Annotated in this window: 65 protein-coding genes and 3 pseudogenes (1 of these 68 only partly in view); 17 read left to right on the top strand and 51 right to left on the bottom strand. The window is 34.4% G+C overall.

Translation table 11 applies throughout. From position 1 onward, the window contains the following. The 10 genes from AC2CGN_RS09440 to AC2CGN_RS09395 form a co-directional block, all read right to left on the bottom strand. A protein-coding gene (locus AC2CGN_RS09440; protein ID WP_484513514.1) for a terminase TerL endonuclease subunit crosses the window boundary here: on the bottom strand, positions 1 to 976 show its 5' portion. The gene continues 671 nt to the left of window position 1, outside the view; 976 of the gene's 1,647 nt are visible here — the first part of the coding sequence; the start codon lies at positions 974 to 976; the stop codon falls past the left edge of the window. Continuing rightward, positions 963 to 1,466, bottom strand: coding sequence for a helix-turn-helix domain-containing protein (locus tag AC2CGN_RS09435; protein WP_484513512.1), 504 nt, complete (start codon positions 1,464 to 1,466; stop codon positions 963 to 965). The genes AC2CGN_RS09440 and AC2CGN_RS09435 overlap by 14 nt, the downstream gene beginning before the upstream one ends. A 464-nt stretch (positions 1,467 to 1,930) precedes the next feature. Then, on the bottom strand, positions 1,931 to 2,251 hold the full coding sequence (locus AC2CGN_RS09430) for an HNH endonuclease (RefSeq protein WP_484513510.1): 321 nt from the start codon (positions 2,249 to 2,251) through the stop codon (positions 1,931 to 1,933). Between the two features lie 6 nt (positions 2,252 to 2,257). After that, complete coding sequence (locus AC2CGN_RS09425; protein WP_484513508.1) at positions 2,258 to 2,686, bottom strand: DUF2829 domain-containing protein; 429 nt, start codon at positions 2,684 to 2,686, stop codon at positions 2,258 to 2,260. A gap of 19 nt (positions 2,687 to 2,705) precedes the next feature. Further along, the gene (locus tag AC2CGN_RS09420) at positions 2,706 to 2,969 is read right to left on the bottom strand and encodes a hypothetical protein (protein WP_484513506.1); all 264 of its coding nucleotides are present in this window, start codon (positions 2,967 to 2,969) and stop codon (positions 2,706 to 2,708) included. Between the two features lie 92 nt (positions 2,970 to 3,061). Further along, entirely contained in the window at positions 3,062 to 3,832 is a 771-nt protein-coding gene (locus AC2CGN_RS09415) for a DUF3226 domain-containing protein (RefSeq protein ID WP_484513504.1), read from the bottom strand. Continuing rightward, complete coding sequence (locus AC2CGN_RS09410; RefSeq protein WP_484513502.1) at positions 3,829 to 4,989, bottom strand: AAA family ATPase; 1,161 nt, start codon at positions 4,987 to 4,989, stop codon at positions 3,829 to 3,831. The genes AC2CGN_RS09415 and AC2CGN_RS09410 overlap by 4 nt, the downstream gene beginning before the upstream one ends. Positions 4,990 to 5,367: 378 nt before the next feature. After that, a complete protein-coding gene (locus tag AC2CGN_RS09405) occupies positions 5,368 to 5,889 on the bottom strand; it encodes a hypothetical protein (RefSeq protein WP_484513500.1) in 522 nt (173 codons plus the stop codon). Between the two features lie 209 nt (positions 5,890 to 6,098). After that, positions 6,099 to 7,061, bottom strand: a complete 963-nt coding sequence (locus tag AC2CGN_RS09400; RefSeq protein ID WP_484513498.1) for a S16 family serine protease — start codon at positions 7,059 to 7,061, stop codon at positions 6,099 to 6,101. Positions 7,062 to 7,232: 171 nt separating this feature from the next. Continuing rightward, positions 7,233 to 7,511 (bottom strand): hypothetical protein, encoded by a 279-nt coding sequence (locus AC2CGN_RS09395; RefSeq protein ID WP_484513496.1) that lies wholly within the window; start codon positions 7,509 to 7,511, stop codon positions 7,233 to 7,235. Between the two features lie 187 nt (positions 7,512 to 7,698). On the opposite strand from AC2CGN_RS09395, the gene AC2CGN_RS09390 reads away from it, so the two are divergent. Continuing rightward, positions 7,699 to 8,214, top strand: a complete 516-nt coding sequence (locus AC2CGN_RS09390) for a hypothetical protein (RefSeq protein ID WP_484513495.1) — start codon at positions 7,699 to 7,701, stop codon at positions 8,212 to 8,214. 47 nt (positions 8,215 to 8,261) lie between these two features. Here the strand turns inward: AC2CGN_RS09390 and AC2CGN_RS09385 are convergent, their stop codons facing one another. Further along, positions 8,262 to 9,176 carry a phosphoadenosine phosphosulfate reductase domain-containing protein gene (locus AC2CGN_RS09385; protein WP_484513493.1) on the bottom strand — a complete coding sequence of 305 codons (915 nt, stop codon included), beginning with the start codon at positions 9,174 to 9,176 and terminating at the stop codon, positions 8,262 to 8,264. 95 nt (positions 9,177 to 9,271) lie between these two features. On the opposite strand from AC2CGN_RS09385, the gene AC2CGN_RS09380 reads away from it, so the two are divergent. Continuing rightward, complete coding sequence (locus AC2CGN_RS09380; RefSeq protein WP_484513491.1) at positions 9,272 to 9,616, top strand: hypothetical protein; 345 nt, start codon at positions 9,272 to 9,274, stop codon at positions 9,614 to 9,616. Between the two features lie 192 nt (positions 9,617 to 9,808). Here the strand turns inward: AC2CGN_RS09380 and AC2CGN_RS09375 are convergent, their stop codons facing one another. The 8 genes from AC2CGN_RS09375 to AC2CGN_RS09340 all read right to left on the bottom strand — a co-directional run bounded on the left by AC2CGN_RS09375 (position 9,809) and on the right by AC2CGN_RS09340 (position 14,080). Beyond that, the gene (locus AC2CGN_RS09375; protein WP_484513489.1) at positions 9,809 to 10,027 is read right to left on the bottom strand and encodes a hypothetical protein; all 219 of its coding nucleotides are present in this window, start codon (positions 10,025 to 10,027) and stop codon (positions 9,809 to 9,811) included. Positions 10,028 to 10,048: 21 nt separating this feature from the next. Continuing rightward, complete coding sequence (locus AC2CGN_RS09370; RefSeq protein ID WP_484513487.1) at positions 10,049 to 10,297, bottom strand: hypothetical protein; 249 nt, start codon at positions 10,295 to 10,297, stop codon at positions 10,049 to 10,051. 12 nt (positions 10,298 to 10,309) lie between these two features. Then, a complete protein-coding gene (locus tag AC2CGN_RS09365) occupies positions 10,310 to 11,284 on the bottom strand; it encodes a ParB/RepB/Spo0J family partition protein (RefSeq protein WP_484513485.1) in 975 nt (324 codons plus the stop codon). Between the two features lie 35 nt (positions 11,285 to 11,319). Beyond that, complete coding sequence (locus tag AC2CGN_RS09360) at positions 11,320 to 12,084, bottom strand: ParA family protein (RefSeq protein WP_484513483.1); 765 nt, start codon at positions 12,082 to 12,084, stop codon at positions 11,320 to 11,322. Beyond that, positions 12,056 to 12,985, bottom strand: coding sequence for a rolling circle replication-associated protein (locus AC2CGN_RS09355; RefSeq protein ID WP_484513481.1), 930 nt, complete (start codon positions 12,983 to 12,985; stop codon positions 12,056 to 12,058). The genes AC2CGN_RS09360 and AC2CGN_RS09355 overlap by 29 nt, the downstream gene beginning before the upstream one ends. Positions 12,986 to 13,204: 219 nt before the next feature. Further along, positions 13,205 to 13,372 carry a DUF6906 family protein gene (locus AC2CGN_RS09350; RefSeq protein ID WP_484513480.1) on the bottom strand — a complete coding sequence of 56 codons (168 nt, stop codon included), beginning with the start codon at positions 13,370 to 13,372 and terminating at the stop codon, positions 13,205 to 13,207. 67 nt (positions 13,373 to 13,439) lie between these two features. Beyond that, a complete protein-coding gene (locus tag AC2CGN_RS09345) occupies positions 13,440 to 13,808 on the bottom strand; it encodes a hypothetical protein (RefSeq protein WP_484513478.1) in 369 nt (122 codons plus the stop codon). Positions 13,809 to 13,876: 68 nt separating this feature from the next. Beyond that, complete coding sequence (locus tag AC2CGN_RS09340) at positions 13,877 to 14,080, bottom strand: hypothetical protein (RefSeq protein WP_484513476.1); 204 nt, start codon at positions 14,078 to 14,080, stop codon at positions 13,877 to 13,879. Positions 14,081 to 14,159: 79 nt separating this feature from the next. Here AC2CGN_RS09340 and AC2CGN_RS09335 point away from each other — a divergent pair, with 79 nt between their 5' ends. After that, positions 14,160 to 14,669, top strand: a complete 510-nt coding sequence (locus AC2CGN_RS09335; protein WP_484513474.1) for a hypothetical protein — start codon at positions 14,160 to 14,162, stop codon at positions 14,667 to 14,669. On the opposite strand, the gene AC2CGN_RS09330 is transcribed toward AC2CGN_RS09335, so the two are convergent. Both AC2CGN_RS09330 and AC2CGN_RS09325 read right to left on the bottom strand, forming a co-directional pair. Continuing rightward, entirely contained in the window at positions 14,650 to 14,919 is a 270-nt protein-coding gene (locus AC2CGN_RS09330; RefSeq protein WP_484513472.1) for a hypothetical protein, read from the bottom strand. The two genes, AC2CGN_RS09335 and AC2CGN_RS09330, sit on opposite strands and share 20 nt — an antisense overlap. A 125-nt stretch (positions 14,920 to 15,044) precedes the next feature. After that, entirely contained in the window at positions 15,045 to 15,218 is a 174-nt protein-coding gene (locus AC2CGN_RS09325) for a hypothetical protein (protein ID WP_484513470.1), read from the bottom strand. A 132-nt stretch (positions 15,219 to 15,350) separates the two neighbouring features. On the opposite strand from AC2CGN_RS09325, the gene AC2CGN_RS09320 reads away from it, so the two are divergent. Both AC2CGN_RS09320 and AC2CGN_RS09315 read left to right on the top strand, forming a co-directional pair. After that, the gene (locus tag AC2CGN_RS09320; protein ID WP_484513468.1) at positions 15,351 to 15,827 is read left to right on the top strand and encodes a helix-turn-helix domain-containing protein; all 477 of its coding nucleotides are present in this window, start codon (positions 15,351 to 15,353) and stop codon (positions 15,825 to 15,827) included. Positions 15,828 to 15,948: 121 nt separating this feature from the next. After that, complete coding sequence (locus tag AC2CGN_RS09315) at positions 15,949 to 17,859, top strand: recombinase family protein (protein ID WP_484513466.1); 1,911 nt, start codon at positions 15,949 to 15,951, stop codon at positions 17,857 to 17,859. 461 nt (positions 17,860 to 18,320) lie between these two features. Here the strand turns inward: AC2CGN_RS09315 and AC2CGN_RS09310 are convergent, their stop codons facing one another. The 12 genes from AC2CGN_RS09310 to AC2CGN_RS09255 all read right to left on the bottom strand — a co-directional run bounded on the left by AC2CGN_RS09310 (position 18,321) and on the right by AC2CGN_RS09255 (position 32,178). Next, a complete protein-coding gene (locus tag AC2CGN_RS09310) occupies positions 18,321 to 19,097 on the bottom strand; it encodes a CsxC family protein (RefSeq protein WP_429982471.1) in 777 nt (258 codons plus the stop codon). Between the two features lie 153 nt (positions 19,098 to 19,250). Further along, positions 19,251 to 20,573 (bottom strand): BC_2427 family protein, encoded by a 1,323-nt coding sequence (locus tag AC2CGN_RS09305; protein ID WP_484513464.1) that lies wholly within the window; start codon positions 20,571 to 20,573, stop codon positions 19,251 to 19,253. Between the two features lie 309 nt (positions 20,574 to 20,882). After that, positions 20,883 to 21,689 (bottom strand): CsxC family protein, encoded by an 807-nt coding sequence (locus AC2CGN_RS09300; RefSeq protein ID WP_286927374.1) that lies wholly within the window; start codon positions 21,687 to 21,689, stop codon positions 20,883 to 20,885. A gap of 326 nt (positions 21,690 to 22,015) precedes the next feature. Beyond that, positions 22,016 to 22,753 carry a 16S rRNA (uracil(1498)-N(3))-methyltransferase gene (locus tag AC2CGN_RS09295; protein WP_429985707.1) on the bottom strand — a complete coding sequence of 246 codons (738 nt, stop codon included), beginning with the start codon at positions 22,751 to 22,753 and terminating at the stop codon, positions 22,016 to 22,018. An 81-nt stretch (positions 22,754 to 22,834) separates the two neighbouring features. Next, the gene (gene prmA, locus AC2CGN_RS09290) at positions 22,835 to 23,776 is read right to left on the bottom strand and encodes a 50S ribosomal protein L11 methyltransferase (protein WP_286927376.1); all 942 of its coding nucleotides are present in this window, start codon (positions 23,774 to 23,776) and stop codon (positions 22,835 to 22,837) included. Positions 23,777 to 23,797: 21 nt separating this feature from the next. Next, a complete protein-coding gene (dnaJ, locus tag AC2CGN_RS09285; RefSeq protein WP_286927377.1) occupies positions 23,798 to 24,919 on the bottom strand; it encodes a molecular chaperone DnaJ in 1,122 nt (373 codons plus the stop codon). Between the two features lie 204 nt (positions 24,920 to 25,123). Further along, positions 25,124 to 26,965 (bottom strand): molecular chaperone DnaK, encoded by a 1,842-nt coding sequence (gene dnaK / locus AC2CGN_RS09280; RefSeq protein WP_283868779.1) that lies wholly within the window; start codon positions 26,963 to 26,965, stop codon positions 25,124 to 25,126. A 75-nt stretch (positions 26,966 to 27,040) separates the two neighbouring features. Beyond that, positions 27,041 to 27,625 carry a nucleotide exchange factor GrpE gene (grpE, locus tag AC2CGN_RS09275; protein WP_484513460.1) on the bottom strand — a complete coding sequence of 195 codons (585 nt, stop codon included), beginning with the start codon at positions 27,623 to 27,625 and terminating at the stop codon, positions 27,041 to 27,043. Positions 27,626 to 27,642: 17 nt separating this feature from the next. Continuing rightward, positions 27,643 to 28,671, bottom strand: coding sequence for a heat-inducible transcriptional repressor HrcA (gene hrcA, locus AC2CGN_RS09270; RefSeq protein ID WP_464527654.1), 1,029 nt, complete (start codon positions 28,669 to 28,671; stop codon positions 27,643 to 27,645). An 89-nt stretch (positions 28,672 to 28,760) separates the two neighbouring features. Next, positions 28,761 to 29,906, bottom strand: coding sequence for a radical SAM family heme chaperone HemW (gene hemW, locus AC2CGN_RS09265; RefSeq protein ID WP_484513458.1), 1,146 nt, complete (start codon positions 29,904 to 29,906; stop codon positions 28,761 to 28,763). A gap of 180 nt (positions 29,907 to 30,086) precedes the next feature. Continuing rightward, positions 30,087 to 31,238 carry a chromate efflux transporter gene (gene chrA, locus AC2CGN_RS09260; RefSeq protein ID WP_429987706.1) on the bottom strand — a complete coding sequence of 384 codons (1,152 nt, stop codon included), beginning with the start codon at positions 31,236 to 31,238 and terminating at the stop codon, positions 30,087 to 30,089. 94 nt (positions 31,239 to 31,332) lie between these two features. Beyond that, positions 31,333 to 32,178, bottom strand: a complete 846-nt coding sequence (locus tag AC2CGN_RS09255; protein ID WP_484513456.1) for a DUF4179 domain-containing protein — start codon at positions 32,176 to 32,178, stop codon at positions 31,333 to 31,335. Between the two features lie 160 nt (positions 32,179 to 32,338). Between AC2CGN_RS09255 and AC2CGN_RS09250 the strand changes: the two are divergent. The 4 genes and pseudogenes from AC2CGN_RS09250 to AC2CGN_RS09235 form a co-directional block, all read left to right on the top strand. Then, positions 32,339 to 32,689: pseudogene (locus AC2CGN_RS09250) on the top strand (polysaccharide deacetylase family protein); the annotation flags it as partial. A 109-nt stretch (positions 32,690 to 32,798) separates the two neighbouring features. Beyond that, a complete protein-coding gene (locus AC2CGN_RS09245; RefSeq protein ID WP_429982480.1) occupies positions 32,799 to 33,245 on the top strand; it encodes a polysaccharide deacetylase family protein in 447 nt (148 codons plus the stop codon). A 434-nt stretch (positions 33,246 to 33,679) separates the two neighbouring features. Continuing rightward, positions 33,680 to 35,323: a pyridoxal phosphate-dependent decarboxylase family protein gene (locus AC2CGN_RS09240; RefSeq protein WP_484513453.1), complete on the top strand. Its 1,644-nt coding sequence runs from the start codon at positions 33,680 to 33,682 to the stop codon at positions 35,321 to 35,323. Beyond that, a complete protein-coding gene (locus tag AC2CGN_RS09235) occupies positions 35,307 to 37,004 on the top strand; it encodes a methyl-accepting chemotaxis protein (RefSeq protein ID WP_484513451.1) in 1,698 nt (565 codons plus the stop codon). Before AC2CGN_RS09240 ends, AC2CGN_RS09235 begins: the two co-directional genes overlap by 17 nt. A gap of 65 nt (positions 37,005 to 37,069) precedes the next feature. Here AC2CGN_RS09235 and AC2CGN_RS09230 read toward each other — a convergent pair whose 3' ends face one another. From AC2CGN_RS09230 to AC2CGN_RS09210, 5 genes are all read right to left on the bottom strand, one after another. After that, a complete protein-coding gene (locus tag AC2CGN_RS09230; RefSeq protein ID WP_484513449.1) occupies positions 37,070 to 38,008 on the bottom strand; it encodes an SDR family NAD(P)-dependent oxidoreductase in 939 nt (312 codons plus the stop codon). 66 nt (positions 38,009 to 38,074) lie between these two features. Beyond that, positions 38,075 to 38,656: a TetR/AcrR family transcriptional regulator gene (locus AC2CGN_RS09225; RefSeq protein WP_429982484.1), complete on the bottom strand. Its 582-nt coding sequence runs from the start codon at positions 38,654 to 38,656 to the stop codon at positions 38,075 to 38,077. A gap of 173 nt (positions 38,657 to 38,829) precedes the next feature. After that, complete coding sequence (locus tag AC2CGN_RS09220; protein WP_286927387.1) at positions 38,830 to 39,255, bottom strand: GatB/YqeY domain-containing protein; 426 nt, start codon at positions 39,253 to 39,255, stop codon at positions 38,830 to 38,832. 134 nt (positions 39,256 to 39,389) lie between these two features. Beyond that, positions 39,390 to 39,758 carry a hypothetical protein gene (locus AC2CGN_RS09215; protein WP_484513447.1) on the bottom strand — a complete coding sequence of 123 codons (369 nt, stop codon included), beginning with the start codon at positions 39,756 to 39,758 and terminating at the stop codon, positions 39,390 to 39,392. Between the two features lie 434 nt (positions 39,759 to 40,192). Beyond that, a complete protein-coding gene (locus AC2CGN_RS09210) occupies positions 40,193 to 40,957 on the bottom strand; it encodes a formate/nitrite transporter family protein (RefSeq protein ID WP_429982485.1) in 765 nt (254 codons plus the stop codon). A 255-nt stretch (positions 40,958 to 41,212) separates the two neighbouring features. Between AC2CGN_RS09210 and AC2CGN_RS09205 the strand changes: the two genes are divergently transcribed. Then, complete coding sequence (locus AC2CGN_RS09205; protein WP_484513444.1) at positions 41,213 to 42,208, top strand: PLP-dependent cysteine synthase family protein; 996 nt, start codon at positions 41,213 to 41,215, stop codon at positions 42,206 to 42,208. A 51-nt stretch (positions 42,209 to 42,259) separates the two neighbouring features. Here AC2CGN_RS09205 and AC2CGN_RS09200 read toward each other — a convergent pair whose 3' ends face one another. From AC2CGN_RS09200 to AC2CGN_RS09190, 3 genes are all read right to left on the bottom strand, one after another. Further along, entirely contained in the window at positions 42,260 to 43,252 is a 993-nt protein-coding gene (locus AC2CGN_RS09200; protein ID WP_429982487.1) for a zinc-dependent alcohol dehydrogenase family protein, read from the bottom strand. Positions 43,253 to 43,352: 100 nt separating this feature from the next. Next, complete coding sequence (locus AC2CGN_RS09195) at positions 43,353 to 44,045, bottom strand: VOC family protein (protein ID WP_484513680.1); 693 nt, start codon at positions 44,043 to 44,045, stop codon at positions 43,353 to 43,355. 73 nt (positions 44,046 to 44,118) lie between these two features. Further along, positions 44,119 to 44,457: a cupin domain-containing protein gene (locus tag AC2CGN_RS09190; protein WP_283868796.1), complete on the bottom strand. Its 339-nt coding sequence runs from the start codon at positions 44,455 to 44,457 to the stop codon at positions 44,119 to 44,121. A 150-nt stretch (positions 44,458 to 44,607) separates the two neighbouring features. Between AC2CGN_RS09190 and AC2CGN_RS09185 the strand changes: the two genes are divergently transcribed. Further along, positions 44,608 to 44,769, top strand: coding sequence for a hypothetical protein (locus AC2CGN_RS09185; protein WP_283868797.1), 162 nt, complete (start codon positions 44,608 to 44,610; stop codon positions 44,767 to 44,769). Between the two features lie 8 nt (positions 44,770 to 44,777). On the opposite strand, the gene AC2CGN_RS09180 is transcribed toward AC2CGN_RS09185, so the two are convergent. After that, positions 44,778 to 45,530, bottom strand: coding sequence for a GNAT family N-acetyltransferase (locus AC2CGN_RS09180; protein WP_484513441.1), 753 nt, complete (start codon positions 45,528 to 45,530; stop codon positions 44,778 to 44,780). A gap of 177 nt (positions 45,531 to 45,707) precedes the next feature. Here AC2CGN_RS09180 and AC2CGN_RS09175 point away from each other — a divergent pair, with 177 nt between their 5' ends. Further along, positions 45,708 to 46,154 carry an NUDIX hydrolase gene (locus AC2CGN_RS09175; protein ID WP_286927394.1) on the top strand — a complete coding sequence of 149 codons (447 nt, stop codon included), beginning with the start codon at positions 45,708 to 45,710 and terminating at the stop codon, positions 46,152 to 46,154. Positions 46,155 to 46,192: 38 nt separating this feature from the next. Then, positions 46,193 to 46,384, top strand: coding sequence for a hypothetical protein (locus tag AC2CGN_RS09170; RefSeq protein ID WP_429987715.1), 192 nt, complete (start codon positions 46,193 to 46,195; stop codon positions 46,382 to 46,384). A 647-nt stretch (positions 46,385 to 47,031) separates the two neighbouring features. On the opposite strand, the gene AC2CGN_RS09165 is transcribed toward AC2CGN_RS09170, so the two are convergent. The 4 genes from AC2CGN_RS09165 to AC2CGN_RS09150 all read right to left on the bottom strand — a co-directional run bounded on the left by AC2CGN_RS09165 (position 47,032) and on the right by AC2CGN_RS09150 (position 50,212). Further along, a complete protein-coding gene (locus AC2CGN_RS09165; protein ID WP_484513438.1) occupies positions 47,032 to 47,688 on the bottom strand; it encodes an MBL fold metallo-hydrolase in 657 nt (218 codons plus the stop codon). A 144-nt stretch (positions 47,689 to 47,832) separates the two neighbouring features. Further along, a complete protein-coding gene (locus tag AC2CGN_RS09160; RefSeq protein ID WP_369593309.1) occupies positions 47,833 to 48,258 on the bottom strand; it encodes a hypothetical protein in 426 nt (141 codons plus the stop codon). 438 nt (positions 48,259 to 48,696) lie between these two features. After that, positions 48,697 to 48,924, bottom strand: a complete 228-nt coding sequence (locus tag AC2CGN_RS09155; RefSeq protein WP_054771116.1) for a hypothetical protein — start codon at positions 48,922 to 48,924, stop codon at positions 48,697 to 48,699. 334 nt (positions 48,925 to 49,258) lie between these two features. After that, complete coding sequence (locus AC2CGN_RS09150) at positions 49,259 to 50,212, bottom strand: alpha/beta fold hydrolase (RefSeq protein ID WP_429982491.1); 954 nt, start codon at positions 50,210 to 50,212, stop codon at positions 49,259 to 49,261. Between the two features lie 114 nt (positions 50,213 to 50,326). Between AC2CGN_RS09150 and AC2CGN_RS09145 the strand changes: the two genes are divergently transcribed. Then, positions 50,327 to 50,851 carry a TetR/AcrR family transcriptional regulator gene (locus AC2CGN_RS09145; RefSeq protein ID WP_429985716.1) on the top strand — a complete coding sequence of 175 codons (525 nt, stop codon included), beginning with the start codon at positions 50,327 to 50,329 and terminating at the stop codon, positions 50,849 to 50,851. 207 nt (positions 50,852 to 51,058) lie between these two features. On the opposite strand, the gene AC2CGN_RS09140 is transcribed toward AC2CGN_RS09145, so the two are convergent. Continuing rightward, positions 51,059 to 51,304 carry a DUF4097 family beta strand repeat-containing protein gene (locus AC2CGN_RS09140; protein ID WP_484513435.1) on the bottom strand — a complete coding sequence of 82 codons (246 nt, stop codon included), beginning with the start codon at positions 51,302 to 51,304 and terminating at the stop codon, positions 51,059 to 51,061. A 2-nt stretch (positions 51,305 to 51,306) separates the two neighbouring features. Further along, positions 51,307 to 51,498: pseudogene (locus AC2CGN_RS09135) on the bottom strand (ATP-binding cassette domain-containing protein); the annotation flags it as partial. Between the two features lie 411 nt (positions 51,499 to 51,909). On the opposite strand from AC2CGN_RS09135, the gene AC2CGN_RS09130 reads away from it, so the two are divergent. Together AC2CGN_RS09130 and AC2CGN_RS09125 are read left to right on the top strand one after the other, a co-directional pair. After that, positions 51,910 to 52,692, top strand: coding sequence for a hypothetical protein (locus tag AC2CGN_RS09130; protein ID WP_429987717.1), 783 nt, complete (start codon positions 51,910 to 51,912; stop codon positions 52,690 to 52,692). Positions 52,693 to 52,825: 133 nt separating this feature from the next. Further along, the gene (locus AC2CGN_RS09125; RefSeq protein ID WP_286927401.1) at positions 52,826 to 53,392 is read left to right on the top strand and encodes a hypothetical protein; all 567 of its coding nucleotides are present in this window, start codon (positions 52,826 to 52,828) and stop codon (positions 53,390 to 53,392) included. Between the two features lie 361 nt (positions 53,393 to 53,753). Here AC2CGN_RS09125 and AC2CGN_RS09120 read toward each other — a convergent pair whose 3' ends face one another. Further along, positions 53,754 to 54,386: a hypothetical protein gene (locus tag AC2CGN_RS09120; RefSeq protein ID WP_484513432.1), complete on the bottom strand. Its 633-nt coding sequence runs from the start codon at positions 54,384 to 54,386 to the stop codon at positions 53,754 to 53,756. Between the two features lie 122 nt (positions 54,387 to 54,508). On the opposite strand from AC2CGN_RS09120, the gene AC2CGN_RS09115 reads away from it, so the two are divergent. After that, a complete protein-coding gene (locus AC2CGN_RS09115) occupies positions 54,509 to 55,168 on the top strand; it encodes a recombinase zinc ribbon domain-containing protein (protein WP_484513430.1) in 660 nt (219 codons plus the stop codon). Positions 55,169 to 55,214: 46 nt separating this feature from the next. Here the strand turns inward: AC2CGN_RS09115 and AC2CGN_RS09110 are convergent. After that, positions 55,215 to 55,337, bottom strand: a pseudogene (locus tag AC2CGN_RS09110) (ABC transporter ATP-binding protein); the annotation flags it as partial. Between the two features lie 481 nt (positions 55,338 to 55,818). After that, on the bottom strand, positions 55,819 to 56,526 hold the full coding sequence (locus tag AC2CGN_RS09105; RefSeq protein WP_484513428.1) for a hypothetical protein: 708 nt from the start codon (positions 56,524 to 56,526) through the stop codon (positions 55,819 to 55,821). Positions 56,527 to 57,671 lie beyond the last annotated feature (1,145 nt).

The following is a 57,671-nucleotide window of genomic DNA, read 5'->3' as shown; positions in this document are numbered from 1 at the left end:
CCCAATCAGTAACACTATTAGCAGATAACATATAAGGAATATTCATACGTTTTGTAATGAATTCAATTTTTAGTGATGGTCTTTGTTTAATATTTTCATATTCTTGCTCCATCTCTAATTTCAAATGTGGCAAATAATGAATGCCCGGATTCGCTTTTTCCCAATTTGAGAAATCATGCATTTGCTCTTCATCATCTAAATGAGCTAAAAACGGAAACATTCTACTGTTTGGTAGTTCGCCTTTTAATATCATTTCAGCTTCACTTTTAAAGTCGTCAAGCACGCCACCTCGCACGTAACCATCAGTTGTGATATATATTCTTCGTGCACGAGGGACTTTACCAAGAGCAGATGTAAATACTTTGATATTGTCGTATGATTCGTATTCATGGACTTCATCGAAAATAATTAAGCCTGGTCGTAAGCCGTCTTTTGATTTAGCATTATTCGTATGATAAGTAAGTATTGATTTTGATTTCAGATGTTTTATTTCTTCTTTTGTCCATCTGAAATGCTTTTTCATTTTTTTCTTTTGATCTTCGAGGATTTCGTGCACATCATTAAATGATGTTTTTGCCTGCTTTTCCGAAGTAGCTACAATATCAACGTTATATTTGTTAATACCTTGTTTAGCGATGAAATAAAGTGATATAGCAGCAATGAAGCCATTTTTACCTGCACCACGACCCCACAATAAAAAAAACTCGTTAAAAACGAGTGAATCATCATCATAAAAAAGTCCAACGATACAAGAAAGCACAAATAATTGTGCTGGATAGAGCTTAAAAGTGAAATACTTCTCGATAAACTCTTTCGCCTCGGTAATTTCATTGGTATCTATTACTATATTATCTTGCTTTAATTTTCTTTCTACTAAATCAACGAGCAATTTCACATCATCGGAAACAATATATTTTTCGCTACGCACTCCATTTATATAGTCATCAATGTATGGATGATATTTATAATTCTTCATCTTCATCATCCAAATTTTCTATATCCGTTGCTTTCAATCCTAAATCCGCTAATATGCGTAGCATTTGCGCATTTGTTTTATTCAGTTCACCAATACTATCATTCTTTTTTTTTGCTTTCACACCCCAGACAACGACACCACGTTCTCGAATATCTTTAATCAACATATTTTTGATGTCCCAAAATGCCATGTAATCGTCAATTAAATTGATGTAAAATGATTTTTCGGTTTCATTTAATTTCAATTGCTCTTTTAAATCGCTTTCTATGAGACGCCTCAATCTGTTATCTCCATGTAAAATTTCGATTGATGGGGGTGCACCTATTACAGATTCATGCACACTTTCTTGTGCCATTTGTGCTTTTTTCGCTTTCCATTCATAGCGTTTATACCATGACTTAACCGTATTTTCTTTAACTCCATACTTCTCTGCAATATCCTTATACTTCATACCTTTAAGCCAATCTTCGAATGCGTTTTCATGGTTCATGCACACTCACCGCCCACCTTTCTATTTGCATATTTATACATAACGACATAGGGTGCAATTCGCTCGCGGGAAAATCAAAAAATATCTTTTCCCATCAACCCTTCCCGTTGAACGAATCCCTTAAAAAAGGCGAAACTTTTTGACTGGGGGGTGTCTACCTCACGTACTCCAAGTGCTGGTCAGCGAACTCTACGATGTAGTGAACCTCCTCGGCTGTGATGCGTAGCAGTGAGCACGTGAAGCCCATCCTGTTATCATCCTGCAACTGTGTTCGCACTTTATCAATGGTCATGTGCTTGCACTTGCGTGAGTTAACACAGTCCCGTATCTGTTTGTAACGCCAGTAAGCATAACGTGCAAAGGCATTGAGCATATCACGCTCATACCAATCACGAACATCTTTAGTTACAACAACATCGATAACATCTGTTTCGTATGTCCATCCACCGTTTTGTATAATCAAGCTACCATCTCTCGTCTTGATAAAACTTATCCTTTCGTGTGACCTCTAGACGATCATGCACTTCGTTATGACATGTGATACATAAACATTGTAGATTGCTTAATGTTAGAGATAGATGTGGATGCGTTTTAACTTCCTTCAAGTGATGTACATTCTCGGCTTTGTGATAACGTCCAGCTTCTTTACATAATTGACATTCAAAGTTGTCTCGCTTCAATGCTTTGAGTCGTAATTGCATCCACTCTCTAGATTTATAGAACTTCATCAATTCGCCATCCATGATATGCTGAAACAATTCTTGTTTACGTTGTTCTGTAATCATATTTTGTTACCCAACGATAAACCAATCTTCGGCTAACATATCATTTTGTGACGTTTTCCATCCGACAACAATTGAACCGTCTGCTGCCCTCATGTCAATATGAGAGTGAATCTTTACGTTTTCAATTGGGGAATCAACTACTTGAAGTGCTGCTTCATTGCGTAAATTACTTTTCGGAATAGTCATACCGTTTACTAGATAAATGAATATATCTTTTCCGTTCCAACCTTTACGAGCAACTGTTAGTCCTTCTTTTAGGAAAGACAATGCTAAACCAAAATCAAACTCCGCTCCTTGTTCCAACATTTTTTCAAATGTTAATCCATCACCTTCTAATACCGTTAAATCTATGTCCTCTCGCATAGAAGGTAATTCCTCACCATTTGCTTTTATTCGTATTTCTAGCTCATAGATATACTCCCTAATTGCATTCATTTGTTATTCCTCCATATGTTTATTTTTTTGCAGTAACCGGTTTACTCGGTGGTTTAGGTATTCGCAACCAATAACCATCTGCATCAAATATTTCTTTTGCAAGATCCTCTAAAAATAAAAATGGTTCCCTATGTTCAAAAAGAGGTACAATATCTTTCAATTTCCATACTTTTTTCTTGCAACGTCTTATTATTAGTGCATCTCTACTAGCTATATCACGCGCTTTACGTAATTTCCTTAATCTTTTATAAATTCGTTTCCTAGCTCTACGTACACTCTTCAAGGCATAATAAAAAGCCACACCTGTTTAGATGTGACCAATTTAATAATAATTTAGTGGAATATGAAAGATTTCTTTTATCATTTTTTAAAAACTTAAATCAATGATAATTTTTCAAAGGCTAATTGAACATGTTGATACTCTTCCCAAGGAATTGATTGAAGCAAACTTCTTCTTTGTTTAAAAGCTTCAGCAGGTGTAAGAATAGCAAAAACAGTTGTGAATTTTGCCTTTGTCTTTTCTCTACGTTTAATTAAATATTTTCCACTACAATTTAAATTATCTACAAATTCTCTACTTTCATCTACAATATGACTGATAACTTTATCTGGATCTGACTCGAGAGAATCATTCTTTAAGGCTTCTAAAAGAAAGTCCTCCATTGCTCCCGTTGTTTCAAAAGGTATTATTAATGGTAGGAATTCTAAAGCAATAATCTCACCCATCAATTCAAAATTAACAATATTCCATTCATTATTGCAAATGTTTTCATTAATAAAATATTTTTCATTCAATAAGGTAGAAAATTTACCTAACATTTCACTTTCTGTACTATCATCATCATTGTCAGTGAGAATAATTATTTTTTCAAAAAACTTTTCTCTTTCCGTTTGAAATGAGTTAAAATTTAGTATTTCCTCTAATTGATTCAATATTTTAGTAGATCCACCAGCTTCAATCAAACATAAAAATTTATTATTAGTTTTATTTATTAACCACTTATATCCTTTAGCATTTTGAATAGGCGTTAATTCTAAATCTCTATATCTTCCCTCGGGGATATATTCCCATTCATATGTTTTTTCAAGAAAATACTGTATAAGGGTTAGATCCGTATTACCTTCACAAATTAGTACACTTCTCATTGTCTTAACTCCATATCAAAATTATCTCGTAATTTTAAAGCATCTTTTCCAGTTAAAACTCTTGCAAAAGTATTTCCATTTTTTTTATTTAAAGTAATTACTCTTAACCAATCATCTTTTATCGCTATATCATTTGAGTTCAAAATTTCATCAACTACCTCAATACTATGAGTAGTCATAAACATTTGAACATTAAATTTATTACAAGTTTCTATTAACCAATGGTAAACTCTAGGCATTGCCTTTTTATGAATTGATGTCTCAATCTCATCTACTAATAGAATTCCGTTTTTAGCTCTAACAATTCCTGCCGCAAGAGCTATTATTTTTTTTATTCCATCTCCATACATACTTATTGGTAATGGCCCATTAAGCCTACTATGTATAGTATGGATATATCTTTCATCCTCTGGCATAATAGTTAGATCTTCAATATCCTCATCGAATATTTTTAATACATCTATAACATCTTTTTTTAATTTCGGATCTTTAATAATTGGATTTAAATGATCTCGAGTTATATGGTCTATTGAAGAAATATAATGGTAATTAGAATTCTTCTTCTTCTCCGAAGGACTATTTCTTAAATAATCGTCTATAGTAAATTTATTAAAATATAAATCATTTTCATTCTTCACAATTTCTAAAGAATTATCATTTTCAATTAAACTGTAAATATGTTTCCCAACAAAAGTCTCAATTTCTTCTTCTAATGTTAATAGATCTTTTAATCGTGATTTTCTATATGGGGAGTTGGAGGAATTAATAAAATCATTTAACATAAACTCATTAATTAGCTCATATTGTTTTTCACCCTTAATAATTAACTGTGTTTCTTTCTCATTAAATTTACCTTTTATTTTGAGCACTAAATTCTCTTCTTGTTTATTAAATAGGTATTGAAATAATTGAAAGTTATCTAACCTAGTACGGTATGAAAATCCAGCTACTAACTTTCCTGCTTCTCTCAATTTAGCAACCCTTATAATGTCATATAAATCACTTGGTTTTGCCAACATCATAATTGCCTCAAGAAATGATGTTTTTCCAGAATTATTATTACCTGTAATAATATTAATTTTGCCTAAATTATCTAACTTTAAATTTTTTATTCCTTTATAAGTACTTACTTCAATTTGACTTAGATTATTGGTCATTAATATCTTACCTCAACTTTCTATCAGTTAATCGCCTAGAATCATTATATATAGTATTTATTCTATTTAATATGAAATTATTCAAATTTAGAGTGTTTCTATACTAAATTGCTCACAGAGTTATTCTAAATATTATATTATCATACGCATTTAATAATTCCTGTCATTTTCTTCCTTTCAGGCATAATAAAAGTCACACCTAGTTAGATGCGACTCTGTAGTGTTGACGTTCCAGCTAACGTCTATTTAGTTGTTTGCCTGCTTAACAGGTTTTTTCATGTCGATTGGAAGACTATTGTTGTAAAGTAAATCCAATTACTCTACATTTACACTATACAATATTTAAAATGCTTTTAAAACGACATCTTTACGACATGACTACAATTGTAAACGCAATCCATCTGTGCCGAAAAAAAGTACTGACATCGCATGAACCGCTTCTTTCAAATCCCTTTGTGCTGTACGTTCATGCACATTATGCAACTTCGCTATTTCAGCATAAGTCTTTCTTTCATCGTTTATATAAAAATGCAATAGTGTTTCATGTCTACGTATCGCTTCTTCCCCTAAATGTTTGCAATCCATTTCATAAACTTTAATCATATTATCAATGAACCGCATCATAGCAAGTGTGCGAGCTTCGCTTCTTTTTATGGATTCTAATGTAAGGTATTCTTTATCGGGAGTAATTATTTCTTCTTGCTCCCCATCTTCTAAATCCATATTCTCTTTCATTTCATTACAGTACACTTTTAAATGACGATAATTTTTCAATAATATTTTCGTGTTAAAAAGCCGTCTGTCTAATCTCTTAGTTTTTTCTTCTTGTTGAAGTTCATTAAACTTAGCTATCGCTACCTCAGCTATAGCAGTAATTTGTTCTTGTGCAATACTGCTCATTAGCACACTCTCCTTTTCTTAATCTGTTATTTTGGAAAGTAATATTGTAAATCTGTGATATAATACTTTAGCACAAACCGTAAAAGGGTAGCCAATTTTGAGCTGTAATGTGTTGTGCACTACAGCTATTTTTATAAAATCCTCAAATGTTTGCTTATCCGCCTTAAGAAATTTAGGGATTAAAGACTTTGTTTTTAGTTAACTTGAGATTATAATGTAGGAAAATTTAATTCTTGTATTACCATTATTGCTTCTTCTATAGTTCCCACTGAGTATATTTTTAATGATAAATTTAAATCATTTGCTTTTTTTAATGCATCATCATAGTTTTCGATTGGAACAATTACATAATCATGTTTATTTAAATAAGCAATTTGTACTTTTTCCTCTACTCTTCCTATTGGTAAAACATTACCTTTATTGTCGATAGCACCCGTTATTGCTATTGATTGCTTATTTTGTATCTCGCCTTTTTCAATTAATCCTCCTATTACTAAAGCTAAACCTGCACTATCCCCCGAAAACTTTTTTGATGATTTCAAATATTTTGTACCAGAAGTTTCTTGCCCCAAATAAGATTCAGCATTTGTAACAGATTTATCTAAGGGAGTATCATTAAATATGAAATCTAATTTATAAGTTAGACAAGTTTTACACAAACTGAAGTAACGAGTTATATTATTTACTTTATCCGTACTTAATATTTTGATGTCAGAGTCAATGGTTTCTCCTTTGGGCGTAACCTCCTCTCCTACTACTAACATATAAATATTTGCATTTTCCCCTGTTTCAATAGTCTCTCGGTTAACATAATTTACAACAACATATTTGTCATATATGGGTAACTTTAAATCAATGATTATCAAGAAGAGGATAATAAGAATTAAAAATAGATGTGTATTCTTGATATAGTAAGTATTGTGTTTGTTAAAAATAAAAATACTCCAAATAATTAAGACTATAACAGCAGAAATCATTAAACATATTAAAGTTATCCCATTTATTGTTTCGGAAAAATAAGTAAAATAACTTATTATTATAAAAAGCATGATTAATCCTCTATTTAAATTAGGAAATAAGTTTAAGCCATCCCCGTTCTTATTTAATTTCCCAAGATAAATCACGTTACATAATACAATCAAAAATACAACAATAAATAAAATTAATATCACATTCACTACCACCCTTAATAAGTAATACATTTAATATCGAACAAAGGTATTCTTTCTATATAACTTATTTCTCAAATCTTTTCCCTTGTATTATCCTTTTAAGTATTGTTTCATTTCTTCATATTGTTCAGTAGTTAGTTGTATCGTGTAAAGACATTATTGCGTATCTAACTATTTAAAGTGTCGTAGTTGGGGAAATCTCTTTCCATTTTTATACTCATAATATTTTCTAACTGCATTTTGATAATTACCTCTTTGTTCATTCATTTCATTTCGAATTCTTAGAAGTAGGTTGTAGGTCGATTCATCATCTTTACCAATATCATCTAAATCAACTTTCAAATCCCGTTCAACTTTACTAGCTTTTGCAACCCGGGATTGAACTGCTTTGGTTTTACTTGTAATTGAATTTTGCTGAGTTAAAAATTTTTTAAAACCTGTTATATTCATACAAATCCCTCCTTTATTTAAAGTAGCATAAAAGAGTGCAACTGTATCATAGTATTCAAAAATCATAGGCAGCTAACAACTGAACATTTTGTTCACATTGTGCAGCAACCCAATTCGCGAACACCTTCTAGCAATATTTCTCTAAATTTCAAATTCATGATAACCTATACGCAAAGGGGTGTTGAATTTGAATTATAATGAAAAGGTCTTTAATGAACAGATTCACGCTGTTCAAGATTTTCTATTCCACTACACTAGTTACCGAATTTTACATCAAAATTTCGATTCTTTATGCAAAAAAGGTTCAATTGATTTCTGGGTATACACTATAAACTCTCACTATCTTCAAGCCATTAACTTATGGTGTATGGTGTTTGGAGCAAAGAGTAACGAGATTCATTGGAAAAAACTAAACCTAAATCAAGAATTAAAATCTCTAATACTATCTGAATTGAATTTAAACGAAAAAGATTATTCTTTTTATTGGAGTGAAATAACTGATTGGAGAAATCAATTTGCAGCTCATAGAGTGCCGGATTTCCGCTCTGCTACTCCTGATTTAAAAATGGCCAGAAGCATTGTCTTTGTATATGAAAAATGGTTACATAAATATACAGGTGATGTTTTCAACTTCACTTTAGAAAATTACGAAACTGAATATTGTAGTGAGGTTGAAAAAACTGTGAATGATATTTTAAAATGAACAGAAGGGACGTTTTGAACGTCCTTTCTTTAAAAGAGTGTTCAGAACTACTCGCATAATCCATACATACTAGAACATGCTGGCAGTTCTTCTGTTAGTTTTAATAGATCGTACTGCTTGCCCCCCCTTGCAGTCTTAGACCATTCCACAATGTCCTCCATACCATGACCTCGTTCATCACTCGTGAAAAATGTAGCTGATCCCCTCTTTGAAGCCATCGAAACAATTCTTTCCCATTCAATTATCCTTTCTACTACCTCTGGGAATCGTCTTTGAATTTCAAATAATTCTTCTTTCTTTGCATTGATACAAGGCATACAACCTACACGTCCCATTCCTAATTTATATAATGGATTAGGTTCAATTCCAAACTTGTCATGTTGCTTAAATACATCGTATACATCCCAATTTAGCAACGGTCTATAAACTGTGTATCCTTCTGGAGTTTCTTCAATTTCAGCCATTTTAGAACGTCTTCTGCTTTCTTGTGCCCTAATACCTTGCCAACTAATTACTTTGTCACCAGCTTCAAAAATAGGCATATAGATTTGGTCAAGGATTGGTATTATTTTTAGTTCTTGTGTGCAAAATTGCGATTGTGAAGCTGGAAAACGACCTTTCCACATGCATAAATCTAAATATGGTAGTCCTGTTGGAACAAGTACCTCTAAGGCGTTTTGAATAATTGTTTCTGAAACTCCTTCTTCACGCCATTTAGTATTCACATATTCACGTTTGCGTTCGATTTGCTTAGAAAAATCAGCCTTAACTCTTGTGATCGGTCCTAATTCTTTTTCTAGATACTCGACATATTTATAAGTCTCTGGGTGTTCATTTCCAACATCAGCAAAGACTACTTTTAAATTTGGTGTATCTCGTTCAATAGCATGTAGCCAAAGAGCTGTACTATCCTTGCCACCACTGATTGATATTACGTTTATTTCTTGTTCCAAAATCCTCACTCCTTACTGCACATTTTCTTTTTGACATGATCCTCAAAATATACATTGGAATATTACCTAAATGTCTGTATGATATTTTAAGGGGTAATAAAAAAATGTATGATATTTTTGAAAAGATATTAGATATGTTTAAAGTCATTGGTTATTCAATCTTGGCTTTATGGTTGTTTTTGTATATGAAAATAAATAGTCTAACTGATGGTAAGATTGCAAATGAAAATATCCAAAATTTTTATACATTTTTGGATAAAAATATTTTAGAATTTACATTTGCTGTTGCTATACTTGAAGTAATTAACGCATTGATCAATTTATTTTTAAAGCCATTATTCTCTGAAAATGGTTCCAAACAAAAGTTGAAAAAAGATTCAAAAATTGCAGATTTAGAATATAAAATTGAACAGTTAGAAAATGCTTTACACACTAGGCAGGATAAATAATCCTGTCTTTTTTGTTACACAAAATCTTCAGTTATTTAGTGGAGCATCACTTTTCTTCGAATTTTTTATCTGCAAAGCCAAATGCAACATAAAGCTCATCTGACCAACCTAAAATATCATCTGCATCGTCTACAACCCCATGAGGGTGAGCTAATACTCCATCGTAACCTGATTCATCGGCTGCCCCTTTAGCTATTTAATTAAGCAATCCACTCCAATTCTCACTAGAACCGATTTACCATCTACTTTTTGGACAACGCCCTTTTTACCAATGACGTGGCTAAAATAGTGCTTACGATATCCATGAATTTCCAAATTATTTTTTACCTCAATGATCTTTACAGTCTCATTTACTCTAAAAATCGCACTAGATGATTGTGAAAAATCATCAAAAAAACTTAATTGCCTCAAAGAGATCACTCCAATAGTTTTTCAGATTTTTAGGAAGTGCTTTTCTAATACTTTTTCATCGATTTCAAGCCATAAAATTTCTTCGTTTACCTTGCCTGATAAGTTAAGCAAGTGCACGGTACTTAGACCGCGCTTTTGCTTATCATCTCGACGCCATTTAGAACCAGCTTCTACAACCGCTTCTTTTTCTGTAAGCGTGTTGTTATCGAAAATGTTTATAACAAATTGTGTGTTGCATATATACATTGATAATTCTTCATGCCTTTTCATCAAATAAGCCCCCTATCTGATTTTTTTAATACTCATAATGATAAAATCTTCTGGAAGTCCGTTTTCTCCACCCTGTTGTAAATAAATGACCCTTACTTCAACAAATCTCCCTGTGTACAGTATTTTGTCACGGTCATATTCATTTATTTTTAAAATGTCGCCTACTCGAAAGCTCCTGTTATCAAAGCCACACATAAATGTCTTAAAGCCTTTTACTATGTCTTCGAACTGTTCAATGTAGCTGTCTAATTCATGCGTCATTGGCTTTTCTTTTTGCTCTGACTCTATGACTTCCTGCCGCTTTTCTTTTGCAACGGATGGTGTTAGTGGTTTGCCTTCCTCTCGTTGCTCCGTTAACACTTCTTGCTGTTTGTCTTCTGGAAGACGTGACAACTCATATGCTGTCGTTATATTGATATTTCCCTCGCTAAATTCTTCTTTTAGTTCAGGAGTTAGTTTTTTATTAATGCTATCCATACGTTGCACCTGTGCAGATGACACGCCCATTAGCTGCGCTACAATCTCACGTTTGCGCCCCGTCAATTGATAACCACTGTTTTGTAATTTTTGTAACAATTCATGTAGTCTTGCTGCCTGTTGCGTTTTTTCTGCATCCGTTAAAATACGAGTTGTTGAATTTGCTAATATGAGCTGTAGCTCTGCCTGTATGTCGTCTGTTGATTTCACAATTTTGCAAGGTGCTTTGGAAAAATCCTCATTCCCTTCGCTGTATAGCTCCTGCATGGCTTTAAAACGTCTGTGCCCACTAATCAACTCATACATGCCATCGTCTTTGATACGCACTACTAAATTTTGTTGTAACCCCATTAGCTCAATACTCGCTTTAAGCTCTGATACATCATCAACACTGTAGTTATTCTTTGGTGAAGGTTGTATGCTGTCTAACGGTATGTGCTCAATCTTAAAGGCAACACTTTGCTTCTTTGATTCCACGTTCATAAGCTGTGATAGATTGAATTTTGACATTAGCTTTCTCCCTTCTTAAAAAGTGCCCGAAACTATCACAATCCCAAATATTCATTTACTAGGGCTACATAATCTACGCAAGCTGTTGACCGCTTCGCATATACTAACAATGGCTTTCCAGTGAAGGTCATTTCATCAACCTTTACTGTTTTTCTGATACGTGTTGAGAACATCGGATAATCTTGTTGCTCTAATAGCTCCACTCCTTGTTGATTCACGCTGCTCCTCTGATACATCGTGACAAAACAACCTGCCAAACGAATATCGCTGTTAAACTCACTTACATCTTCTATTTGCTCTAATATCTGCTCTAATCCATCAAAACTGAACTGATCTATTTTGATTGGTACTAGCACATCATCAGAAGCTACTAATGCATTTACTACTGTCATGTTTATATCTGGGGCATTGTCAATAATGCAGTAATCATATTGCTCTCTTACTTTTTTCAGTTTTTTACGTAGTCGTGTTTGCTGCGGGCGTGACACATCCATCAAGATTTCTTTATTTGTTCTTAACAGATTCATGTTGGAAGTAATAATGTCTAGACCCTCATAAGCCGTTTTTTGAATGACGTTATCCACATCCATCTTTTTATCTGTTAATAACTCTGATAACCCAAACTTACTCTCAGGATCATACAGCCCGAAAAACTTAGATGTATTACCCTGCTTGTCGTTATCAATGAGCAATACACGCTTCCCATGCACAGCTACTAGTGTGTATGCGATATTGATAGCTGAAACTGTTTTAGCTACCCCACCTTTTAAATTAATAATGCTGATCGTCTTCATCGTCATTTATTGTTCTTCTCCTTTTATGATTTATTGGCGTGTCAATCCGCTTCATGTACACATTTATATATGCACCACTTACATAATCCGAAAATGACACATTCATTTGTTTGAATTGATAATTTTTATACATTTTTTCAAAGATTTCTTGTGCACTATTTTCTTCTGTTGCTATTTTAGTAGCTTTTCTTCGTGTTAATTTTGTATCTGAAATCGTCACTTTAGTATGCTGCTTTAAATTGCGTGAAGGTGTATATCCTTTTCTTGTCTTTTCTCCTTTTTCCTTAACTAGGTACTCTCCTAGCTTTTTAAAACCTAAATCATCGTCTACTAAACGTTCTGATTGAGCCCGCCCTCTACTCCACAACTCTTCTGCTACTTCTCGATTAGGGAAGTTTGTTACCATATGGTGATGTGCACGCACTTTTTGCCCGTTCCGTGTATGTTCTGTTGTATAAATATATTTCAACTCGAAATCTGCATACTTTTCCTGTTTCTTTAGCCAATACTTCATACGTTTTAATAGATTTGTCATATCTCTTTTTGCTTGCTCATAATCCTCTGGTACATTCTTATCTGCATATGTGAACGTCATGTATAAATCATGGTAGGGACGAAAATTTGTATTCAATAATCTAACCACATGTTTTTGTCTATTTTTTTCATTTAACCTTTCTTGCGCCTTACTGCTGTTTTTATCAGTCTTTACACGTTTCCTTTGAGGTATCTTCCAATATGGATACGCTTCCACCTCTAAAACGGAACCACACCAAATGCTTTTCACGCGATAGCCAGCAATAGCTCTATCCAGTAAGCTAACTTCATGCATTTTAGTTAATTCTGACTCACTAAATGCTTCTTCATATGCTGCTAAAACATGTTTCACCTTATGCTGTTTATTCTTCATGGCTACTCTCTCCCGATGTGTTAATAATCTAGTATCCTTGTTAATTTTTGATTATGGTCGTAAATCTAATATCCATTACAAGGACGCTAATTGACTATTTGCCATGAAAGCTGTTATTCTAGCTATAAGGTGTTTGGCATTAGTCAAATAAAGCCGTACCTCTCATAAGTACGGCAAGGATTTTCAGGTTGCTAACTATTTGCGGTAGTTAGCAATTTTTTATTTTGTTGGAACTGGCACTCTTTTGATGTGACCCTTTTCTTTATTCTTGATGTTCCAGAAATCATCATCTGCTGATACAAACAGCCAATTATTACAATTCAATCTGATACTACTGAGATACATTTTTTCTGCACGAGTGAATTTTCGTGGACGTTTTGTTCGCATAATAGCGCTCCTTTCAAATTTTGTGATACAATAGAAACAAGTTAAATTTCTGATGTTTAGGTGCTGTTTAATCGTTAGAGCGATTAAGCAGTTTTTTTATACCATTAACCCTTACCTCTTCGAATTTGCCTTGCTTTTTTAACTGGCTAGCAATATCAAATAATTTGTTGCGACGCTGCTCTTTTATTTGCCCCTCTAAGCTTTTGATGTAATCTAACCTACCTACTAAAACCTCTGCACACTCTTGTGCTAAGTCATAATTACCATTGTAGAAATGAAGATTCATAGCTGTTATTAAGTCCTGACCACAGGCTCTTTCTTTACTTAGCTCTAATTCCAAAGTCATTGTGTCTCCAATAATGTTTTTATTTTTGAAATCAATAAATACTAGATTTTTTAAGCCTTGCGTATAGGCTTGCTGTAATTGTTCTATCATTTTTGTTCCACCTTCCTGAAAATTAAATATTCAATTAATTAAAGGTTTTTAGTGTCATTGACTAGGTATTATTCATGTTTTTTCGGTACCGGAGATACCATACACCCAATATTTAAAGGCTTCATTTTGCGAATTTCTTCGTTTAATTGTTCCTCATTGTAAATACCATGTTTAGCCAGAGCCTGTTTGAGTTTTTCCAATTGCACATCATTTGATCTTTGTTTTGTTGTAGTCCCCATTTTTCTCGCCCCATTTCCAAAATGATTTGACATTGCTGCCTCATGTACACTAAATAATCATCAACCAAAAAATACTAAAATTTGATATAATCTCCCAAAGGAGGTGACTCAAATGTATACAATCCAACAAGTACAAGCCGCAGATTTTTTACTAAATAAAATAGTTAATTGCAAAGACTTTATTTTCCACAACAAAGAATTGAAACTTGTTATTGAATTAAACGGATCGTATTGGTATGGTGATTTTTTAAATTATCAAAATCACGCTCCAACACAACATTTCATAGACGATGATGGAGATGTTAACTATTATCGTTTTTACTCAGATGGCCCAAGCGCCACTGCATTTTTCAAAAAAATTACGGATGCATTTACTAAGCAGACTAACAAAGGTGGATTTTATAGTAATCCCTTTAAAAAAATTTCCACATTCGATTTATTATTTAATACAATATTTAAAATAGTGGATTTTGCAGATATAAAATCTGATGAATCTCCAATTTATCCATATTTGCTAAATGCTCAAAAATTAGACAGTAACACTAAACTTCCATTTATTAACCTTGAAAATCAAACGATAAATGTTGTGTCGATTATTGATATTACAGATTTAGTTGATTAGAACGATATTCGAGATCAATGCGAATGTATCCAAGCATGGCGTATGCGTCTGTATACGTCATGTCCTCATTCTTAAATAATTCAATCACTTTATTAGAAAGCTCCTGTGCTTTTTCAAAATCACAATTCTCCCAAAAGTCTTGTCCATATGCACCATGTAAATCTGTTACATTTGGAGGGTATTTTCTTAATAAATACTCTTTTGGAGTTTCCCGTTTTACTTCTGGTGTGTTAGCTAGTTTTCCATTCATTTCCCACCATTCCTTTCATTTTTGTATAACGTTGCTACCGTCATATCAGCTATAAGTTACGACTATACCGTCATTGGCTCGGTATCACAGCGCTTTGATTTCAGTTATTAATAGAAGAACCACCTCTATGCTGATGATTCAGATTGTTTGCCCTTACGTTCCACTAACTGCATAGTTACAATGGCACCTCGAATCAATAATGCAAATTCCCGCTTCTGTTGAGGTGTCAACATTTTTAAGTAAGCTCCTACTTGTTCAACCGCTTCTTTTTCTTCTATTGCGAGTATTCTTTCGCTCAATTTACTCACCTCGTTTTATTACTTTGTATTATTAATTTATGACATTGTATTTAAAAAGTCAAGACTTCTTAATTAAAAATATTGCATTGTCATAAAATAATAGTTATTGTTTAAATAGAGGAGGTGGGAAAAGTGAATGAACGCCTAAAAGTTTTAAGAAAAACTCTAGAAATGAATCAGAAAGAATTTAGTGAAAAAATAGGGATTTCCCAATCTGCATTAACATTGATGGAGAATGGAAAACGTACAATTCGAGACGTGTACATTGCACAAATGTGCCATGAATTCAACGTAAACGAGGAATGGCTTCGCACAGGAAAAGGCGAGATGTTTGTCCAACCTGCTACTTTTTCATTGGATGAATATGCACAAAAAAACCAGCTCACTGAATTAGAGCTGGACATCATTAAAAGCTATATGGACTTAAATAAAGATGTGCGTCAAAGTATTCTTGCAACTGCACAGCAACTTTTTGCAAAGCACACAGAAACAGTTGCTACTACTGATGAAGATGACATTGAGGCTGAATTAAAACGTTATCGTCAAGAATTAGAAGCTGAGAAAAAGGTACAAACATCATTAGTCTCACAAAAGCTCGAAACAAGTTAAGAAATTCCACACATTGGACTTTAAAATGATAAGAGGTATTAATTAATTTGCAAATTAATTAAAAAGAAAAGAGAGCGAGCTTTTTGTCTTGCTCTTTCTTTATGAAAAGGTGTGATTTCCAATGAAAAAAACAAAAGCAGCATTATATGTTCGAGTGAGTACATTACATCAAATCGATAAAGACTCTTTACCTTTCCAACGACAGGAATTAGAAAATTATGCGAAATACGCTTTGAATATTGAAGATGTTGAAGTTTTTGAGGACGCTGGCTATTCGGCCAAGAATACTGACCGTCCTAAATATCAAGAAATGATGCAGCGAATCCGAAAAGGTGAATTTACACATTTACTTGTGTGGAAGATTGATAGGATTTCACGTAATTTAAAAGACTTTTCGGAGATGTATGAAGAATTAAAAGGATGCAAGGTTACATTCGTATCAAAAAACGAGCAGTTTGATACATCTACAGCAATGGGCGAAGCAATGCTAAAAATCATCTTAGTGTTTGCAGAATTAGAACGTCAACTGACTGCGGAACGTGTATTTTCAATCATGCTCTCTCGTGCTGAAAAAGGTTTATGGAATGGCTCCACTGTACCGATTGGTTACGTGTGGTCAGATGAAGAAAAGTTTCCTGTGGTAGATCCTAAAGAAACAAAAATAGTCCAATACATTTACAATTTGTACGAATCATTACGCTCAACTTTAAAAGTAGCATATCGTTTACATGAGGAAAATATAGCTACAAAACGTAATGGACAATGGACAGCTAAAACAGTTCGGGATATTTTACGTAACCCCTTCTATATTGGTACATACCGCTACAACATGCGTGAAAGTGATGGTAGTCGAAGACTAAAAAATAAAGATGAATGGGTAATCGTTGAAAATAATCATCCTGGCATCATTGAAAAAGAGCAATTTGAACGGGTTAATAGACTACTTTCGGACAACTATAGAGGCTTAACTGATGTCCAACGTGCCGATATTCATAAGCACATCTTTTCTAAAATGCTTTATTGTGGAAAATGTAATGCTTTGCTTACGGCTGGCTTAGATTCACCACGCAAAGATGGTTTTCGTCCATCACGCTATACTTGTGTTACGTCCGGTGGAGCTAAAAGATGTAGCAACTATGTGAGTGATATTATTATTGGTCCATTTATTTTTAACTATGTATCAAATTTAATTAGGCTCCAAGAGCGAATCACTCCAAGTCATTCAATACGTGATATAGAACGAGCGTTACTTCGTGGTAATGAATTTACTGATGTAGTTGGTATTGATAATGAATCACTTAAAGAAACATATTTTGCGCTTACTAATGGTTTGTCAGGACATGAATATTCTTTGGCTACAAACGATGAACAGGTTATTCCTGATCTAGAAATTGAAAGGTTAAACAAAGAAAAAGTGAAGTATGAAAAAGCATTAGCTCGATTAGAGGATTTATATTTATTCGGTGAGGATGGCATTAGCCAGAAGGATTATATTTTTAAAAAGCGTGACCTTCGGGAAAGACTAGAAGAAATTGAAGTCGATATTAATACGTTAAATCAAAAAAATAATAATAAATCAAGTGATACATTTATTGATAATGGGCAGCATTTTTTAATTACTAAAGAGATGCAGCAGGCACGCAATGTTGATTATAGAGCCTTGTCAGAATCAGTTGGCAGAGAAGCATTATCTGATTTTATTCATACTGTAATTTATAATATTATTGTCTTAGATAAACGTGTGCAATCAATTACATTTAAGAATGGTATCACACATACCTTTGCATATAAGTCTCTTTTACAAAGCGAATCCGTAGCATCAACTCGAATGCAGTTTAGACTTTACGAAAGTGCAGTATTGGACTATTTGAAAGAAAATGGACCCGCTTCACGTGCCGATCTGCAAAAAGCTACTAACATTTCCCGTGATGGAATCTTCACGTTATTAGCGGAATTACTTGAGCGTGATCTTATTGTAAAAACAGGACAATCTGTATCAACGCGCTATCATTACAATGAAAAAATCACTTAAAGCCACCATTTTAAGTGATTTTGCCATGCAGTTGAAGCCTTGATACCACTACATTCCTACGCAATCATATCTCTGTATACTTCCCCACAACCTAGAGTATGGAAACTCACGATTTTTGATCGCTCGTTACTCATAATTTATATCATCCTTTCAACATCTCAATTACAATTTGCTTCTTCACTATTAAATTTTTTTGATGTACTTATTTTTAGAAAGTGATTTATGATAACACAAATAAATATAATGAGCCTAGCTTTTTGGCTAGCCTTAACTTAATGTTTAGTATTTATCCTCTAATGTTTAACGACCCAACCTACTAAAATGCTTCCCATAAGCTTGTGTAGGTGGTCTTATTTTAAGTCAAACATTTTTATTGCCATAAAAAATAGTAGTACAAACCTTGGCCATGATTTGCACTACTAATATTTTTATTTGTTGTGTTTCTCAAAAATTTAAAACTATTAAGGGCTAGTAGGAGGAGTAAGTCCTAGAAGAACAGGAGTTATTACACTACTGCCAGCACCAAGGCGGACTTGTTGAACTTGTAGTACTTTTACAGTCAATTCCAATACAATTTTTTCACGTAAAGTGCTGAACGTTCCCTCTGGTGATGTCAAGATTGGCGAAAAATCAAGTTCAAAGAAGTTTGCCGCTACTAATTCTCCAAATGGTTGTTCATTGTATTTAACAAGGTTTTGGAAGAAAGCTTTATCCAATCGAGCGTCCATTTGCGTCGCTTCATTCAGGAAGTTCGCTTCAGCAAACTCGGAAATGCCTAAGATTGGAGTAGGTCCCCCAGGTGTTTGTGGGAATGTAAGGTCTGTAAAACCAGAAAACGCAACATCGGCAATTCTATCTCGAAGTGCTCCACTACATGCTGATGAAGCATATTCGATATTTTTACGAATATGTCCTGCTACAAATAATTTAGCTCTTGTTACTCTAAAAAAGTCAGTGCCCGCAATACGTGCAAAGCTCACTGGAACCAATTTAACTTGATTTAGGAATACATTTTTTTTCACTCTTTTGATTTCAGTTGCTGCAGGAGAAAGCGTAATATCTGACTCCACAACGATTTGAAGTGTTGGTTCTGCAAGTACAACTGGAACTTTAATTGTTGGAGTCGTAAGTGGTGTAGCAACTACTGGAGTAATTTCACTAGTTAATGGAATTTGTTCAGTTGATGCTACCGGACAAGGTTCGAATTGACTAACTTGATTATCTAATTGTTCACTCAAAAAAATTCCCTCTTTTCATTTTTTTAGTATTAAAGAGCGCTCTTTATATAACTAGAATATGTAGCGGTTATATCTATACATGGACGTATATACTAGTATTTTACTGATTTTTAAAAAGGGTTTTGAGCTAACATATAAGATTTCAATTATCCTCTAGACTCTGTTTGCCATACTAACCTGTATTTTCTGTACTTGAAACATATGAATGATTAAATCTAATACTATATTTTGGCACAATTGATTCGAATGAATAAATTCTTTATTTTGTACAGGTATTTCATCCCCGGTATGAGAACTTATATACTCAATATTCTGATGAATATAACCTTCTATAAATAAATTCCCCTTTAATGCTGTACATGTTCCATTACCTAATGATTTGGAAAAACGATTAGGTACGAATCTACAATTGGTTAGTACTACCTCACTCGAGATATCTTTAATCTCCACAATTCCTTTTTCAAATATCATAAATTCTTCGAGACATATTTCGATTTTATATTCCCCAACTACAACTGGAACTCTAATATGCATAAAATCTTCGGTACTGTACGAATGATTATTTACTCCATCTTTGTTAATTGATTGTGAATTATGTAAGGGGACTACAACTGATTTAAGCAGATTATTTTTCTGATTATTTTTAGGATGGATATCTGTTTTCATTAAAAATACAATTTTATTAATTTTTGAGCGAGCCAATCGACAATCCGGCTGCTCAGGATAATCCGTTATAGTATGAAATAGCTTAGTTTCAAATTGGGGAATTTGTTTATTGTTTAAATCAAGAAATTCAAATGTATTTTGAACATTTTCACCACAGATAGGAGCATGGAGAAAATCATTAATTTCAACATATGTAGAAAATGAGCTTTTTTGGGTTATAGAACATACTTCTCCTTGCACAGGCTCAGGAAAAGGTGTAACTGTAGAAAGGTTTTCCCCTTCATCATTTTTATTCTCACCATATGATTGATTAGGATCTACTTGAGATGTTAAATCTGGTTCTTCTATAGAATTCATTTCCTCTGTCTCTTCGGGATCAGGGAGAGCATGGACATCTTCCCCATCATTAATTTCTAGAGGATTAAGTAGTCCATGATTGGAATCTAAATTGGTTGCTAAATCTAAATCTTTCACTGGATTCATTTCATCTTCTATTTGAGTATCGGAGAAATGATCGATTTCTTCCTCAACAACCGTTTCAGGAATAAGTAATGTTAAATCCAGCTCTTCCACTGGACTCCATTCATCAACCTCCACGTTATCAGGTAGGGGATTGGTTTCTTCTTCAACATTACTTCTTGAAGAAATTAGTAATTCATGGCTAGATTCATCCCCATTTCTGGTATCATCATTTTCACCAAAAGCAGAATCTAAATGAGATGGTTTAGGTTGATACGTCCAATCCGTGTATTTATTTTGCTTGGAGGATACTTCCTTCATCCCTCTAAAGTTAATCCATGGAGTTTTCATTCATTCACTCCCAAAAAATGTTTTGACAAATCGATAATTCCTCATTGTTCTATATATTAAGGATTTGAGTTCTACTTCATAATATAACGCCTATTCTTTTCACTGTACTTATTATTACAATTCATACTATGCTTAACTTTTACTTTTGTCACTGAGCACGTTGTTTCACACGACAATTTTTTAATAGCAAAAAAGGCAGTTGAAAATTCGACTAAATCGAACCCTCGACTGCCAACTCAAATATTGGATTTTTATCCGTGACCTTGAATGACGCTTATCTATTTTGATTCTCTAGTAATTAAAGATAGATTAACAAGGTTCGGAAGGTGGATTAATAGGAGGATTGATAGTAGGACTAACTGGAGGAGTAAGCCCTGTAAGAACAGGAGTTATTACACTACTGCCAGCACCAAGGCGGACTTGTTGAACTTGAATTACTTTTACAGTCAGTTCGAGTACGATTTTTTCACGTAATGTGCTAAACGTACCTTCTGGTGATGTCATAATTGGCGAAAAATCAAGTTCAAAGAAGTTCGCTGCTACTAATTCTCCAAATGGTTGTTCATTGTATTTAACAAGGTTTTGGAAGAAAGCCTTATCCAATCGAGCGTCCATTTGCGTCGCTTCATTCAGGAAGTTCGCTTCGGCAAACTCGGAAATGCCTAAGATTGGAGTAGATCCCCCAGGTGTTTGTGGGAACGTAAGGTCTGTAAAACCAGAAAACGCAACATCGGCAATTCTATCTCGAAGTGCTCCACTACATGCTGATGAAGCATATTCGATATTTTTACGAATATGTCCTGCTACAAATAATTTAGCTCTTGTTACTCTAAAAAAGTCAGTGCCCGCAATACGTGCAAAGCTCACTGGAACCAATTTAACTTGATTTAGGAATACATTTTTTTTCACTCTTTTGATTTCAGTTGCTGCAGGAGAAAGCGTAATATCTGACTCCACAACGATTTGAAGTGTTGGTTCTGCAAGTACAACTGGAACTTTAATTGTTGGAGTCGTAAGTGGTGTAGCAACTACTGGAGTAATTTCACTAGTTAATGGAATTTGTTCAGTTGATGTTACCGGACAAGGTAGCATTTGATTTTCTAATTGTTCACTCAAAAAAATTCCCTCTTTTCATTTTTTTAGTATTAGGGAGCTCTCCTATCGTTAGAATATGTATCAATAATATCTATGTATGGACGTTATACTTGTTTTTTCTATATTTTAATAAAAGGGATTTTTGTTGAATTTTCTCTTGACTCAAAATTTTTATTTATTTTCTCATCATATTTTGCAAAATATTACTGACTCAAATTTTAGTAAGACCCTATATTATAAAAGTGAAAAAACCACTTAAAACAGTTTTTTAAGTGGTTTTGCCCATGCCTCGTCTTTTAGCCAATACGCACTATAACATATTCTCATTTTTGACAAGGCGGCATTTTTTATTCAAATTCATAGGATATTGCAGACAGTGCATAAAGTGGCGCAGTTTCTGCTCGTAAAATTCGGGGGCCTAAAGACATCGTTTGGGCTCCAGCTTGCAACAGAGCATCCGCTTCTTTTCTAGCAATGCCGCCTTCTGGACCAAAGATAATAAGAATTGAATTCGATTTTTTATCGTAAGCGTTTTTTAGCTTTTCCGCAAATCTTGTACGTTTTATCGACTTGGCATCTTCTTCATCTGCGATAAAAACGGCGTCAAAATTGCTCACTTGATTTACTAGCTGCTTAAAAGAAATTGGTTCATAAATTTCTGGTATATGTGTACGATGAGATTGTTCAGCGGCCTCTTTTGCAATTTTTTGCAGACGCTCTTGCTTTTTTACCCCCTTCTTTTTATCCCATTTTACAATGGAACGCTCTGCTTCAAAAGGCAATAAGGCAAACATGCCAAGCTCTGTTGCTTTTTGTGTAATAAGCTCTAATTTATCACCTTTTGGCAATCCACAGGCAACTGTAACTTGAACAGGTAGCTCAGGAGAAGGAATCATCTCCCCAGTAGGCTGTATAACTACCCCATCTCCTTCAAAGGCTACAATTGTACAGATGTGGGCATTATCTTGTGCCACTACTACAATTTTGTCACCTTCCTTCATTCGCATTACTCGTTCAATATGATGTGCATCTTCTCCACTAATTCGTGCTTTTTCAATAGAGGTTTCAATAAAATAACGCTGCATGGTACACATTCCTTTCTATAAAGAAGAGAAAACACCAAATCACAAACACTCGGCTCACGATTTGGCGCTTTCTCAATCCATTTATTGTGGACGACGGGCGATGATTGCGACCCAGTCTTCCATTAGTAATACTTCTTCAATGACAAAGCCTGAAGCTTCTAGTGCTGCTTTGACATCATCCCGTTTTGCGCCAATGATGCCTGAAGTGACATATAATCCACCTGGTTTGACAATTGAAAATGCATCGTCAGTAAAGGATATAATAATTTCTGCTAAGATATTGGCAACAACGACATCGGCCGGCTCCTTCACTGTATCCAATAGGTTTCCATGAAATACAGATACTGTATCCTCAACTTTGTTTAACACAACATTTTCTTGTGCTGAGCGTACTGCTACTTCATCTAAATCAAGCGCATGAACACTTTTAGCTCCAAGTAATGCGGCACCAATAGAAAGAACACCAGAACCCGTACCAATATCGATAACTGTGTCTCCCTCTTTTACAACCCTTTCAAGCCCTTGCAGGCACATCACAGTTGTTGGGTGTGTTCCAGTACCAAATGCCATACCAGGATCTAATTCGATAATTAATTCATCTGTTGATACTGGAGTATAATCTTCCCAGGTTGGCACAATTGTAAAGCGTTCAGAAATTTTCACAGGATGATAGTATTGCTTCCAAGCTGTTGCCCAATCTTCCTCATTTACTTCTACAATCGATACTACATTCTCCCCTATATCGATATTAAAGTTCGTTAGATTTGTGATAGCCGCTTTAATTTCTTCCACTGTTTCATTTAAAAAGCTAGACTCCGATAAGTAAGCCTTAATAATAACACCATCTTTGGGAAAATCCGCTTCATTTAGTGCATAAATTTCACCAAATTGATCTTCTCGTGGCTTAGCAAATTCAGCCGAATCTTCAATAACAACACCACTTGCTCCAGCCTCATGCAAAATATTCGAAATTGCCTCTACCGCTTCATTCTTGGTATGAATGGATAACTCTGACCACTTCACGTAGCTCTTCAGCTCCTCTAATTATTCGCCTTGGAATTTTTTCTTGATTTTATCGAATAGTGAGCTTCCTTGTTCCTCAGGAATATCACCACTAATTTCCGCAAATTCGCGTAGCAGTTGTTTTTGTCTTTCTGTTACCTTTTCTGGTGTGACAACTTTGACAGTAACATATTGATTACCAGTACCATAGCCATGTACATTTTTTACACCTTTGTCTTTAAGGCGGAATTGAGCACCTGACTGTGTCCCTGCTGGAATTCGTAATTTTACTTTCCCATGAACAGTTGGTACTTCAATTTCATCACCAAGAGCTGCTTGAGGGAATGTTAGCTTCAGTTCATAATAAATATCGTCGCCATCACGTTCAAACTCATTATGCCCTTGCACACGGAACATTATATATAAATCTCCCGCTGGTCCTCCGTTTATACCTGGCTCTCCCTGACCCGTTACACGAATTTGTTGGCCATCGTCAACCCCTGCTGGAATTGTTACTTTAATTTTCTTACGTTTTTGTACTTTTCCTTCTCCACGACATGTTGAACATTTTTCTTTAATGATCTTTCCAGTACCATGACATGTTGAACAAGTACGACGATTCATCATACGGCCAAATGGCGTATCCACAGCTTGATTTACTTGACCAGCACCATTACATGTTGAACATGTTTCTGGTTTAGTTCCTGGTTTTGCACCCGAACCATGACAAGTATCGCAGGTTTCATCCTTCGGAATTTCGATTTCTGTTTCTTTCCCGAAAATCGCTTCTTCAAATTTAATATTCATACGATATTGTAGATCATCACCCTTGCGTGGTGCATTCGGGTCCTGACGACGACCGCCACCACCAAAGAATGAGCTGAAAATATCCTCGAAGCCGCCAAAGCCGCCTCCTCCGAAGCCACCACCACCAAAGCCAGCATTTGGATCCTCATGACCAAATTGATCGTAGCGCGCCTTCTTCTGATCATCACTTAGCACTTCATAAGCTTCAGCGATTTCTTTGAATTTTTCATCTGCACCTGGTTCTTTATTTAAATCAGGGTGATATTGTTTTGATAATTTACGATATGCTTTTTTAATATCATCTTTTGAAGCTGATTTGGTTAACCCAAGCACCTCGTAGTAATCGCGTTTTTCCATCATTCACACTCCGCTCTTTTTGCATAAAATCTATTGTACCATGCAGTTAAATAAACTGCCTCTATTTTTGTTGTAAATTATTTATTAATAAATGAGAAACATATTGTTCTCAGTTACTATTTAGAGCTTATCATACCGCTTTTAATAAAGAGAAAAGCCAAAGCCGCAAGCGGTCTTTGGCTTTTCACTTAACTGTGTTAACTCTTATTTATCGTCTTTTACTTCTTCGAATTCAGCGTCTACAACACCGTCATCTTTTTTACCAGCGCCAGTGTCTGCACCTGCTTCGCCACCTTGAGCTGCTTGAGCAGCTGCTGCAGCCTGTTCATATACTTTCATTACTAGTGGCTGTAAAACGCCTTCTAGTTTTTCTTTAGCAGATTTAATGCCCTCTAATTCACCAGCTTCAAGCGCCTTTTTCAATTCATCGCGAGCATCTTCAACAGATTTTTTCTCGTCTTCTGTAATTTGCTCACCTAGATCAGCAATTGTTTTGTCTACTTGGAACACTAGTTGATCTGCTTCATTACGAAGATCTGCTTCTTCTTTACGTTTAGCATCTGCCTCTGCATTTGCTTCAGCATCTTTTACCATGCGTTCAATATCTTCCTCAGATAGACCAGAATCAGATTGGATCACAATTGTTTGCTCTTTGTTTGTACCAAGGTCTTTCGCTTTTACAGATACGATACCGTTTTTATCAATATCAAATGTTACTTCGATTTGAGGTACACCACGTGGTGCCGGTGGAATGTCTGCTAATTGGAAGCGACCTAATGTTTTATTATCAGCTGCCATTGAACGCTCACCTTGTAGAACATGGATGTCTACTGCTGGTTGGTTGTCAGCTGCTGTAGAGAATACTTGTGATTTTGAAGTAGGGATTGTTGTGTTACGGTCAATTAATTTTGTGAACACGCCACCCATTGTTTCAATACCAAGTGAAAGTGGTGTTACGTCAAGTAGAACAACGTCTTTCACATCACCAGTTAATACGCCACCTTGTACAGCAGCACCCATTGCAACAACCTCGTCAGGGTTTACTCCACGGTGAGGCTCTTTACCAGTTTCTTTACGTACTGCTTCTTGTACTGCTGGAATACGTGTTGAACCACCAACTAAAATAACTTGGTCGATTTCAGATGTTGAAAGGCCTGCATCAGATAATGCTTGACGTACTGGACCTACTGTACGATTTACTAATGGTAAAGTAATTTCGTCGAATTTTGCACGTGTTAAAGAAATTTCTAGGTGTAATGGACCTGCTTCACCTGCTGTAATGAAAGGTAAAGAAATTTGTGTTGAAGTTACACCAGATAAATCTTTTTTCGCTTTTTCAGCTGCATCTTTTAAGCGTTGCATCGCCATTTTATCTTTTGATAAATCAATGCCATTTTCTTTTTTGAATTCAGCTACTAGATAGTCGATAATCACGTCATCAAAATCGTCCCCACCTAGTTTATTATCACCAGCAGTTGCTAATACTTCGAAGACACCGTCACCTAATTCAAGAATAGAAACGTCAAATGTACCACCACCAAGGTCAAATACTAAAACTTTTTGATCTTGGTCTTGTTTGTCTAAGCCGTACGCAAGTGCAGCAGCAGTTGGCTCGTTGATAATACGCTCTACTTCAAGGCCGGCAATTTTACCAGCGTCTTTTGTCGCTTGGCGCTGTGCATCATTAAAGTAAGCAGGAACTGTAATAACTGCTTTTGTTACTTTCTCACCTAAGTAATCTTCTGCATAGCCTTTTAAGTATTGAAGAATCATTGCTGATACTTCTTGTGGCGTATAGTCTTTATCTTCCACTGTTACTTTTTCAGCTGTACCCATTTTTGATTTAATGGAAATAATTGTGTTCGGGTTTGTTACTGATTGACGTTTTGCTACTTCACCAACTTGACGTTCGCCATTTTTAAATGCGACAACAGATGGTGTTGTACGATTACCTTCTGGATTTGGAATTACTTTTGGTTCTCCACCTTCAAGTACAGAAACACAAGAGTTTGTTGTTCCTAAGTCAATACCGATAATTTTGCTCATTAAAATTTCCTCCTATTATTTAAACGCAAGGGATGCGTTTTCTAACTGATTTTAATTGACTAAATAGTGCTATGACTATTCGTTCACAGATACCATTGATGGGCGTAATACACGATCCTTTAAGATATATCCTTTTTGCAGTTCGCGTAAAATAACACCAGTCTCTTTTTCACTATCTTGTTCCTGCATGACAGCTTGGTGAATATTTGGATCAAATGGCTCACCTTCTGCTTTAATCACTTGCAGACCTTCCTTCTCTGTTGCTTCAATCAGAGAACGATAGACCATTTCAATGCCTTTTACAATAGAAGCAGCTTCTTCAGACGTTGCTTCCACTTGTAAGGCACGCTCAAAATTATCTAGTACTGGCAGTAAATCTGATAATAAGCTTTGAGCACGGTATTTCTCTGCTGCCTCACGATCTAGCTGATTGCGACGACGCATATTATCAAAGTCAGCGCGTAGGCGTAGATGACGATTTTCCTCGTCGTCTAGCTTTGCTTGTAACTCTGCAAGCTTTGCCTCGTATTGCTCTTCAATCGTCAATTCTGCTTCTTGCTGTTCAACTACATCATTTTCTGTAGATACATTTTCAGCTTGTACATTCTGATCCTGTACTTTTTCTTGTACAAGATCCTTGTTTTCAGTTGTTTCAGTCACTTGAATCCTCCTCATTATCAATCACTACGATTCTTCGTAAAGGCCTGTGTTAAATCCATGCGCAATACGTCTAGTAAAGCAACAACACGTTTGTAATCCATCCGTGTTGGACCAATAATCGCAATAGCCCCTTGTTGATCTTCACCAATTGAATAAGTGGTCGTAATGACACTACAGTTTTCCATTTCTAGTTGTTTATTTTCAGAGCCTATACGAATTTGAATGCCCGATTCATTGGGATGGAAAAGCGATTGCACTTGGCTGTTGGTTTCCATTAAGTCCAAAATCATCCGGACTTTATTTAAATCGTGGAATTCGGGCTGGTTGAACATATTTGTTTTTCCACCATAGAAAATTTTACTTTCTGAATTATGCATCGTGGCTGTAACAAGTGAGCGAATAAAGTCATCCGCAGATCTTACATGCTGCTGTAAAACAGCTAACACTTCAGCCTCAAGTTTTGTATGAAGATCTTCTAATGACACACCGATTAAGCGTTCATTTAAAATATTAACCATCTTCTCTAATTCAGAAGCGGTAAAACCTGGAGGTAAATTAAACATACGATTTTCCACATGCCCGTTATTCGTTACGATAATCGCTACTGCTGTATCACTAGAGAGCGGCACAATTGAGAATCGTTTAACACGATGTCTTTGTACATCAGGTCCTAAAAGAATCGATGTATAAGATGTCAGCTCTGATAAAATATTGGCTGATTTTCGGATAATATGCTCTACTTCTACTAGGCGATCATTAAAAATTGATTGGATTTGCTGAATATCCCTAGAATTAATCCCCTGTGGACTCAACAAATGATCTACATAAAATCTATAACCCTTTTCCGAAGGCACTCGACCAGAGGAAGTATGTGTTTTTTCTAAAAAACCTAATTCCTCCAAATCCGCCATTTCATTTCGAATTGTGGCTGGACTAAATGTAATCTCTTGCTTTTTGGAGATTTGGCGAGAACCTACCGGCTGTGCAAACATAATAAAGTCGTCTACAATGACTTGCAATATCTGTAGTTGCCGATTTGTTAGCATGATTATCACCTCTGTTAGCACTCAACTAAGAGGAGTGCTAATACTATTATTAAGTTATCAAATCCCACATTTTATGTCAACGAAATCGCTCAATCTTCTAGCAAAAATTGTTGAAATACTTCATTCCCTACAAATCGACCTTTTCGTGTCAGATGAATTCCATTCGTATCGTGTTCCAAAAGACCTTCTGATACTAGCTTTTCGATAACATGACGATAACGTGTAAGCATCGTTTCATTAAATTTCTCTTCATATATATGGTGTAATACTCCCTCTGTTTTTCGCAGACCTAAAAACATTTGTTCTTCACGTTTTTCATTCTCTGTCACAATATGCTCATAGACAATTGGTAAATCACCTTTGTTTACTGCATCAATATATTTTTTTAATGGTCCATGATTGGAATAACGGATACCAGCAACATATCCATGTGCACCAGCACCAAAGCCTGCATATTCATCGTTTTCCCAATAAATTTTGTTATGGCTAGAGCTGAAACCAGATTGCGCGAAGTTACTTATTTCATATTGTTGCAGCCCATGAGCCTCCATCTGTTTCATCAATACATCATACATATCTGCCTCAAGATCTTCGGTTGGTAAATGCAATTTTCCCTTTGAATATTGATTATAAAATATCGTTTTTGGCTCTACTATTAATGAGTATGCGGAAATATGCGGTAACTCCAAGGCAAAGGCCTTTGCTAAGGAGTCCTCCCATTGTGCCATTGTTTGCCCAGGCAGACCATACATTAAATCTATGCTTATATTGTGAAAGCCAACCTTTTTCGCCAAGGCTATTGTTTCATAAACATGTTCGTTACTATGAGTACGTCCAATTTTCTTTAATAATGTCTGATCAAAGGACTGCACCCCCATACTTAAACGATTGACACCTCCAGCAAATAATGCCTGCAATTTCGCCTCTGAGAGCTCGTCTGGATTTGCCTCTGATGTAAATTCTGTCACACTGTCCATAGGAATATACGTACGAATCAGCCCAAGAAGTTTTTCTAATTGCTCAGGTGATAAAGCAGTCGGTGTTCCACCACCGAGAAAGATCGTTTCGATTTGTTTAAAATGGTCAGGATACTTTTGTATGGCAAGCGCCATCTCCTTGCCAAGGGTTTCTATATATTCATCAACTGGTTGATTTTTGAAATAAAATTTATTGAAATCACAATAATTACAAATTTGATGACAAAAAGGAATATGAATGTAAACACCTCGTGCCATAGCTATCCCTTCTTTCTGATAAAGTCTTTTTCCATTTTTACATTATAAACAAACAAAGAATAGAACGCCATGAATCCATCTAAGAAAAGTATGTGTATCCAGTGGCAGTTCATAGGATCCATTTTCCACAAAAAAATCAAAACCATAAAGATTCATGGTTTTGATTTAGAAAGTGTATTTTTAATAACGTATAATTCCTATGCAAAGACCAATGATTACTAATAAATAAGGCGGTATCTTCCATCGCATTAAGCACCATAAAAAGATGGTAGATATAACAATATCTAACCAATTTTCAATTGTCTCTGTAGCAATTGGATGAAAAAAAGCTGCTGCTAATATTCCAACAACGGCAGCATTTGCACCCGCTATCGCCCCTCTTAATCTTGGAAATTGATTCAGCGCTAGCCAAAATGGCATTGCCCCAACTATAAGTAAAAAGGCAGGAAGAAAAATTGCTATTGTAGCAATAACGGCCCCAGGTACTCCAGCAATCATCATACCTATGTAAGAGGCAAACGTAAATAATGGACCAGGAACTGCCTGTGTCATTCCATAACCTGTGATAAAATCAGAAGAACTCATTAGTCCACTTTGTACAAATTGAACTTCTAACAAAGGCAGTACTACATGACCGCCACCAAACACTAAAGCACCTGATAGATAAAACTTTTCAATCAATATAAACCATTCATATTGCATAAATGGACTAACAGCTGGTAAACCAATAAGGAGTAGGAAAAACAGTGATAATAAAATGAACCCTGCTTTTTTGGAAATAGGTACGACTGTTACATGTTGATTCATTTCCTTGGTGATTTTAATAAATCGAAAGCCTATGAGGGCAGCAAGACCTATCACCAATACCTGTGATAATGAATGTCCCCATAAAAGCACTACTCCAAGTGCAGACAAGGCAATTATTAAATGCCATATGCTAGAAATCAATTTCCTGGACATATCCAAAATAGCCTGTGCAACAATCGCAACAGCCACTAATTTTAAGCCATGGACCCAGCTCAGCTCTACATGCGTCGAAAAATATCCGAATGCAATCAGCAGCAACACTGACGGTAATGTAAAGCCAAGAAAAGAAATTATACTCCCAAATATTCCGCCTCTTAATAAGCCAATGCCCATTCCTACTTGACTCGATGCGGGACCAGGTAGAAATTGACTAAGTGCTACAAGCTGACTGTAATCATTTGCTGATAACCACTTACGTTTTTCAACATACTCATTTTGAAAATAACCTAAATGAGCAGTTGGTCCACCAAAGGAAGTACAGCCTAATTTAAAGGAAACTAAAAAGATCTCCCATAACCTTCGCAACAACCTCACTACTTTCCATGTAATATATCATTATCTTACATGGTATAACCGTGTTTTTAGATTAAAGTATTGTAAAGATTGAAATAAGCATTTCTTATTTTTTTATCATTTTAATTTTAGAACCAAGCTCATTTCCATCTGTAGCAATTGGAATTAAATGATAAGTTTTTTCTGTCAAATATAGGGCGTCAAGGCGAACTCCCCATTTTGTATTGTCCTCATTTAATGGATACGCAGCATTCAGGCGCCATAATTCTCCTGATGTAGATTGAATATTAAATTGTATGGTGTTATTCAATAGGGCTGTGTCAGAATGAAAATAAATTGTTGTTGATATTGGTGTAGAAACAACCCTGTCAATTGTTATTTGTTGGCCATCTATTAGCTTCAATTTTTTTTTAACTGAAAAAACGTTCCTATCATTTTGTAATTGCTTCTGTGATGCTTCTACTTGAAAGTTCCATGGCTCGTCAATTGCCTTTTTCCCGTTCCAGTCGTTATAGCGAATATCTAAATTTAATGTTTCATCCTTTGGTAATTCGCTTAATTTAACACTGCTATAAATGGTATAGGTTTTATCCGATTGTGCAATGGACTGCCCACCATTTCTTACCGTAAACTCTTTTCCATTAATTAATACTTGTGGAAAAAAGAAAATTTGATAGTCGAAATGTGTATCGTTTTCTGGTTTAAAGGTGGCGTTTAATAAAATCTGATTGTCATCCACTATTACTTCATTTAAGGTCAAACTTCCAAGGCTATTTTCAGTGGTTTTACCGACAACTGTTTTATAGGTTTCAAAATTTAAATCCTTATTAAATAAATAATAAAGTACAATTACACCAATCACCAATATTAAAAATAACACTACAACAAACCATATTTTGCGCAATCGACTCCCCTTCGACTGACCTTCAACTAGAAGCATATCATTAGACACATGTACACCTCATTTTTCAGAAAGTTATTTACACAATTATTGTAGTTATTAGGGGAACATTATATTACCTTTAAGACTTAATGTTTGTCATACCGTATCCCTCATACAATGGGTATTTTATTTTTTTGGAATTAAATAAAATAGCAGGGAGGGACTAATACTGAAAAAGAAAATTACTTATTTAGGAATTATTCTTTTTTTCATTGTTGTTTTAGCATTTGGTGCTTATAAGTTAATGAATGCTAGAGACTATCAACTTTTTGGCAAGATTATCTCTCATATTGACACTACAGAAAAGGTTGTAGCATTAACTTTTGATGACGGTCCAACTAAAAATGTCAGTGCCATTTTAACATTACTGGAGGACTACGATGCTAAAGCAACCTTTTTTTTAATTGGAAAGGACCTTGAAGAAAATTTAGAAGAGGGTAAAAAAATTGTGAATGCTGGTCATCAAATTGGCAATCATACCTATTCACATAAGCGAATGCTCTTTAAGAGCCCTACCTTTTATCAATTTCGCCTTGGCGTAATTGCGTCCGGATTTTGAATTGTGCCTGCACAATTCATTCCTTTGAAAATCCGTGACATCCGCCGGAGGCTTTATCTTCATTCAGTAGGTGTTTGGACACCCACTGAAAAGGAATCAAAACCGCATTCATCTCACCACCTGTAGAGGTGGGAGTCTTCTGCTGAATGAAGATAAAAATGAAATAGAAAAAACAGATGAACTTTTAAAAAGTATTGGCTATCCAGATATCCCACCTGTTCGACCGCCGTATGGGAAAAAGCTAATTGGATTTCCGCTTTATTTAAGTAAAACAAATCATGATACAATAACGTGGAATTTGGAGCCTGACTCCTTCTATTCAACACCTGATGAAAAAATTAATTATGTGAAAGAACATATTCAATCTGGCTCGATTATTTTAATGCATCCCATGTATGACAAGACAGACAGTGAACTGCAAGCAATCGAAGGTATTTTGCAGTCACTTACTGAGGATGGATACCGCTTTGTCACCATTAAAGAACTTCAGGATAAATCTGAGAATCTGCACAAATGAGGCAGATTCTTTTTTCATGTATAGCAGATTACTATTTGCAGAGTTTCGATCTATTTAACAGTCTTTATTATAATTAGTCAAAAAGTATTATAATTTTCTTATTATTAATATTATTTTAAAATTATTATAAGAATAGTATTTTAAAAACATTCATTTTTCCTCATAAAATCCCACTATCCTCACTTTTTTAATTTTTTCCGTAAAAACTACACAAAAAACCTTTAAAATATAACCTTTTTAAAACTAATTAATCTCTAATACATTTTCTATATTTCTCCTTAAATAAATTCGATTATTCAGAAATGTAAAATAATATTTTTTTAAGAAAATATAAATTCATTTTTTGTTATTATATGTTATTATAACTTTAGAAAAACGACCTATTTTCAAGGAATGAAAAATAGAGGAAATATGAACTATAAAGGATGATGAATATGAAAGAAATCCAACAATTATTCCAAAGCGAAGATGGAAATATCGAGCAAAGGGAGAATTTTTTATCCCTATTAGAGAAAATTGTTTCCTCTCTAGATGCATTAAAGAATCCCAACAAAACGTCTCTTGGACCAATAAAAGAGCGTTCCTCTAATTTCTATCAAGAATTAATGCAAGACAATCAAATAGCAAATACAGGTGTTGGGCTCGATCAGGTTGTGGAAGAACTTACACAGTTGATGCAAGGACACCCTTATCATACGCGTAATTTTGTCACGAATGTTTTACCAATGGCTAGTATCCCTGGTATATTGGGCCAGTTTACAAATGCCCTTTTGAACGGTAACAATCTATGGGATGTTTATGGACCTGCTGCTGCAGAGTGTGAAGTAAAAGTTGTAGCGATGATGTCGAAGTTAGTAGGCTATGACTACACTAAGAGCTTTGGCTATACAACTTGGGGAGGACAAGGGGCTGTATTTAGTGGTCTTCGTCTTGCCATTGCCAAGCAATTTCCACAGGCAAAGGAAGAGGGTATTCCAAATAATTTATATTGCTTTGCATCAGAAAATGCACATTATAGCCTATTAAAATCGATTGAAGCGGTAGGTATAGGAAGTAAGCATTTAATTCGTGTAAAAGCTGGAAAAGACCATTCCATGGATATCAATGACTTACAGGCCCGTATGACAGAGGTGATTGAAAATGGTGGAATCCCAGTCTATGTAGTAGCTACAACTGGCGCTACGGATCAATTTGCCATTGATGATGTACAAGCCATTAAGGAAGTCACTACAGTCCTTGAGAAAAAATATGCCTTACAACCGATACATATCCATGCTGATTCCGCTTTGGGAGGCTTTTACGCATTTTTCAACGATTACGACTTTACTGCCAATCCCCTTCAGCTAGAGGCAGAGGTATTACAGGGATTGACACATATTCGTACACGTATGCAGCATCTAGCAATTGCAGATAGCCTGTGCTTTGACTTCCAAAAGCTTGGTCAGACACCATATTTAACAAGCTTATTCTTAATAAAAGAAAGTAACAGTTTACAGTTACTTGATATCGAGGACTTTGATACACCATACGTCGGCAATCGCGGTTATGGCTCCTACCATACAGGCTATACATTAGAGTGCTCACGAATGGGAAGTTCAATAGCTATTTATGCAGCTTTACAGGCATTTGGTAAAGAAGGCTATCAACAAATATTAGCCAATTACGTGCGCGTTAATCTAGCATTCCGTAAACAATTAGCGGAGCATGCACCTATGCTGCAAGTAGTAAATGGAATGAATATTGGACCCGTTACAGCCTTTCGTTTATATCCAGAAGGCTATAATTGGCACACGGAGCAGGCAGGTCGCTATACACAAGACCAAATTGAATATATAAATGCGATTAATGCCTCTTTCTTTGAAATTATAGGTCAGGATCGAGACGAAGTATTTTTTGGTGATACAACACGTTTTTGTACTGTCCACACAAGTGATACAAAGCAACAAGTTCCAGTTGCTGCTGCAAAATTCTTTGCTATTTCTCCTTATACTGAAAAAGAACATATCCAAGCTATGATCCATTTCCTAAAACAAAAGCTGCAAGTATTGGAGGATGCCAAAGTTGAATTTAATAAATAAATTAAAGGGTTCTTTACTTTATAAATATATTGCAAGTTTCACCATTCCCATTGCTATTATTTCGATTATATTTAGTGTGGTACTATTCATAACGTCTTATCGAATTATCGATAATTTTGTTATTAAACAGTTTGAGTCAACATTAGAAATTGTATCTAATTCTATTTTTGAAGATATAGAAAAAAATGATGTCATTGCTGCAGACAACGGGAATCATCAAAAATATGAACAACTACTAAAGCAATTAAATGGCACAGTTAATAAATACGATATTGAAAATGCGTATATCCTTTCGCGTTCTAATGGACAGGAGCATATTGTCGCTTTAAGCAACAAAGATAATTACAAAGAAGATTATGTTTTCGATGAAAAAATGAACGTTGCTTTAGACGATGGTTCTTTACAAACTAGCGATATTTATCAAGATGAATATGGTATTCATAAATCCATTTTTATACCATTTAATAATACGGACATTTTATTCGGTTTGGATATGGATGCTTCCTTTATCTCTAAGCTACAAACAGAGACACTTTGGATAAGTATCATTATGACGGTGATTTTCATCCTACTAGGGATAATTGTCGCTTATTTCATTAGTATTGGTATTACAAAACCAATTAAAAAAATAACTGGTTATGTTGGCAGGGTCGCCAAGGGAGATTTAGCTGTTGAGCCTCTACAAATCAAAGGTTCCAATGAAATCGCCCAGCTTTCTCTAGGCATCGAAAATATGACAGAAGATTTACGCTTACTTATTCAGCAAATCGCAGAAAATGCTGAACAAGTCGCTGCTATGTCAGAGGAATTAACAGCAAGTTCTGAGCAAACTAGCGCATCCATACAGCAAATTACATCTTCCATGCAGGAAGTTGCAGCTGGTTCAGAAAAGCAAACAACCTCCATAGAAGAGGTAGAAAATCATATCTCAGTAATTTCTACAAAAATGTCTGAGGTCGTTACGAGCGTAAATGATGTGGCAGTAAAGGCAATCAGTGCATCCACAATTTCTGAAAAAGGCAATATGACAATTCAAAATGCAACTGAGAAAATGGCTGTCACTACTACTGCCATTCAAGAGACTTCAGCAGTTGTGGAACGTTTAAGCACATACACAAATGAAATTGGTGACATTGTGACCTTAATTAACCAAATAACGGACCAAACCAATTTACTCGCGTTAAATGCATCTATTGAAGCAGCAAGAGCTGGCGAACATGGGAAGGGCTTTGCCGTTGTTGCAGAGGAAGTACGTAAGCTTGCTGATCAATCATTAGCAGCAACTAACAGTATTCGAACACGTATTGAAACCATTAAAGAGGAATCTGCACAGGCTGTAAAATCTATGGGAATTAGTAGCAGTAATCTTGTAGAAAGCTCAACAACCTTCAATGCATCTGGTGAGGCCTTTGGAGAAATTAATACACAAATTATGGAGCTAACGAAGGAAATGAATCATGTCAATACGATTATTACCAACATGAACCAAGGTGTGAACAGTATTGCTAATTCTGTAGAAGAAGTTGGTATAGTAGCCGTTCAAGCATCAGGAAATATTCAAAATGTAGCAGCAGCTTCTGAGGAACAATCAGCAAGCATCGAAGAAATTACTGCATCTTCCAATAATTTAGCGGAGATGGCACAACAGCTTCGTCATATCATACAAAAATTTCAGCTATAAAAACTAAATACATTAAATCCGCTATACTTTCTTGAAATATAGCGGATTTTTTATTGCTGTAAGTATTATCCTCCCCTTTGTTGCATCCATAAAATGGTTTCCTCTAGACCAGCTTTATAAGAAGTACGTGGTAAAGGGCCAATTTCCTTTTCATATTTTTCCCCACTTAAAATAACTGGTTCCTCTGTTAAATAAAACATTTCAACTACCTCTTTCATAGGTGGAGAGAATATTCCTATTAATTGTAACATTCCTTTAGTTACAGTTCGGATACCTTTCTTGTAGCCTGTTAATTCGCTTAGAATCTCCACTAATTGAACCCCGGAAATTGTATGTGTAGCTGGTACATTCCAATTTTGATTGTATGTATCATCCCTTAAGGCTAGTTCAACCATAGCCTTTGCACCATCGACTGTATAAAGGAATTCCCTCTTCACCTTCATATTTCCTACAAAATTAGCTTTTTTACCTTGGACAACATTTTTTAATGTTTCATAGAGAATGGTATTTTCTGCATTTGGTCCATATAAATCTGGAAAATGAACGATTACAGAAGGTACATGGCTTTCTTTTAATTTATTTTCCATAGACAATCGAATTATTCCCTTCTTTGTATGTGGTCTTTTCATTGTCTCCTCAGTTACAACTCTGAGCGATTGTTTCCCATATGCATAGATATTATCGACAAGTGCTATCCTCGCTCCTTGTTTTTCAGCTATTTTTATTACCATTTCTAGACACGGTATATGTAGCTTTTCCCAATCCTGATACGGAAAACTTATTGCATGAAAAATTACATCTACCCCATTCGAAACCTGACTAATATCCTGTTCATTGAAGATATCACCTGCAATGATTTCAACATTTTTGGTATGGTGAAATAAAGTAACTAGTTTTTCTTTGTGTCGTGCAAATGCCCTCACCTTTATTTGTCGCCTTACTAATTCATTTACAAGAGCATAACCCATTCCACCTGATGCTCCGATAACTAAAGCTGTTTTCAAGAATAATCCCTCCTTTAATTAACCGCCGGTCAAATAAAAGCTTAAAGATAGCTCCAGATAATTGATCTAGAGCTCAACTTTAATTAATGCTTTGATAAGAAATCTTGCATGTACATCTACCGCTTCCTTTGCTTCCTCATAATTTTTAACATAATGACGGTAATGTGCTACAAATCCATGCAACGCAATAAATGTAGAATGGATATCTGAAAGTAGCAGCGCAGTTTCTGATAAAGCTTGAACGGATTGTGCAAATTTTTCATAGCTAAGGTTGGCTGCCTCTTGGGAGAGTCCATCAATCTCATTGTCCCTCACCATAAACATTAATTCATATTGACTTTGATTATTTAAACCAAATGCCATATATCCTACAAAAATATTTTTTAGCTTTGTAGAACTATCTTCAGGGCCATTCACTGTATTCTCTAAAGTAGTGTTTAATTCAGAAAAGTATTCGCCTAAAATAGCATAAAATATTTCTGCTTTATTTTTAAAATGATAGTATATTGCCCCATGACTACAGCCTAGCTCTTTCGCAATACTACGCATCGATACATGGTGAAAATCCTTCGCAATAAATTGTTTATGTGCCTCATGGATAATCATTTCTTTTGTTAATTCCTGTGTTGATGGTTTACGCGGTGACATATTGACCTCCTATTTTGACCAGTGGTTAATTAATAGTGTACTATTAGTTATTTTAATTATCAACAGTTCAATCCTATTATCAATTTCGCCTTGACGTAATTGTAGCTGCCACTTCGCTTTCGCTACAAAAAAAACGAATTTCCTCTTTCGAAAGGAAATTCGTTTTTGTCAATTTAAATAATACTCTTCACAACTTTTGAAATAACAGCACCCTCAGCTTGACCTGTTAACAAAGGTTTGGCAATTTTCATTGCGTCTCCCATGCCCATTCCCTTTACTATTCCAGCCGCTGCAAGCTTTTCTGCAACTTCTTCTTCTGTTAATTGCTTTGGCAAGAATGATTTTAATAGTACTAATTTCGCTTCCTCTTTTTCAATTAAATCGGCTCTTCCTGCATTTTGGGCACCCTCTAAAGCTTGATTTGTTTGCTTTACCTCCCGATTGATAATTGCAATTTCTTCATCAGAAGATAAAGCCCCTCCTTTTTCCTTCTCCGCTAAATCTAATGCAGATTTCAACAGCGACAATACGCCTTTTGCCAATGCATCCTTCTCTCTCATCGCATTTTTTAATTGTTCAAATACCTCTGTTTTTAACAATGTTGTCACTCCTCTAGACCATTTATTTCAAAAAAATTATACCATAAAGTGCATTAGAGATGTTTTTCCCATCTCTAAGAGTAGGCTCCTCTTGATAAAAAAACCGTAGCCTCGAAGGATACGGTAATTAACATTTATTTTGCTCGCTTTAGCATACGTACATCTGCCTTTGTTTCAAGTAGTTCAAGAGATAATATTTCCATTTTCGTATCCATACTATCTATCTTCTGACTTAAATTTTGTTCTACTGAATCTAATCTGTTTTGCAGTAAATTTGTTTTTTCCTCCAATCTTGTTTCTACAGCATCAATTTTTTCTTCTAATCTTCTTTCAACCGCATCAATCTTTTCTTCTAATCTTTTTTCAACCGCATCAATCTTTTTTTCTAATCTAGCTTCCACCGCTTCAATTTGTTGCTGAAGATCAGTTTTCATAACCTGCATTTGAGTAGATAGCTCCAAAATCGCTTGAAGAATAGTATGTTGGTTCACTTCCTGCTCCATTTTATCTTCCTCCTCTCTATCATTCTTTGTTCTATCTATAATTCCTTAACATTGTTATCATTGTAGGAAAAGAAAAGTAGTATTCCATTTATGCCACTCTACTTTCCATTCTATCTAGGATTAATTTTAATGTCAAAATATCAAAAGAACGAGTCTAGCAATCAATATCATAATAGACTTCTCTACTACTTTTATAAACGACATTCTAAATTTTCATCATTATCAATTATGCTTCGGCATAATTGCGTCTCGAATCGGCTTTGTGCTTAGGGCTGCGTGAGGGCCGACACGATGTCGGTCATTTCGGTAAAGCCACAGGACGTGGCGTTTTTTACCGATGCAGATCAGTTAGCCGTTATCGCATGGATGCAATGATTTTAGGCTAACATCCTTTATTAAACTTCTTTCCGATTCTGCGACATCCGCCAGTGGCTTTACCTTCTTTCTCTTCCATTTATCCAATATATAATACCAATTATTGCTCCACCTATTATATTTCCAATTGTTACAGGTACTAAATTGGCGATGGCTCCTGCTAGCGATACCATTTCGCCATGAGGTATAAAGAGGGCAAGACAAAATAATGTCATATTGGCGATGCTATGCTCAAATCCTGAAGTAATAAATGGAAAAATACAACAAAAGATCATAGCTAATTTTGCAATTTCTGTTTTTAATTTATAGGCACACCAGACTGCTAAACAGACAAGCAAATTACACAGGATTCCACGGCATAAAAGGGCGACAAATCCGCCATTCATCTTAACAGTAGCTATTTTCTCAACATAATTGGCTGTATCTCCCACCGCAAGCCCTGCATAAAAAAATAATCCAGCGCTTAATAGAGAGCCACAAAAATTTCCTATGTAGCTAAATGTCCAAATACCTATCATTTCTAGGGGTGTAGTTTTTTTGGATAATGTACTAATTGATAAAACTAAATTATCCCCTGTGAATAAATTTGCTCCAGCCATCATCACCATACTAAGCGCCACGCCAAATGATAGACCTTGTACAACTCTCATACTTGGTACGCCAGCAGGATCAAACAAACCACCTATTGTAACGATAAGCAAAATGCCAAAGCCGATAAAAAGGCCACCTAAAACTGCTTGTAAGAAATAATTGACAGGTCTTTGCTTCATCATTGTTATTTTTGTTTCCGCAGTTATACAAACCTCAGCTAATGTCTCTTTCATTTCTTTCCCCCCATGCAAATATCAACTATATTTATCATAACTGATTAGTAAGCCTTCCAAAAATAACAATGTAAGGATTTTATTTTCAAGAAGAAACAAACCTTTGTATGATTAATTATAAATACATTAATTTTTCCTATCAGCCTTTTCAATCTTTCTATTAGGAATATCATTGCTTAAAATCCTTTCAAATGATATGATGCGTTTAATTCCTACAATACAAGTAAGTTAAGTAGGTAAAAAGGAGTGGATCTGATGGGTCAAGTAATTGCAAATAAAATAAAGCAATCCATAACGGAGTTAATTGGGCGTACTCCACTTTTAGCCTTAAATCAATATGTCAAAGAACAACAGCTTGAAACCGAAATTATTGTAAAGTTAGAGTACTTTAATCCAGCAAATAGTGTGAAAGATCGTATTGCTAAAGCCATGATTGAGGATGCTGAAGCTCGAGGTGTTTTAACAAAGGACAAAACAATTATTGAAACAACCAGTGGAAATACTGGTATTGGTCTAGCGGCAATTGCAGCAGCAAAAGGTTATAAGCTTCGAATTTACATGCAGGATAGGGTAAGTGAGGAGCGCGCAAAGGTTGTGAAGGCATATGGGACTGAGGTAGTACCATTTTCTGAAGTTCCAGAAATGGTAGCTGCCTTTGAGGAGACAGATGGTGATTTTGTGGAAACAATTAAAGTTTTTAGAGAAACCGTCGTTGATCGTGAGGAAAATGTGGTATTTCTTAATCAACTCGACAATGAGGCCAATCCAAACATTCATAAGCTAACAACAGGTCCTGAGATTTGGGATGATACGGACGGTGATATTGATATTTTTGTAGCCTCAATAGGGACGGGCGGGACAATAAGTGGTGTAGGTACCTTCTTAAAATCTAAAAACCCCAAGATTCAAATTATAGGTGTGGAGCCAGCTATTAACTCCATTGCAACCGTTGATAATCCAGATATAATTGAAATCACGGGTGTTCATCGCTTCTCTGACGCTGATGAGGGACGCGTTCCATCGAATGTTCATTTAGAGATTATTGATGAAGTGCTTGAAGTAGAAACTGTTCAAGCCTATGAAGCTGCTCGTGCAGTAGCGAAAACAGATGGACTATTAGTAGGTACCTCATCAGGTGCTGCCTTATTCGCTGCTACTGTTCTTGCAAAACGTCCTGAGAATAAAGGAAAAAGGATAGTGGTCATCCTTCCAGATACTGGTCTTCGTTATTTATCAACTGATTTATTTTAAGTGAAAGAAACGAAGGGTATAACAGACTGCCCTTCGTTTCTTTACAGGATTTTAATAGCTTGTTAGAAAAACCTTTCCTTTAGTTGTTTTGGATGATTCCACAATCTTTATTGCTTTTTGAATCTCTAATAAATCATAATGAGAATCAACTGCCATCATTTTTAACATACCACTACTCACCAAGTGTATTAATTGATGGAATGTATCTTGCCATCTTTCTACAGAAACCTGCTTATTCCAATGGCGTAAATGGAATATATTAGCCCTAACATTGGCCTCCTTCACAATACTTTGCCAGTTCACTTGTACGCCTGATAAAAGACCAATCGCTAAAAATTCTCCGCCCGATTTTACACAGAATGCAAGCTCATTACCAGCTGTTCCTCCGATAGAATCAATAGCTGCATCAGCTCCTTGGCCATTAGTAATTTCCATTACCGTTTCATAGAGCGGTATTATAGAGGTATCAATTACGTAGGAAGCACCAAGCTGAAGTAAATCATCTGTATGCTTATTATTTCTCGTTACTGCAATAAGCTGAAAACCAATCAACTTTGCTAGCTGAGCAAAAATATGACCAATAGCAGATCCACAGGCATTTACTAATAAAACATCATCTGGATGCAGTTTTAGTACTTCTGTACAAGTAACCCAAGCTGTCATGGGGTTAATATACATTTGGGCAGCGGTAAAATCATCTATTGAATCTGGAATTGGTACGGAAAATTCTGCTCTTGATTGAACAATCTCCTGCCAAGTTCCATCTCCTCGTAAAGGTAATACACGTTTACCGATAAGATTTTGAGAAACAGAAGGACCTACAGCCTCTATGATACCTATTCCCTCATAGCCAGGAATAGTTGGTAAAGAAATTCGATGAGCATACTTCCCCCAAATTGGTATTAAATCAGATGGATTTATAGGTCGTGCTAGCATCCGAACAATTATTTCTTGTGCTTGTGGTGGCTTAATCGTTTTATTTTCAAACTTTAAAACCTCTAGGGGATTTCCAAATTCATAGTATTTAATGCTTTTTGCTTTCAATAAATAGGACTCCTTATTCATAAAATAACATTATACTTGGAGCATCGGAATCACACTTCAAATATAAAGGTTTTTTACCTAATCATAGGAAACGATGTTTTTATAGCCGCGTAATTGTAAACTCAGCCTTCTCATTCAAACACAGTAGTAGATGATTGTTAATTTCTATCACTATTGGACTGACAATCGCTTTTTTATTTGAAAAATACCATATACGTTCACTTGGTCCTAATAATAAATTTGCTCCATCCTCATAATTCCCCATAAACGTAAGACTATCTGCGCAAATTTCATTATTATTCATTGGTATAATTCCATATTTTTTTAATGTATTTGCTACTAAATAAATAGTATCTGTTGTGATATTCATTTCACCGATGCTTAGCACATGCTCTGATGAAAAAGACATGGCATCTACTTTAGAATTAACTTCCTGTCTTGCAATAAGCTCTATAATATTTTCTTCTGGGTCATAAAAATAACAGGAAAAGGCCTTCAAAGTGTCAAAATATACTTCATCTTCTTCGGCTGAAAACAGTATTTTCGCACGCTCTTTTACCCAGCTTTTTGCCTGTTGAAATAAATTACATGGAATATTTAAAGCAAAATGATATTGCTTTTGTACGGAAGCAGGAATTTTTTCAAACGTTATAGTACTTTCACCGAATGAAACAGTAAAATAATGATCGGTATTTTTTATTAATAAAAATCCTAATTGTGTACTATAAAATTCCTTCATTTTATGTAAATCATATGCATATAGCTTTACTTTGGTAATTTTCACTGTAAGCATCTCCCCTGCCCTTTGTTTCATTTACTATACTAGACTCAGTAAATGAATACCTCATGCAAAAGAATGAATCATCTTATAGTGGAATACGATCGCCTCTACTATTAGGCTGTGAAATAACTAAAAACTCTATATCTTTCTCTGTATTATTTTGCATTTGATGCGGTGTTAAAGGGGGAACTTCTATACCTTCACCTTCCTGTAATATAATGGGATTTCCGTTAATTTCGATTGTTGCGGTGCCAGACAGCACAAAGAAAAATTGTTGTGCATGATGATGATAATGGTTAATTTCTGTTGTTTTAGCTGGCATACGCTCATGAATAATACTAAGCTTTTTATTTTTAACTAGATGCCAGCCATCACATAGTTCTCCCCAACAATAATGCTCTGCATTTTGTTTGCTTATTTTCAAAATGAGTACCACCTTTCTATAACGTTAACACTAAGGCTATTCTCTACATACGGTTCTATCCCGTACCCTACCAATTACCAAAATTAAGGATATACTATATAATATAAATAACACTATAAACTTTAATTTATCATGTTAGGAGAGAGAGGAATGAATGTCAAAAAACAGTTGTCTGGTATCGCTCTCGGCTTTTTGTTTACAACAATTCTTATCTATATCTTATTTGATTTTTTCTCTTGGTCAATTAGCCTCGGGTATTTATTAGGTATTTGTGTTTTTGCTATGCTATTACTTTTCTTGAAAAGGAAATAAATGCTTATTCATAATGTGTTTAAAAACTTTTCAAATTTGTTGACACTCATAATTTCATGTGTCACGAACTGCCCATTATAAAATAATCCAAAGGTTGTCCAAATAATAGGTGCATTCTGTGCTTCTTCTTTTGTGGTTAGCTGATAGGCATGAAAAGGGATACCTTTTTTTACAGTAGCATCCCTTAAATCATTTATAACACCTACTGCAAAGGGACATTGAGCAGTATAGTATATGATAATACCATCTCCCTGAGATTTTAGATCGCTCGTATGAAATTTAAATGATGGCTCAACAGCTTCGTCGTTAAATTTATAGACAGCTAGCTCAAAATAAGGGGCTGCATGATCTATAATTTTAAATCCCAAATGCTCCAAAAAACGTTTATCACTTAAAAAAGGAAGCTTTTTCTTTCCTACTATATGGACAATCCCATCCATTCCCTGTGCTTGTGCATCCTCTATACACTTTTCAAGTAATCGTCTAGCATGATGCTGATTTTTATATTTACCTGAAACCCATAGACAATTTATATACATATAATTGGGTGCCTCAATAGGAGCCCAGGCCTGATGAGCGGGCAAATATTCGATAAAAACCTTTGCCCGCTCATTCAATCGATAAAAAACCAGCCCATCGTTTATGCGATTCATTAACCATTTTTTCTTTTCTTTTACTGCTTGCTCGTATTGCTTAGCGCCAAGTGCACAACATATATGCTCCTGTTCAATTTGATTGCTAGTCATTTGAAGATACTCCACTTTATAATTCACCTCTGTCCTTTCTAAATTCCAAATCCCTGTTACCTATATTATACCAAATGGAAAATTCCCCATGTTATATTAACCAACTTCCGATGACATAGTTCAGGAAATTTGATACAGTTGTTATATTATTTTACTTTAGAAAGGTTTATAACAATGAATTATATACAATTTATGAGAAATTTTATTGGTCATGAAACATTAATAACAATAGGCTGTGGTGTCATTATTGAAAAGGAACATCAAATTTTATTACAGCATCGACTAGACGTAGATAATTGGTGTATACCTGGTGGTTTAATGGAATTAGGTGAAACATTTCAACAAACGGCCATTAGGGAAGTATTTGAGGAAACTGGTTTAGAGGTTTATAATTTAGAGCTATTTGGAATTTATTCTGGTAAAGATTGCTTTGTAGAGTATCCAAATAAAGATAAAGCTTATAGTGTTCAAATTATTTTTAAAACATTGGATTTTAAGGGTGAATTATTACAAAAATCAGAGGAAAGCAGGGAACATAAATTTTTTGCTAGAAATAAGCTTCCTAATAAATTAAATCCTAGGCAAGAAAATTTTATAATGGATTGGGTAAAAAATGTGAAGTTACCTATTATCAATTAATTAAATTTTTTCATTGAAAACATAGAGGTGTATATAAAATGAGAAACATTATAACGGGTACCTTAAGTATTATTATTGGATTAGCGCTTGGCTATCTCTTTATTGGTAAAAATCAAGCTCCTTCCAATCAATATACACTTATACTTATTTTTATAGTAGCTATTTTAGTCCTAATACCCATTTATCGTAAATTTTATATGGAGTGGAAGGACGAGAAGGAGAAATTTTGAACAAATGCATTAAGATAAAAAACATGAAATTTGGTGGTAAAATGAAAATATCTAGCAAAGAGAAATTTTTGTGGATTAGTATTTGCTTGACGATCTTTTCTATATTTTTGGTATCGTATCCATCTAATGAATTTGGAGGACCAATGCGTTGGGTCAGTTATAAGGGCCATGAAGAAATACAATCTGCATGGTCATTCTTTACACCAACTTTCTTTACACAAACTCATTTTCATATGCTCCATTTTTTTATCAATGTCTTTCTATTCTATATGCTTTTAACCTATAGCAAAAAAATATTGCTTTATATCAAGTCAAAAAATTAGAAATACAGGTCCTTTTTAAATAAAAAAATGGTTAGGATGCAGCAACCTTATTAATACCAGTTTGCATACTCTAACCATTTTTTAAGCTTCAAATTCGTTGTTAGTTAAGGGTCACTATAGAGTGTTCCACCAGACACCATCGCTTCATTTACTAGCATATTTTTACTTTCTTCTGATTTTCGGCATCATAAAATCGCTTGTGAAGAAGTTAAGATATTCGGAATGGCCTTTTTAGTAAATTCTTTGAAACGTTCTATCATTAGTAATACAAAACTAGTTTATTGAATGAAAAGCCTTTTTTTCGTACCTCCAAAATTAAAAAAATCAAATTACTTTTTGAATTTGTTCGTTAATATTTCCCTTACTTAGACCTCCATGGTAACAAATCACGGATTCTATATCGAAATCTAAGTATTTCTTTATAGAAAGCTGAGCTTCATGTAAATCCAGTACTGTCGGGATATGAATTCCTTCAATTACCCCATTGACACTGTACATTGAATCCCCGGCAATCAACGTTTTACTCTGTTGTAAATACAAGCTTATATGTCCAGACGTATGACCTGGTGTATGAATAACACGAATCCCACCACAATATGGTAACTCTTGACCATCTTTTAAGGTTTCATTCACCTTGCCCTTTGGAGGGTTCTCAAGATGTCCATCTTTTATCAGAGGGATTTCTCCTTGGATATAAGGTTTATCCAGCTGATGAGCATATACTTTAATATGACTTCCTCCTTCTAGTAATAGCTCAGGAAGACTACCGATATGATCAATGTCCTGATGGGTCAAAATGATAGCTTGCAATTTATCAAACGGTACACCTATTTCTTCAATTGCCAACCGTATATCCTCCATTTGCCCAGGAAATCCAGTGTCTATTAAAACAGCCATTTCTTGATCCCATAAAAGAGTCGGATGAATAATAAAATCTTGATACTCTAGATGAAGCATTTCTACACCCTTAGAAACTTCCATACCTATGGTCTCCTTAATAATTTTATTTTGTAGTTTTTAAATGATTAATTACACTAGAATTCTCACAGCACTCTAAACTAACCTAAATATAATTTCTGTTTCACTTTGAAAAGTTCCTGCTTATCTTCATTTATTTCACTAATTTCAGGAGGCCGATTTCATCATTTTGAAAACTACCAAATTAAATATTTTTAGAAGTATAAAATATAAAAGTGCTGCAAAAGTTCCAATCAAAAGAAAGATAAGAAGTCTATTCATATATGTAACAGCAGAAGTTAAGAAGTATACGATTCCTCCTATGATTGCTCCACTCACGCAATAAAGTACTGCTTGATTTAATTGTTTTTGAATTTTAGTGTCAATAAACCAAGAAATAATAACTCCCAAAATCCCATAGATAACAAGTGAATATCCAATAAACATCAAGAATAATGTTTTAGTTGAATATCCGCTCGTTTCACTTATTTCCTCCTCCATAGAGCCATAGCCAAAATAAAAACTTAAGAACCAAGATAAAATTATTGCGGAAATAACAGAAATTGTTATTCTTTGAAATAATGAATGTGACATTGATGTTCCTCCATAAAATTAGTGACTCTTTTTAGGAGTACCATTACTATTTCCTACATTTTAGCTAAATTGAATTAAATTATTACTACATAAAAGGAAAAGAAGAAAAACCTTCTTACTTTTTCCATGTCCATACATTTATGTATTATTAAGTCTGTTAATGTCATAAAACAAAAAGAACATCACCTAATCATTTAAGTGATGTTCCACATCCTACCCCTTTGTGCAGAAGGGATAAGATGCATCAAAAACAGTATACCAATTTAGAAATATTAAATGTATCCAACAAATGGATTAAAAAGAAATATAATTATATTGTATTGAATAATATACTTTTTCAACCAAAAGTAACCATTCAAAAAATATCAAATCCGGGTAAACACCTTTAAAAAATTTATTTAAAGGCATATTCAGTATTCAATTGTTATTGTTGTAACACTATTTATCGGGTAAAGGTTTTTCTGGTCGTTTAGAGCAGTATTTGCATTCTGGGTCACTACACTTTGATTCTATCCAACTATTACACTTCGGACAGAAATAAGTATCAAAATCGTCGTAATAAACTAGATTGAACTTACAATTAGAGCAAAAATTATCTTGTTCAACTTGGCCATCAAATACAAAGTTATCAATTACTACTTTGTAGCCATCTTCTTTTATTTTCATAAATGACCTCCACTATTCAAAATGAATAAAACATCTCCACAATTTCACAAAAAAAAGTCCACACATTTCTTCATGAGTATGTATATAGGTCCATGGGAATGTATCATCAAACAAATAAACATCGTTTTTTATTATTTAGATCTGTTGATAATTAAGATTGTGCATTTTAAACAATTCTACAATGTTACTTCCCTGAGATACACAATGGTTAATATTATTATAACAGTTTTAATGTAACAGAAAATCAATTAACTGGATTCATTATGGAATTACAAAAATCTCAGGTAGACTTATACTTGGTACCTGTGTAGCAAAGTATTACCTATTAATAGTACTAGAATTCCTTTATTTCATTACTGTTTGAAAAAATAGAACTATTCAAAGAATTTACAATCAAATTAAATGTGTCAGACCTTGTCCACTGGGGAAAATGGGCGGTATTTTTTATACTAAAACAGACTTTAGGAGATGTAATACTTCGATAAAAATCAAAAACTATTTCGGAGGAAGCATGATAATCATACTCACCTTCGATAAAAGCTATTGGAACCTTAAAATTTTTATAAGCAGAAAAATCAATTTCTGATACTTCGTGCCATAACTTAATTATGGACTGCTTAGAACCTTTTAGTCGTTTTATACAATCCATTAATGAATAGTTTTTGGAAAAAATAAAATATCGATATAATGATAAATACGTACTTTTTCCATATAGAGAAACACCTTGCTTGATTAGTTGACTCATAAAAAACATTAAATCAGAATACCAATTATCTTGAGTAAACTTTGTGTTTAGAGAAGAAATTTTGTTTTTAAGATGATGATTATCAATATGACTGACAATGTATTCTTTACTTTTTTCAAACATTTTTTGCGAACAAATAACTTGTCCAACTCCAATATAAAAATGGATCAATTCTGGATACGAAATTATGAATTTCATCCCAATAATACTTCCCCATGAATGTCCTATTAAACATATTTTCTCCTTTTTGAATTCAACAAGGAGATTTTCAATTAAGACCTTTAAATCAAGAACAAAATCATTAATTGAAATATGTTCATCATCACTAAATTTATAGTATGATTTTCCAGCACCCCTTTGCTCCCAAATGATTAACGTATAGTTTTCGGATAAATTTGAATTAAAATGCTCAACAAGAGGTAGTGCTGCATCACCAGGTCCGCCATGTAAATATATTAAAATAGGATTATCCAAATTAGTACTTACTACTTGAACATATTGATTAATACCATTTACGGAATACATTTTTCCATAATTATACATAACATCTCCCTACTTTCTTTGACACAGATGTGTCATATAAGTATAGTTTAAATATGAAATATTGGTTTTGCAATAAATGGAAACACATTGGTAGTTAGTGTGTCAGGAGGAAAAATGGGAAAAAAAGAAGATATAATTAATGGTTTATTTTCCGTTATGGAAAAATATAACTTCACGCTAATAACTGTTACCCAAATAACGCAGGAAGCTAGCGTAGGAAGAAAAACGTTTTATAGATATTTTAAAAATAAAGAAGAAGTGCTTGAAGAATCTATAAATTTATTATTCATAGAGTACTCCTCCTTTCAAGAAAATTATTTTTCTTCTAAATATGAAGTGCTAATTTATAATCATTTTTTATTTTGGAGTAATCATTTAACATTTCTTAAACTTATGTATAACCACGAACTAATGTTATATATTTTTAAACAATATCAAAGGTATGTTCCTAAGCTTAATAAAAATTATTTAATTAACATAGAAGTTAAACCTATCACTGCAATTTATGCAAATGCATTTACTACCGGCATATTTTGGTCAATGCTTTACACATGGATAGAGAATGGAGCAAAAGAAACCCCCACTGAATTAGCAAATATATGTATACAATTTTTACAAAATAGAGTATTAGAAAACTAAAAGCGGTTCATGATAAACCTTGAATCAGAAATACCGACTGTTCAAAAAAAGATTGGTGTCAACAAATCCTATCTCCAAACACTTTTAATTCACAAAAATATTCAAAAAGACCAGGTACTCACTTTTAAATGAGTGCCTGGTTATCTGCATTGGCTTATTGTACATTACTCGGAAGTTTATATTAATATCATCAGTCAATAAAGCGCTTCATCTTACTATTAAATCACCAGAAGGGGTTTTAACGTTTAATGTATTCATACCATCCCCTATTACTCCAATAGCTTTATTTTCATCTTTATCCTCATACATGATATTCTTCAGCTTAATGTCTGGCTTCCCTGAATTTCCTTTAAAATCAATTTTGAGTGATTTAGGATTTTTTTTGAAAGTTGTCTTAACATCTCCACTTGTTGTTACAATATCTAGTGTATTTATCATTTCTTCTATTATCATCGTAACTTCTCATGTGCTGTTAATTTGTCATAAAAAACGGGATATTCAATAATACTTCCCATACGCTTTAGCATTTCATAGGATTTAGGATTCACTTTCTCTCCAAAAATTTCAATTTCTCCACTGGAAGGTTTAACTAAATTCATAACCATTCGCATAATAGTTGTTTTGCCAGCACCGTTAGGAGGGAGGAAAAGCGCTTATCTTTTTCCCCTTCAAAAACAAAATCCTCTCAAATAGATTTTTTGATTTATTAAAACACAGATTGGGCACACTTCGTATCACGCAAAAGGCAAGGAATTGATTCGTTGTTTTGAATAACAGATAGAGGTTTTTACCAAAAAAAGTATCTGACAAAATAGATATTTAGTTAATTATTTATATTCTCTCCCTTCTAATATTCTGATACAATCAATAATATATATTTCCTCTTTTACCATATAATTGATATCTTTTGATTTGGACATAGGAGGTGTGTAGTTTGTTATATCCTTTTTAATTTTGTTTAACATCATAAAATTTTTTATGTATCAATTTATTTATTGAGCGTTACTTTTATAAATGTTATAGAAAACTAACTATATTGAAAGCGGTGAAATTCAATCATGAAAATTACAAATTTCTCACAAATACAGTCTACTTCTGTCAACACAGCAAGTAATGACACGAAGAAAAAAGATAATCAAACTCATTTAACAGAAACCTATATCCCTACGACAAAAAGCACCCAAACTGACAACTCGCTATGGAATTACACACCCCATGAAATTGGGAAACAAACCAATGTCAAGACAGCCTCCATGTTTTCCAATGATTTAACAACACCTGATTGGGATGTGTTACCAACCAAAGGGAAACAAGTACCATCACAGGATGAATTAATAGAACAAATGAAAACGTTAGCTAGGAGAACGGCAAAAGCAGCCAATGATTCAACACATCGAAATAATGATGAAAATCATGCCATTAATAGACAATTTGCCATATTACGTGCACAATATATTTCACCTGTATCACCTGACCGCCAAGCACTGCATCAACAGGCTATGAAAGCCATTAAACAATTTGAAGCAGAAGAAAGCGAAAATGCGACACCTTTAGGAGAATTATCGCTTGTCACCTATCTAAGTAAAAGGGATAGGGGAATAGAGAAAAATATAGCCATGTCTACTGATGGTATCGTTAAACCGAGGCAAAATTCTTTAGGTGGTTACGACTATGAAGTGGTAGTTGGAGGACAGACATTATTAACAAGCATTAATGGCAAGTGGCATTATGGTTTAACACCTGCCGAACAACAAAAGAAGGATGAGTTTAATAAAATATATTGGTCGTTTGTAGACCAAGCAAAGAATGAGTTAAAAAATTTATCAAACCAGCAAGAATAAATCATTTTTTGTAAGTTTACTATTATTTAACTATTTAATTTGAATTTATTTTACAAATATCTGCTTTTATGGTAATTTATGGTTATAGTGCAGTTTGGAAATATTTGAAAAATGAAATAAGGTGGGATTAAATTTGAAAAAGCTTCTATATGCTGGATTAACAGCAGCTATGGTATTATCTACAGGTACTCCTGCTACTCTTGCAAGTGAACGTGCGCTAACAGAGAACTTGACAGAAATAAAAACTGTTGAAGTACCATTAGTAGATGTATTGGAGGATTATGCAACATATGCAATTAATCAATCGACAACAAGTACACTAGCTAAGGATTTTGCTACATCAAGGTCGACAGGTAAAATTAGTTCTATTGGGCAAAATATTGATTTAAGTAAAGTAATTCCTACGGGTTCAAAAGTTGTTAGTGTTACGATTTATTGTCCAACTAATGTATCTGTGACACAATCACTCTATACATCCATTGATAATTATCGTCTTACAAATGGTGATGGCACTACAGCAACTGTTAAATTCCAAAAGACTAATACACCAACATCTACAAGCAAAACAACAGCTTTTGCAGGTGACAATGCTAGTAGTCTATGGTTTGTCCAAATAGAAGGAACTGTTCTGATGCAACATACAGGCATGGATGGATTCACTGTATTTGGTGGTAGTAAAATGATTGTAGAATATAACTAATTTTTCAAACTGCACTATCCTAATATTTTAAGATTAGGATACATCCCTTGACAGTAAGACTTTACTGGTTACGAATTTCTATAAACAATCTTTATGTTAGAGATGGCAAATGAAATGACAATTCTTTAGTTAGAGTGGCAAAAGCTACTCTTTTTTTATTTGTACTTAATTCGTAGCTAATATTAAATTACCCTTGTACACGCATTGATGGCTGAAGTAAATGTATTTTGTTTGAATAACTTAGCATATTTAGGATTACATAAGCCTTTATCATACCTAGTTCACCCCTTCTATTCAGTAATGGAACTTGGAACCAGCCACTTGATGCACCATATAACCATGTAAAATCAGACTCTTTTGGTTAATCTTCTGTATCTGTCATTTGCAATGTTCCTTGCGAATAAGTAAACGATTTACCATTGATGGTAAACGGTTGACTTAAATCAAGCCCTATCTCCTCAGCAAATTTTGGGAAATGTTGCGCAAACATAGCATCATTATTCACACTATCCACAGATTGTTTTCCTTCCGTTAACATAGAGAGGCTCATAAAGACAGCCACAAGTTCATTTGCTTCTTGACGTTCAGCTTGTGAATAAGAGCGGTGCCTTTTAAGTGCGGCTGCCTGTTCAGGTGTTAGCCCTGTCCCAGGTGCTGAACCTTGAAACATAGGACTAAAATTAGAATTAAAGCCACCACCAGTCAAAGCCGTGCCATTAAGAGGTTTGCCATTGACTGAGCCTAAATGATAGTACACACCATTAGTAATATTGATGGAATTTGTTTGTTTATCAACAAGCTGCGTAGGTGTCGCCTCCTGATAAATAGCATTACAAGATTGCACAAATTCCGCATATTTTTCACGAGATGCTTCAATTTTTTCTAGTCTAGAATCTGCTTTATCTATTTCAGTGTTAAATAAGTTTTGTTGTTGCTGCGCTTGGAATGTAGAAACCATTCCCAAACTTCCAATGGAATTAAACGAAATTCTCATCAACTATTCCTCCATTTCTATTGATGTTTGTCCTTCTAATAAAATAAAATCAGCTTCCATCACAAGAACATCATCATTAGGAGATTCACTTAACATTTCGTTGTCCAGATTGTGGAATGTGCATGACAAGGAAATCCTATCGCAGACAAACAAAGTCTGGATGGAAAGAATACGCCTATTTTGTTTGTTCTACCTATGCGATTAAACATAAAGGAAAATGCACCCGACACAGTATGAGTATAGAGGACATCACAGAAGCCGTATTACGAGCAATTCAAGCACAAATAGCGCTTGTTGATGATATGACGACCATCATTCAAGCCATTAACAAGCAGCCGATTGTTCAGACAAAATCGAAACAATTAGCACAGCTATTCAAGGCGAAACAACAAGAGTTAGAAAAAATAACAGTCGTCACAGATAATCTGTATATGGATTGGAAAACTGGCGATATTACAAAAGCTGACTATTTGCGGATGAAAGCAAAATTTGAGCAGAAAATGAATGAAGTGACACAAGTGATTGGCAACCTAGAAACAGAAATGACGACTGTTCAAAAAGGAATCGGTGTGAACCATCCCTATCTCCAAGCATTTTTAAAGCATAAAAATATTCAAACACTTGACCGAGGTTTATTGGTTGAGCTGATTGATATGATTTACATTCATGAGAATAAAGAAATGACGATTCAATTTAATTTTGCAGACCAACATCAACATATATTGGAATTCATTCAACAAAACAAGAAACAATTCATGACAACGGAAAATCAAGTCATGTGATTTGCTGACTTGGTTTTCTTTCTCCGTAAATTTGTCTACATATACATGCTCCATTAGGACCCAAGAAACCATAAATTTCTCCTTTTTTGACATGCATGTTCACATTTGAAATCACTTCCTTTTCTTGGTATATCTTTGTTAGATTATTTGTTTGTATGATATATGTCATGTAAATCCTCCTTCTTCCATGTTTTTATTTTATCCTTCGAAAATATCTATTTTCTTTCTCATTTCTTACAAAAATCTTAATTTATCATATGACAAATCCTCTAATTTTTGGAAATATTTAATTCCAAAGAGGCAGCAAGATTTATATCTTCGCACAGATAAATTACCACAGGACTTGGCGTTCTTAGACTGAGTTCCGCTATTTCAGTAGGTGGTAGGACACCCGCTGAATAGAAATCATAACCGCATTCATTTCACCACCTGTATATGTGGGGGGTCTTCTGTAATTGCCGCTGTCGCTATGCTTACGCGCATAAACATCTGCCGCTATGCTTTGGATACAAAAAACATTTACTGAATGAAGATAAATATATCACTAGGACCAAAGTGGTTTTTAATGAAGTGAAAACAAAAAGCCCAGCCTCAAAAATTAATTGATACCAGGGCTGTAATCAGTAAAAGCTTTGAATCGCCTCTAAATTTTAATTTGATGTTTGGATGGAAGTTAATATCCCATTTTCAAAGTATAAATAATTATAATTATCATATACCCATTGTTCACTTGTCCCATTTGCATTAACAGTTTTGTTAATATTGCTTGGCGCACCCCAGCTACTTAACAAAACATCATCTTTCGTCATACCTATTGTTACGCCGCGTGAAGCTTTTTCTTGAAGTAATCTCTCTCTTTCATTACTTTCTCTTCTTTCAATTTTTTGTTTTTCACGTTCATTTTCTAGTTGCTCCATGTCCTCTTTATGTTCTTCAATTTCTTTACCAAATTTACTTTCAATAAATGCTACAGTTTCCTTGTTAAGATTTTTAAAATGTAATTCATCGTAATCTCTACTCGGAAATTCGGAGGCATTATCAAAGATCTTTTTAACTGATTTATTATATAGTTCAATAATTTCCTTTGTAGGTTTTAAATTATTCATATTAGATAAAAAAACATTTCGATAGTGTAATACGACCGTATCATACTTTTTGTTATTATAATGAGTTATAAATTGCTGTTCTGTATTTTTAAGTTTCTCCAATTCTTCATCACTGTAATCTAATATCTCTTCTACTTCGGGACTTGTTTCAGAAACTTCATCTTTATTTAATTTTTTATTTTCTAAAATAAAATACAATGCCACTCCTATTAATATAATCAACAAAACACTTCCAATTAATGCTTTTTTCATACTTTACACTCCTACTATTTATGTTTTAATTCCCATTTATAATACATATTACTAAATTTTGTAGAGGGTGTGTATATTTTTTTAGCTATTCCTCGATTGCCAAATTTTATTTCACTATAACTACTGATACATTTAGTGACAAAATAAGATTTCCATCGTGGCGTGTACTTTTTTGTCCATCACAGATAAAGATTAAAATGTATCCGCATTCATCTCACCACCTGTAGAGGTGGGAGTCTTCTGTATCTGCCGCTGTGCTTTCGATACAAAAATTTTCTGAACGAAGATAAAATAAAAAAGCCTAGGCTCAAAATTAATTGATTACCAGAGCTTTGCTGTAATGCTTATTCATTTACAAGTAACAGACCCAGAAAGTGACAAAAAACCTCTTTCTACTATAAGAAAGCCAGCACATTTTAGATCCATATACCCTGTTAATATAACTTATCTAGCAATTTCTGCTTTTTGATATTCTAGTCTCATTTTTTAATGACAATTCCTCTAATCGTTAAGGTATTTTTGTCCTATCATTACTATTACTTACGATTAATGCTAATTTAGTCCACTTATTCATCCATTATATATGTATTTGAGTAATTTTGTTTTCTGATTAATAAATACAAATAGATTTAGGGAACCATCAGAAGAATAAGTTTTGTAAAGAAACCAGCTCGGCTAACATAATAGCTTTGCTGGTCATTCATCTTTTATTTAGATATTGTAATTTCATTGCACAAAAATAATGGATTAGTAGCTTTAAATGTGATCTCTGCAAAAATATCTATGACTATTCAATTGTTGTCTTTATAATGCAATCATTTTCACCTTGGCGTAATTGTAGTTGCCGCTATGCTTTCGATCCAAAAAACATTTGCTGAATGAAGAAAACTATTCCCGAACACAGAAATACTATTTAAATAAAATAAACATAAAATTTAACTATCTCATATAATACATTATACGTAAGTTTTATTTACATATTTTAATGAAAGTAAAACTAAGTGTTTTATCTTATCAAAATACTGTATATGTCATTCCGCCTGGCATTGGCATTCCGCCTGGCATTGGCATTCCACCTGGCATTGGCATTCCACCTGGCATTGGCATTCCACCTGGCATTGGCATTCCACCTGGCATTGGCATTC

Source organism: Lysinibacillus sp. DFXJR4, from assembly GCF_057196045.1.
This window is presented reverse-complemented; position numbering and strand designations above follow the sequence as displayed.

Coding starts and splice junctions, on each gene's coding strand:
- AC2CGN_RS09435 (WP_484513512.1), bottom strand. CDS start 1,466: ATGAACCATGAAAACGCATTCGAAGATTGGCTTAAAGGTATGAAGTAT.
- AC2CGN_RS09430 (WP_484513510.1), bottom strand. CDS start 2,251: ATGATTACAGAACAACGTAAACAAGAATTGTTTCAGCATATCATGGAT.
- AC2CGN_RS09425 (WP_484513508.1), bottom strand. CDS start 2,686: ATGAATGCAATTAGGGAGTATATCTATGAGCTAGAAATACGAATAAAA.
- AC2CGN_RS09415 (WP_484513504.1), bottom strand. CDS start 3,832: ATGAGAAGTGTACTAATTTGTGAAGGTAATACGGATCTAACCCTTATA.
- AC2CGN_RS09410 (WP_484513502.1), bottom strand. CDS start 4,989: ATGACCAATAATCTAAGTCAAATTGAAGTAAGTACTTATAAAGGAATA.
- AC2CGN_RS09405 (WP_484513500.1), bottom strand. CDS start 5,889: ATGAGCAGTATTGCACAAGAACAAATTACTGCTATAGCTGAGGTAGCG.
- AC2CGN_RS09395 (WP_484513496.1), bottom strand. CDS start 7,511: ATGAATATAACAGGTTTTAAAAAATTTTTAACTCAGCAAAATTCAATT.
- AC2CGN_RS09380 (WP_484513491.1), top strand. CDS start 9,272: ATGTATGATATTTTTGAAAAGATATTAGATATGTTTAAAGTCATTGGT.
- AC2CGN_RS09370 (WP_484513487.1), bottom strand. CDS start 10,297: ATGAAAAGGCATGAAGAATTATCAATGTATATATGCAACACACAATTT.
- AC2CGN_RS09365 (WP_484513485.1), bottom strand. CDS start 11,284: ATGTCAAAATTCAATCTATCACAGCTTATGAACGTGGAATCAAAGAAG.
- AC2CGN_RS09360 (WP_484513483.1), bottom strand. CDS start 12,084: ATGACGATGAAGACGATCAGCATTATTAATTTAAAAGGTGGGGTAGCT.
- AC2CGN_RS09355 (WP_484513481.1), bottom strand. CDS start 12,985: ATGAAGAATAAACAGCATAAGGTGAAACATGTTTTAGCAGCATATGAA.
- AC2CGN_RS09350 (WP_484513480.1), bottom strand. CDS start 13,372: ATGCGAACAAAACGTCCACGAAAATTCACTCGTGCAGAAAAAATGTAT.
- AC2CGN_RS09345 (WP_484513478.1), bottom strand. CDS start 13,808: ATGATAGAACAATTACAGCAAGCCTATACGCAAGGCTTAAAAAATCTA.
- AC2CGN_RS09340 (WP_484513476.1), bottom strand. CDS start 14,080: ATGTCAAATCATTTTGGAAATGGGGCGAGAAAAATGGGGACTACAACA.
- AC2CGN_RS09335 (WP_484513474.1), top strand. CDS start 14,160: ATGTATACAATCCAACAAGTACAAGCCGCAGATTTTTTACTAAATAAA.
- AC2CGN_RS09330 (WP_484513472.1), bottom strand. CDS start 14,919: ATGAATGGAAAACTAGCTAACACACCAGAAGTAAAACGGGAAACTCCA.
- AC2CGN_RS09315 (WP_484513466.1), top strand. CDS start 15,949: ATGAAAAAAACAAAAGCAGCATTATATGTTCGAGTGAGTACATTACAT.
- AC2CGN_RS09305 (WP_484513464.1), bottom strand. CDS start 20,573: ATGAAAACTCCATGGATTAACTTTAGAGGGATGAAGGAAGTATCCTCC.
- AC2CGN_RS09295 (WP_429985707.1), bottom strand. CDS start 22,753: ATGCAGCGTTATTTTATTGAAACCTCTATTGAAAAAGCACGAATTAGT.
- dnaJ (WP_286927377.1), bottom strand. CDS start 24,919: ATGGAAAAACGCGATTACTACGAGGTGCTTGGGTTAACCAAATCAGCT.
- dnaK (WP_283868779.1), bottom strand. CDS start 26,965: ATGAGCAAAATTATCGGTATTGACTTAGGAACAACAAACTCTTGTGTT.
- hrcA (WP_464527654.1), bottom strand. CDS start 28,671: ATGCTAACAAATCGGCAACTACAGATATTGCAAGTCATTGTAGACGAC.
- hemW (WP_484513458.1), bottom strand. CDS start 29,906: ATGGCACGAGGTGTTTACATTCATATTCCTTTTTGTCATCAAATTTGT.
- AC2CGN_RS09240 (WP_484513453.1), top strand. CDS start 33,680: ATGAAAGAAATCCAACAATTATTCCAAAGCGAAGATGGAAATATCGAG.
- AC2CGN_RS09225 (WP_429982484.1), bottom strand. CDS start 38,656: ATGTCACCGCGTAAACCATCAACACAGGAATTAACAAAAGAAATGATT.
- AC2CGN_RS09215 (WP_484513447.1), bottom strand. CDS start 39,758: ATGGAGCAGGAAGTGAACCAACATACTATTCTTCAAGCGATTTTGGAG.
- AC2CGN_RS09210 (WP_429982485.1), bottom strand. CDS start 40,957: ATGAAAGAGACATTAGCTGAGGTTTGTATAACTGCGGAAACAAAAATA.
- AC2CGN_RS09205 (WP_484513444.1), top strand. CDS start 41,213: ATGGGTCAAGTAATTGCAAATAAAATAAAGCAATCCATAACGGAGTTA.
- AC2CGN_RS09195 (WP_484513680.1), bottom strand. CDS start 44,045: ATGCTTACAGTGAAAATTACCAAAGTAAAGCTATATGCATATGATTTA.
- AC2CGN_RS09185 (WP_283868797.1), top strand. CDS start 44,608: ATGAATGTCAAAAAACAGTTGTCTGGTATCGCTCTCGGCTTTTTGTTT.
- AC2CGN_RS09175 (WP_286927394.1), top strand. CDS start 45,708: ATGAGAAATTTTATTGGTCATGAAACATTAATAACAATAGGCTGTGGT.
- AC2CGN_RS09170 (WP_429987715.1), top strand. CDS start 46,193: ATGAGAAACATTATAACGGGTACCTTAAGTATTATTATTGGATTAGCG.
- AC2CGN_RS09165 (WP_484513438.1), bottom strand. CDS start 47,688: ATGGAAGTTTCTAAGGGTGTAGAAATGCTTCATCTAGAGTATCAAGAT.
- AC2CGN_RS09160 (WP_369593309.1), bottom strand. CDS start 48,258: ATGTCACATTCATTATTTCAAAGAATAACAATTTCTGTTATTTCCGCA.
- AC2CGN_RS09155 (WP_054771116.1), bottom strand. CDS start 48,924: ATGAAAATAAAAGAAGATGGCTACAAAGTAGTAATTGATAACTTTGTA.
- AC2CGN_RS09150 (WP_429982491.1), bottom strand. CDS start 50,212: ATGTATAATTATGGAAAAATGTATTCCGTAAATGGTATTAATCAATAT.
- AC2CGN_RS09145 (WP_429985716.1), top strand. CDS start 50,327: ATGGGAAAAAAAGAAGATATAATTAATGGTTTATTTTCCGTTATGGAA.
- AC2CGN_RS09140 (WP_484513435.1), bottom strand. CDS start 51,304: ATGATAATAGAAGAAATGATAAATACACTAGATATTGTAACAACAAGT.
- AC2CGN_RS09130 (WP_429987717.1), top strand. CDS start 51,910: ATGAAAATTACAAATTTCTCACAAATACAGTCTACTTCTGTCAACACA.
- AC2CGN_RS09120 (WP_484513432.1), bottom strand. CDS start 54,386: ATGAGAATTTCGTTTAATTCCATTGGAAGTTTGGGAATGGTTTCTACA.
- AC2CGN_RS09115 (WP_484513430.1), top strand. CDS start 54,509: ATGACAAGGAAATCCTATCGCAGACAAACAAAGTCTGGATGGAAAGAA.
- AC2CGN_RS09105 (WP_484513428.1), bottom strand. CDS start 56,526: ATGAAAAAAGCATTAATTGGAAGTGTTTTGTTGATTATATTAATAGGA.